At 46.9% G+C, this 49,430-nt stretch carries 32 protein-coding genes, 2 tRNA genes and 2 pseudogenes; 28 read left to right on the plus strand and 8 right to left on the minus strand.

What is annotated here, in order from left to right:
* On the plus strand, positions 1-533 hold a 533-nt coding region (locus tag AAAT87_RS08610; protein ID WP_349226201.1), incomplete at its 5' end, for a YeiH family protein.
* Between the two features lie 267 nt (positions 534-800).
* Positions 801-3,404 carry an SLBB domain-containing protein gene (locus AAAT87_RS08615; RefSeq protein ID WP_349226216.1) on the plus strand — a complete coding sequence of 868 codons (2,604 nt, stop codon included), beginning with the start codon at positions 801-803 and terminating at the stop codon, positions 3,402-3,404.
* A gap of 101 nt (positions 3,405-3,505) precedes the next feature.
* Here the strand turns inward: AAAT87_RS08615 and AAAT87_RS08620 are convergent, their stop codons facing one another.
* Both AAAT87_RS08620 and yfcE read right to left on the minus strand, forming a co-directional pair.
* The gene (locus tag AAAT87_RS08620; protein ID WP_295408262.1) at positions 3,506-5,089 is read right to left on the minus strand and encodes an NAD(P)/FAD-dependent oxidoreductase; all 1,584 of its coding nucleotides are present in this window, start codon (positions 5,087-5,089) and stop codon (positions 3,506-3,508) included.
* A gap of 38 nt (positions 5,090-5,127) precedes the next feature.
* Positions 5,128-5,673 (minus strand): phosphodiesterase, encoded by a 546-nt coding sequence (gene yfcE, locus AAAT87_RS08625; protein WP_349226202.1) that lies wholly within the window; start codon positions 5,671-5,673, stop codon positions 5,128-5,130.
* Positions 5,674-5,969: 296 nt separating this feature from the next.
* On the opposite strand from yfcE, the gene thrA reads away from it, so the two are divergent.
* From thrA to AAAT87_RS08645, 4 genes are all read left to right on the plus strand, one after another.
* Positions 5,970-8,411: a bifunctional aspartate kinase/homoserine dehydrogenase I gene (gene thrA, locus AAAT87_RS08630; RefSeq protein ID WP_349226203.1), complete on the plus strand. Its 2,442-nt coding sequence runs from the start codon at positions 5,970-5,972 to the stop codon at positions 8,409-8,411.
* 33 nt (positions 8,412-8,444) lie between these two features.
* Positions 8,445-9,695, plus strand: coding sequence for a cofactor-independent phosphoglycerate mutase (locus AAAT87_RS08635; RefSeq protein WP_349226204.1), 1,251 nt, complete (start codon positions 8,445-8,447; stop codon positions 9,693-9,695).
* Between the two features lie 77 nt (positions 9,696-9,772).
* Entirely contained in the window at positions 9,773-11,074 is a 1,302-nt protein-coding gene (gene thrC, locus AAAT87_RS08640; protein WP_349226205.1) for a threonine synthase, read from the plus strand.
* Between the two features lie 2 nt (positions 11,075-11,076).
* Positions 11,077-12,033 (plus strand): D-2-hydroxyacid dehydrogenase, encoded by a 957-nt coding sequence (locus AAAT87_RS08645; protein WP_349226206.1) that lies wholly within the window; start codon positions 11,077-11,079, stop codon positions 12,031-12,033.
* Between the two features lie 221 nt (positions 12,034-12,254).
* Here AAAT87_RS08645 and AAAT87_RS08650 read toward each other — a convergent pair whose 3' ends face one another.
* The 4 genes from AAAT87_RS08650 to gyrA form a co-directional block, all read right to left on the minus strand.
* Positions 12,255-13,295 (minus strand): iron chelate uptake ABC transporter family permease subunit, encoded by a 1,041-nt coding sequence (locus AAAT87_RS08650; RefSeq protein ID WP_349226207.1) that lies wholly within the window; start codon positions 13,293-13,295, stop codon positions 12,255-12,257.
* Between the two features lie 5 nt (positions 13,296-13,300).
* A complete protein-coding gene (locus AAAT87_RS08655) occupies positions 13,301-14,509 on the minus strand; it encodes an ABC transporter substrate-binding protein (RefSeq protein WP_428848549.1) in 1,209 nt (402 codons plus the stop codon).
* A gap of 144 nt (positions 14,510-14,653) precedes the next feature.
* The gene (locus AAAT87_RS08660; RefSeq protein WP_295023772.1) at positions 14,654-15,862 is read right to left on the minus strand and encodes a tetratricopeptide repeat protein; all 1,209 of its coding nucleotides are present in this window, start codon (positions 15,860-15,862) and stop codon (positions 14,654-14,656) included.
* A gap of 76 nt (positions 15,863-15,938) precedes the next feature.
* Entirely contained in the window at positions 15,939-18,551 is a 2,613-nt protein-coding gene (gene gyrA / locus AAAT87_RS08665; RefSeq protein ID WP_295023770.1) for a DNA gyrase subunit A, read from the minus strand.
* Positions 18,552-18,905: 354 nt separating this feature from the next.
* Between gyrA and AAAT87_RS08670 the strand changes: the two genes are divergently transcribed.
* The 3 genes from AAAT87_RS08670 to AAAT87_RS08680 all read left to right on the plus strand — a co-directional run bounded on the left by AAAT87_RS08670 (position 18,906) and on the right by AAAT87_RS08680 (position 22,089).
* The gene (locus AAAT87_RS08670; protein ID WP_349226209.1) at positions 18,906-21,740 is read left to right on the plus strand and encodes an ATP-dependent Clp protease ATP-binding subunit; all 2,835 of its coding nucleotides are present in this window, start codon (positions 18,906-18,908) and stop codon (positions 21,738-21,740) included.
* Between the two features lie 150 nt (positions 21,741-21,890).
* Positions 21,891-21,963: transfer RNA gene (locus tag AAAT87_RS08675), tRNA-Thr, on the plus strand.
* 52 nt (positions 21,964-22,015) lie between these two features.
* Positions 22,016-22,089, plus strand: a tRNA-Gly gene (locus AAAT87_RS08680).
* 382 nt (positions 22,090-22,471) lie between these two features.
* Here the strand turns inward: AAAT87_RS08680 and AAAT87_RS08685 are convergent.
* Together AAAT87_RS08685 and AAAT87_RS08690 are read right to left on the minus strand one after the other, a co-directional pair.
* A complete protein-coding gene (locus AAAT87_RS08685) occupies positions 22,472-22,627 on the minus strand; it encodes a sulfate transporter (RefSeq protein ID WP_295023766.1) in 156 nt (51 codons plus the stop codon).
* 79 nt (positions 22,628-22,706) lie between these two features.
* A pseudogene (locus AAAT87_RS08690) lies at positions 22,707-23,642 on the minus strand (RluA family pseudouridine synthase); the annotation flags it as partial.
* Between the two features lie 248 nt (positions 23,643-23,890).
* On the opposite strand from AAAT87_RS08690, the gene AAAT87_RS08695 reads away from it, so the two are divergent.
* From AAAT87_RS08695 to AAAT87_RS08785, 19 genes and pseudogenes are all read left to right on the plus strand, one after another.
* Positions 23,891-25,510 (plus strand): ABC-F family ATP-binding cassette domain-containing protein, encoded by a 1,620-nt coding sequence (locus AAAT87_RS08695; protein ID WP_153090404.1) that lies wholly within the window; start codon positions 23,891-23,893, stop codon positions 25,508-25,510.
* A 120-nt stretch (positions 25,511-25,630) separates the two neighbouring features.
* Positions 25,631-26,281, plus strand: coding sequence for a nucleotide exchange factor GrpE (locus tag AAAT87_RS08700; protein WP_295023764.1), 651 nt, complete (start codon positions 25,631-25,633; stop codon positions 26,279-26,281).
* Between the two features lie 14 nt (positions 26,282-26,295).
* A complete protein-coding gene (gene dnaJ / locus AAAT87_RS08705) occupies positions 26,296-27,456 on the plus strand; it encodes a molecular chaperone DnaJ (RefSeq protein ID WP_349226210.1) in 1,161 nt (386 codons plus the stop codon).
* 146 nt (positions 27,457-27,602) lie between these two features.
* Complete coding sequence (locus AAAT87_RS08710) at positions 27,603-28,856, plus strand: bifunctional folylpolyglutamate synthase/dihydrofolate synthase (RefSeq protein ID WP_349226211.1); 1,254 nt, start codon at positions 27,603-27,605, stop codon at positions 28,854-28,856.
* A 123-nt stretch (positions 28,857-28,979) separates the two neighbouring features.
* Positions 28,980-30,065, plus strand: a complete 1,086-nt coding sequence (locus tag AAAT87_RS08715; protein ID WP_427866090.1) for an aldose epimerase family protein — start codon at positions 28,980-28,982, stop codon at positions 30,063-30,065.
* Between the two features lie 133 nt (positions 30,066-30,198).
* Complete coding sequence (locus AAAT87_RS08720) at positions 30,199-31,545, plus strand: MFS transporter (protein WP_089542631.1); 1,347 nt, start codon at positions 30,199-30,201, stop codon at positions 31,543-31,545.
* Positions 31,546-31,648: 103 nt separating this feature from the next.
* Positions 31,649-32,809, plus strand: a complete 1,161-nt coding sequence (galK, locus tag AAAT87_RS08725) for a galactokinase (RefSeq protein WP_153096878.1) — start codon at positions 31,649-31,651, stop codon at positions 32,807-32,809.
* A gap of 305 nt (positions 32,810-33,114) precedes the next feature.
* The gene (locus tag AAAT87_RS08730) at positions 33,115-34,302 is read left to right on the plus strand and encodes an aldose epimerase family protein (RefSeq protein ID WP_349226212.1); all 1,188 of its coding nucleotides are present in this window, start codon (positions 33,115-33,117) and stop codon (positions 34,300-34,302) included.
* A 150-nt stretch (positions 34,303-34,452) separates the two neighbouring features.
* Complete coding sequence (locus AAAT87_RS08735; RefSeq protein WP_349226213.1) at positions 34,453-36,177, plus strand: sodium:solute symporter; 1,725 nt, start codon at positions 34,453-34,455, stop codon at positions 36,175-36,177.
* 226 nt (positions 36,178-36,403) lie between these two features.
* A complete protein-coding gene (locus AAAT87_RS08740; RefSeq protein ID WP_089542635.1) occupies positions 36,404-37,084 on the plus strand; it encodes an NUDIX hydrolase in 681 nt (226 codons plus the stop codon).
* A gap of 28 nt (positions 37,085-37,112) precedes the next feature.
* Positions 37,113-37,811, plus strand: coding sequence for an L-ribulose-5-phosphate 4-epimerase (locus tag AAAT87_RS08745; RefSeq protein ID WP_006846778.1), 699 nt, complete (start codon positions 37,113-37,115; stop codon positions 37,809-37,811).
* Positions 37,812-37,888: 77 nt separating this feature from the next.
* Positions 37,889-39,430: an L-arabinose isomerase gene (gene araA / locus AAAT87_RS08750; RefSeq protein WP_117663352.1), complete on the plus strand. Its 1,542-nt coding sequence runs from the start codon at positions 37,889-37,891 to the stop codon at positions 39,428-39,430.
* 20 nt (positions 39,431-39,450) lie between these two features.
* Positions 39,451-41,043 (plus strand): FGGY-family carbohydrate kinase, encoded by a 1,593-nt coding sequence (locus AAAT87_RS08755; protein WP_153096875.1) that lies wholly within the window; start codon positions 39,451-39,453, stop codon positions 41,041-41,043.
* A 103-nt stretch (positions 41,044-41,146) separates the two neighbouring features.
* Positions 41,147-42,721, plus strand: a complete 1,575-nt coding sequence (locus AAAT87_RS08760; RefSeq protein WP_295024893.1) for an alpha-N-arabinofuranosidase — start codon at positions 41,147-41,149, stop codon at positions 42,719-42,721.
* Positions 42,722-42,873: 152 nt separating this feature from the next.
* On the plus strand, positions 42,874-44,895 hold the full coding sequence (locus tag AAAT87_RS08765) for a transketolase family protein (protein ID WP_295024900.1): 2,022 nt from the start codon (positions 42,874-42,876) through the stop codon (positions 44,893-44,895).
* A gap of 157 nt (positions 44,896-45,052) precedes the next feature.
* Positions 45,053-45,496 (plus strand): RpiB/LacA/LacB family sugar-phosphate isomerase, encoded by a 444-nt coding sequence (locus tag AAAT87_RS08770; RefSeq protein ID WP_295024891.1) that lies wholly within the window; start codon positions 45,053-45,055, stop codon positions 45,494-45,496.
* A 173-nt stretch (positions 45,497-45,669) separates the two neighbouring features.
* Positions 45,670-46,542, plus strand: coding sequence for a nucleoside phosphorylase (locus AAAT87_RS08775; RefSeq protein ID WP_349226214.1), 873 nt, complete (start codon positions 45,670-45,672; stop codon positions 46,540-46,542).
* Between the two features lie 12 nt (positions 46,543-46,554).
* Positions 46,555-47,970 (plus strand): tRNA uridine-5-carboxymethylaminomethyl(34) synthesis GTPase MnmE, encoded by a 1,416-nt coding sequence (gene mnmE / locus AAAT87_RS08780; RefSeq protein ID WP_349226215.1) that lies wholly within the window; start codon positions 46,555-46,557, stop codon positions 47,968-47,970.
* A gap of 1,275 nt (positions 47,971-49,245) precedes the next feature.
* A pseudogene (locus tag AAAT87_RS08785) lies at positions 49,246-49,430 on the plus strand (DNA-binding protein); the annotation flags it as partial.

Raw genomic sequence — 49,430 nt, forward strand, 5'->3', positions numbered from 1 at the left:
TCCTCTACCCTATTCTCTACAGGGCTGGCATCTTTGACCTATCACCAGATATGATGGGACTCTTTACGGGTTCCACCATTCATGAAGTAGCCCATGTGGTAGGTGCAGCCAATGCCATGGGAGCCGAGGTGAGCAACAATGCCATCATTGTGAAGATGATAAGGGTGATGATGCTGGTACCGGTATTGCTGGTGATTGCATGGACCGTTGCAAGGGATGTTGCCAAAAGAGATTGTCTGGAAAATACTGATACCAACAAACCTAAAATCAGCATTCCATGGTTTGCCATTCTCTTCCTGGTCGTTATCGGATTCAATTCTCTTGGGTTGCTTCCGGAAAGCATCGTGAATTGGATTAACCAACTGGATACTTTCCTCCTGACCATGGCCATGACAGCATTGGGAGCCGAAACAAGCTTTGACAAATTCAAGAAAGCTGGCATTAAGCCTTTCCTCCTAGCTGCCATTCTTTATTGCTGGCTCATCGGAGGTGGATATTGTCTGGTGAAGTTTGCCATTCCATATTTACAATAAGGGCATCGCCCGGGGCTAAGAGCTTTTGGGCTTTCAGCCCGTTTGTTTCAACCGTACAGTTAGATTTTTTGTAGTTTATGATCTTGATTTCTCGAAAACAAGGCTAATTTCGAACAATTCGAGGGAAATCATAGAAGTTTTTTATTATACTGGCTTATAATTCGGAAATTTTTATCTAAATTTGCAACAAATTTCGTAAAAATGAGTTATTATATAATAATAGGATCATAAATGAATAGGAAAATCATGAAGATGAAGATAAATAAAATGAGGAAACAGCTCATCCTCTTCCTTCTGCTTGTGATGGCAGCAGGTTCTGCCTTTGCACAGACATCCACCATGACAGACGACCAGGTGATGAGTCTGGTAGTGAAAGAGCATGAAAAAGGGTCATCAAATGCTCAGATTGTTACCAAACTGATGCAGCAGGGTGTAGATATCTCCCAGATTCGACGGGTAAGAGACAAGTATCAGCGCCAGTTGAAACAGGGCGGTGTAACTGGCACTTCGGCACAACTGCAAGGGAAGGAAACCTCTCGTCTTCGTACCAACAATGGTAAACCCCGTGAAGATTATGGTAAGGGAATCAGCGAAGAATCGAAGAACTACAGCAACTATCGCATCACCCCACAGAAGGATGATCAGTACAAACATACTTTCGATGAGGATGACGAGGAGTATATGGATTTCCAAAACGAGATGGATGGTATTATTCCAGATACTGCGATGATGATCAAACGTCTCCTTGCTGAACGGGAAGCGAAAACCAAGAAGGTTTTCGGAAGAGACATCTTCAATAACAAAGAGTTGAGCTTCGAGCCAAATATGAATATAGCCACTCCACAGAACTATCGCTTAGGACCTGGAGATGCGGTTATCATTGACATCTATGGTGCATCACAGAAAACCATAGAAAGCACCGTTTCTCCTGATGGCGAAGTTACCATCGAAGGCTTTGGTCCGGTATCGGTGGCTGGTTTGACCGTAGCTCAGGCAAATGCCCGACTTCGCAATACACTGGGTAGCAGATACCGTTCGAGCAAGATAAAACTCACTGTAGGACAAACCAAGACCATTATGGTCAATGTGATGGGCGAAGTGAAAACTCCAGGCACCTATACCCTATCTGCCTTTGCCACCGTTTTCCACGCACTCTATATGGCAGGTGGTACCAACGACTTGGGTACATTGCGAAACATCAAGGTTTATCGCCATAACAAACTGGTTACCGTGGTAGATATCTATGATTACATTCTCAATGGCAAACTGACCGGCAATGTACGCCTGGCAGATAATGATGTCATCGTTGTGGGACCCTACGACTGTCTGGTTACGATTACCGGAAAGGTAAAGCGCCCGATGATTTATGAAATGAAGAAAAACGAGAGCGTGAACTCTCTTCTTAAATATTCTGGCGGATTCACAGGAGATGCTTACAAGAAATCAGTTCGCATCCATCGCAAGACTGGCAGAGACTATTCTGTATATAACGTAGAGGAATTCGATTTCTCCAGTTTCCATATCGACGACGGCGATTCTGTAAGCGTAGATTCCATTCTCCCCCGCTACAGCAACACCGTAGAAATCAAGGGAGCTGTCTTCCGGCCAGGAATGTACAATTTAGGAGAGCAGATCAACAGTGTCCGCACATTGGTAGAACACGCAGAGGGATTGACAGAGGATGCCTTTACGGCACGTGCCGTCATGCATCGAATGAAATCTGACAGATCACTGGAAGTAATAGCGGTAGATATTGCAGGCGTGATGAATGGTACTGTGGCTGACATTCCACTCAAGGAAAATGATGTCCTTTTCATTCCGACAAGACAAGAAAAGATTTCAGAGAGAACTCTCACCATCCGAGGAGAAGTGCAATATCCGGGAATCTATCAATATGCAGAAAATGAAACGATTGAGGATTTCGTGCTGCAGGCTGGTGGATTGACCGACAAAGCTTCAACGATTAATGTTCTGGTAAGCCGAAGAGTAAATGACGCTAAAGCTACAAGACCAGACAGCATTATAGCCAAAACCTACACGCTCGCCCTGAAAGATGGTTTCGTGGTGGATGGCACTCCAGGATTCAAGCTGATGCCTTTCGATGAAGTGAGCATCCGCAAGAGCCCAGCCTATACGGAACAGCAGAACGTGATGATTGAAGGTGAAGTGATGTTTGGAGGCACCTATACCCTTGATCGCCGCAATGCCAGATTAAGCGATCTCTTCAAGAAGGCTGGAGGAAGCACAGACCAGGCATATATCAAGGGCGCCCGCCTGATGCGTAAGGCAAATGAAGCTGAAAAAACACGCATGGAGGCTGTTCTGAAAATGCAGAGAGAACAACAGCAGAAAAATCTTCTGCAGTTGGCTGCAAGCAGTAATAATGCCAGTGCCATTACCCAGACTGCAAAAGATGCGCAGAATGCTGATCTGTTGAAGTTCAGCGTTCCAGAAGAATATCCTGTGGGCATCGACTTAGCCGAAGCGCTCAAGCATCCGGGCAGTGATGCAGATATGATTTTGCGAGAGGGTGACAGGCTGATTGTTCCACAATACAATGGAACCGTGAAAATCAATGGTTCTGTGATGTACGCCAATACAGTAGCCTATGAAAAGGGCAAGAGCATTGCCAGCTACATCGATGAAGCGGGTGGATTTGCATCTGATGCCAACAAGAGCAAGGCTTATATTATCTATATGAATGGCAAGGTAGCCAAGGTGGGGCATGGTGCCAAGGCTCAACCTGGTTGTGAGATTGTTGTTCCATCCAAGATGAAACGCAAGATGACTGTGGCTGAAACCATGAGCATGGGCAGTAGTCTTTCCAGCATCGCTGCCATGATTGCAACAATTGCCAATCTCAGCAAATAATGATAATGAAAATCCAAAGAACAAAAAAGCAGGTAACGATTTTCCGTTACCTGCTTTTTTCTTATACTTTTTCCTTGTTCTTTGATTATTATATGGACATTTTATTGTTGCTTCAGATACTCTGCACACATTTCTGCACATCTTTCGCCATCCACACCTGCAGAAACTATGCCGCCTGCATATCCGGCACCCTCACCACATGGGAAGAGCCCCTGAATACGGACATGCATCAAGGTTTCTCTGTCACGTACGATGCGGACCGGTGAAGAGGTGCGGGTCTCCATCGCAATCAGAGTTGCCTCATTGGTGAGAAAACCATGCGCATTCTTTCCAAAAGTCTTAAAGCCTTCCTGCAGGCGCTTGGAAACAAAAGATGGCATCCAGAAATGAAGCGGACTGCTGATCAAACCAGGAGCATAACTGCTTTTTGGCAAATCATAGCTCAAACGGTTGTTTACAAAATCAGCCATACGCTGCGCTGGAGCAGTCTGCTTCATATTCGCCTGCTGCCAGCACTGCTTCTCAACCCTTTCCTGGAAATGCATCATAGCCAAAGGATCCTTCAATTCCTCTTCCGACTGTACAACATCTTCTGGATGTGTTTCTACCACCATGCCGGAATTGCTCCAGGCGGTACCACGGTTGCTAGGACTCATACCATTCACCACCAGCTGCTCAGGACCTGTAGCAGCTGGAATCACAAAACCACCCGGGCACATACAGAAGCTATACACACCCCGTCCATCTACCTGAGTTACAAAACTATACTCGGCTGCAGGAAGATACTTTCCTCTGCCATTTCTGTTGTGGTACTGTATCTGGTCGATGAGCTGGGAAGGATGCTCCAATCGAACACCGACGGCAATGCCCTTGGCTTCGATTTCAATCTTCGAGGAAGCCAGATAGCGATAGACATCCCGGGCACTATGACCAGTTGCAAGAATCACCGGTCCACGATAATTCTCCTCTGCACCTGTTGCCAGGTTAACAGCTTCAACCCCAATCACACGGTCACCTTCCAGGATAAAACGAGTCATCTTGGTCTGAAAATGCACCTCACCGCCACAATTGATAATAGTATTGCGCATATTCTCTATCACGCGAGGCAACTTATCTGTACCGATATGAGGATGGGCATCTGCAAGGATGTTCGTATTGGCACCATGCTGGCAGAAGACATTCAGAATCTTATCCACGCTACCACGCTTCTTGCTTCGGGTATAAAGCTTACCGTCACTATACGCTCCTGCACCACCTTCACCAAAACAATAGTTGCTCTCACTATCCACCTTCTGGGTCTTGGTGATGTTGGAAAGGTCCTTTTTACGCTCACGCACGTCCTTGCCGCGCTCCAGGACAACAGGGCGATATCCCAGCTCTATCAAACGTAAGGAAGCAAAGAGACCGCCGGGTCCCTCTCCTACCACAATGACTCTCGGACGCGAACTTACATCAGGATATTCCGTATGGACATACTGATCATCCTGAGGCATTTCATTGATATAGGCACGTACCTTCAGATTCACGAAAATGGTACGTTGGCGGGCATCAATACTGCGTTTCAATACACGCACCTTATTCAAGGTTCTTGCATCCAATCCTTTTTCTTTAGCCAGATAGCGCTTGATACCCTCTTCATTGGCTGCCTGCTCTGGCAGAATTCTAATCTGATATTCCTGAATCATAGTTTTAATTTTGAACTTTGATATTTAAGCTTTGATTTCTAAAGTGTCATTGTTGCCAACACGTCAAAAGTATCTAACTGATACATTGTAAATTTACCATTCTCCAAGGTAGCAAACGTTGGCACATTACCACCCTTAGGGAAGGTGATGCTACCCGTGTTGACAATGGCTTTTCCTTCGTCATTGTGAGACAGTTCCCAAAGATGCGAATGACCATAAATCATCGCATCGTAAGGTCCCTTTGGCATATTATCCTTATTGTAAATATGTCCATGGGTCAAAAGATAGCGCTTCCCGTCATCTACCAGCAGCGCATAGGTTTCCATCATAGGGAAATCAAGGAGCATCTGATCTACTTCTGCATCACAATTGCCTCTGATAGCAATTATCTTGTCAGCCAGGTCATTCAGTCGTACCACAATCCCTTTAGGATCTATACCTTCCGGGATTCTGTTACGCGGACCATAGTTGATGATGTCACCCATGATACACATCATATCACACTTTTCCTTCTCAAAGAAATCGAGAACTTTTTCCAAGGCTGGCAAGCAGCCGTGAATATCTGAGAATAATAAATACTTCATTGTGCTTATCTATATCTGTTTCTGTTTCAATTTAACATCCGCAAAAGTACGCAAATTATCCGAAACCTCCAAACTTTTCGAGAGGATTTAACGCTTTTATCATATATAATAATGTATAGAGAGTATTTTAAACTATAAAAAACTACAAAAGAATGAAAAATACCTGCAAAATGCCACTTTTTCTCAGTTTTCTTTGGCAGTTTGCTGTAAATTTAGTACTTTTGCCCACAAGTTCTGCTTTGGCCCCGGTCGTTTCGGGGGGAGCATTACAATACCAACGCAAAATTCAATAACGTATGAAAGTATTAAAATTCGGCGGAACATCAGTTGGTTCCGTAAAAAGCATCCTCAGCTTGAAACGTATCGTTGAAAATGAGGCAAAGAAACAGAGTGTAGTGGTTGTCGTGAGCGCACTTGGCGGTATCACTGACAAACTCTTGCAAACCTCTCAGCTTGCCCTCAAGGGTGATGAATCATGGAGAGTCGAATTCGATGCCATGGTTGATCGCCACCATAAGATGATAGATACCATCATCACCGACACAGCAGATAGAGAAAATCTTTTTAAATCAGTTGATGCCCTCTTCGAACAGTTGAAGAGCATCTACTTCGGTGTGTATCTGATTCACGACCTCAGCGAGAAGACCCAGGATGCTATCGTGAGCTATGGAGAAAGACTCAGCTCGAAGATTGTTGCCACACTGATTCGTGGCGCCAAGTGGTTTGACTCACGTAACTTCATCAAGACAGCTCGCCTCAATGGCAAGGGGAAGCATACCCTCGACAGCGAGTTGACTAACAAATTGGTGAAGGATACTTTCGCTGACCTGCCTCGCATTTCTCTCGTTCCGGGTTTCATCAGCCGTGACAAAGATACAGAACGTACCACAAACCTCGGTCGTGGTGGTAGTGACTATACTGCTGCTATCATTGCTGCAGCATTGAATGCGGAAGTCCTTGAAATCTGGACTGATGTAGATGGATTCATGACAGCCGATCCACGTGTCATCAAATCTGCTTATACGATCAACGAACTGAGTTATATTGAGGCTATGGAGCTTTGCAACTTCGGTGCAAAGGTTATCTACCCTCCAACCATCTACCCGGTTTGTGTCAACAATATCCCAATCAAGGTAAAGAATACCTTCAATCCGGATGCTCCTGGTACCATTATCAAGAATAAGATAGATAGTGACCAGAAACCTATCAAGGGTATCTCTTCTATCAATGGTACTGCGCTCATCACTGTAACCGGTCTTTCCATGGTGGGTGTCATCGGTGTAAACCGCCGTATCTTTACTGCTTTGGCTAACGAGGGTATCTCTGTATTCATGGTTTCACAGGCTTCTTCAGAGAACTCAACATCTATCGGTGTACGTGAGCAGGATGTAGATGAAGCAATCAACGTATTGAACCGCGAATTCCATAATGAGATTGCAGATGGAGCCATGTATCCAATGCATGCAGAAACAGGACTTGCTACCATCGCCATCGTGGGTGAGAACATGAAGCATGCTGCCGGTATTGCCGGTAAGCTCTTCGGTACACTGGGTAGAAGCGGTATTTCTGTCATCGCATGTGCTCAGGGTGCTTCTGAGACCAACATCTCTTTTGTTGTCAAGAGCGATTACTTGAGAAAGTCTCTCAACGTATTGCACGACAGTTTCTTCCTTTCAGAATACAAGGTTCTCAACCTCTTTATCTGCGGTGTAGGTACCGTAGGCGGAAAATTGATTGAACAGATCAAAAAGCAGTCTGAAGACTTGATGGAACGCAGCAAGTTAAAGTTGAATGTTGTGGGTATTGCTTCTTCCAAGAACGCCATCTTCAACCGTGAGGGACTCGACCTGGAGAACTATCAGACGGAACTGAAGGATTCCTTGCCTAGCACACCGGAACTCCTTCGCGATACCATCCTCGCAATGAATATCTTTAATAGCGTATTCGTAGATTGTACAGCAAGCAAGGATGTTGCAACCTTATACCAGAGTCTTCTGGAGCATAACGTAAGTGTGATTGCTGCCAACAAGATAGCAGCTTCAAGCGAATATGAGAACTACGAGAAGTTGAAGAAGACGGCCATTCAGCGTGGTGTATTCTTCCGCTTCGAAACGAATGTGGGTGCGGGTCTTCCTATCATCGGAACCATCAACGACCTCCGAAATTCCGGAGATAAAATCCTTAAGATAGAGGCAGTTCTCTCAGGAACGCTCAACTTTATCTTTAATGCCATCTCAGGTGTTGTTCCATTCTCTGAGACTGTGAGACTGGCAAAGGAAAAAGGTTACAGTGAGCCAGATCCACGTATCGACCTCAGTGGCATGGATGTCATCAGAAAGCTTGTCATCCTCTCCCGTGAGGCTGGATACCGTGTAGAACAGGAAGATGTAGAAAAGAATCTTTTTGTACCTAACTCTTTCTTCAAGGGTAGCATTGATGACTTCTGGAAGAAACTGCCACAGCTCGATGCCGACTTTGAGGCTAAGCGCAAGACTCTGGATATGGAGCACAAGCGCTGGCGCTTCGTTGCCACCCTTGACAAGGGAAAGACCAGTGTAGGCCTGCAGGCTGTAGGTCCTGAGCACCCATTCTACAATCTGGAAGGTTCCAACAATATCGTATTGCTCACCACAGAGCGCTACAAGGAATACCCTATGATGATTCAGGGATATGGTGCCGGTGCCAGCGTAACTGCAGCCGGTGTCTTTGCCAACATCATGAGTATTGCCAACGTTTAATTTCACCGTATCAATCAATAAAGGATAACAATTATGAAGCATATTATTATTTTAGGCGATGGCATGGCCGACCACCCAGTAGAAAGACTGGGTGGCAAGACCTTGCTTCAATACGCCCATACACCATATATGGATATGCTTGCCAAGAAAGGCAAGACTGGAAGACTCATTACTGTACCCGATGGTTTTCTGCCTGGTTCAGAGGTAGCCAACAGCTCTATCATGGGCTACGACCAGAATGAGGTTTACGAAGGACGTGGTCCACTGGAGGCAGCCAGCATCGGCTACGAGTTGAAGCCAACCGACCTGGCGCTTCGCTGCAACATCATCAACGTGCAGGATGGCAAGATCATTACGCACAATGGTGGTAACCTGGAGACAGAAGATGCTGATGTACTCATCAAGTATCTCAATGAAACTCTGGGAAAGGACTATCCTGATGTAGAATTCGTAACAGGTATCCAGTATCGCCATCTGCTTGTGGTGCATCATGGCAACAAGCACATAGAATGTGCTCCACCTCATGATCATCCTAACGAGAACTGGCATGAATTGCTCGTAAAACCTATCCTGCCGGAATCAGAAATAGAAGAGGGACATATCTCATGCAGCGATACAGCCGCTCTTCTGAACAAGTTGATTATCAAGAGTAAGGAACTCCTGGAAAATCATCCTTTCAATATAGAACGCAAGAAGCGTGGCGAGCGTATGGCAAACCTTATCTGGCCTTGGGGCGGTGGTTATCGACCACACATGCTGACTCTTTCGCAGATGTATCCTCAAATCAAGAAGGGCTCTGTGATTTCTGCCGTGGATCTGATTCGTGGTATCGGTCATTATGCTGGTCTTCGCAACATCATCGTAGAGGGCGCTACAGGCCTTTCTGATACGAATTACGAAGGCAAGGCTGCAGCAGCTATCCAGGCTTTGAAGGATGGAGACGACTTTGTCTATGTCCACGTGGAAGCAAGTGATGAGGCTGGCCATGATGGTGATCTGGAATTAAAGCTCAAGACTATCGAATACCTCGACCAGCGCTTGATCAAACCTATCGTTGATGAGGTGAACACATGGATAGTACCTGTCTGCATTTCGGTTTTGCCAGACCACCCTACTCCAGTGGAGGTCCGCACTCACGTGAAGGAACCAGTTCCTTTCCTCATCTACTATCCAGGTATCGAACCTGATCAGGTAGAGGAATACGATGAGGTAAGTTGTGTAAGCGGTAGCTATGGATTGCTCCAGCTGCAAGACTTCATGAAAGCCTTTATGGCAATCAATTAAAAAATAACAACTTAATGTTAGTTATCCGAAAGCTAATCATCAAGTTCAAAGTTCAAATCTCAAAGTTCAAAGTAAAAATGAAATATTATTCAACAAATAAGAAAGCACCAATCGCCGATTTACACAAGGCGGTAGTTAAAGGTTTGGCAGAAGACCGTGGTCTCTATATGCCAGAAATCATCAAGAAGTTACCACTGGACTTCTTCGACAATATCGAGAAGCTGAGCTTCCAGGAGATTGCATACCAGGTAGCTGATGCCTTCTTCGGCGAGGATGTAGATGCAGATTCTCTGAAGAAGATAGTATATGATACCTTGGCATTCGACTGCCCTGTTGTAGAGGTAGAGCCAAATATCTACTCTTTGGAGCTGTTCCATGGTCCTACACTCGCCTTCAAGGATGTAGGTGCCCGTTTCATGGCTCGCCTGCTCCAGTACTTCGTTCGCCAGGAAGGTAAAGAGGAGGTCAACGTACTTGTAGCAACATCTGGTGATACGGGTTCTGCTGTTGCCAATGGTTTCCTCGGTGTAGAGGGAATCCACGTTTACGTGCTTTATCCAAAGGGCAAGGTTAGCAAGATTCAGGAGAGCCAATTCACTACCCTCGGTCAGAACATCACAGCCCTTGAGGTGGATGGTGTGTTCGACGACTGCCAGGCTTTGGTTAAGTCTGCGTTCATGGACGAGGAGCTGAACAAGCACATGAAGCTGACTTCTGCCAACTCTATCAATGTAGCCCGCTTCTTGCCTCAGGCATTCTACTATTTCAACGCATACGCCCGCATGAAGGAGAAGGGCTTGGCAGACAAGCTGGTCATCTGCGTACCTAGCGGTAACTTCGGTAACATCACAGCCGGACTCTTCGGTCATGAGATGGGCTTGCCAATCCATCGTTTCATCGCTGCCAACAATGCCAATGATATCTTCTATGAGTATCTCCAGACCGGCAAATATAATCCACAGCCAAGCAAGCAGACCATTGCCAATGCTATGGACGTGGGTGATCCATCAAACTTTGCCCGCATCTATGACCTCTACAAGGGCAACCACGATGCCATCGCTGCATACATCAGCGGAGCTACCTACAAGGATGAACAGATAGCAGACACGATGAAGAAGTGCTATAATGAGACCAAGTATGTACTTGATCCTCACGGAGCCTGCGGCTATCAGGCATTGAAGGAGCAATTGAAGCCAGGTGAGGTCGGTGTATTCCTGGAAACAGCTCATCCAGCCAAGTTCAAGGAGAAGGTGGACAGCATCCTCGGAACCGACATTGAAATTCCAGCCCGTCTTGCAGAATTCATGAAGGGTGAGAAGAAGAGCATCCAAATGACCAAGGACTTTGCATCATTCAAGAATTATTTGATGAACGAATAAATATGAAAATCGTTATCTTAGACGGCTATGCTGCCAATCCAGGAGATTTGGATTACCATCTCCTGGAACAGCTTGGCGAGGTAGTGGTTTATCCACGCACTTCAGATGATGAAAAAGTGGAACGTGCCAAGGATGCAGACATCATCTTGTTAAACAAGGTACAGATGGATGCAGAAACATTGGCGCAGCTTCCTAACTTGAAGTACATCGGAATCCAGGCTACTGGTTTCAATGTAGTGGATATAGCTGCTGCCAAGAAACAAGGTATCATTGTTACCAACATCCCAGCCTACAGCACGGATAGTGTGGCACAGATGACCTTTGCCCTCATTCTCGCTGTTACCAACCGTGTAGAACATTACACTCTGGAAAATAGAAACGAGCGATGGGCTTACAACAAGGATTTCTGCTATTGGGATACCCCTTTAATGGAACTTGCAGGCAAAAAGCTTGGCATTATGGGATTGGGCAACATCGGTATGAAGGTTGCAAATATCGCCCGTCAGTTCGGTATGGACGTTTGCGCCTGCACCAGCAAGAACTCTTGCGACCTTCCGGAATGGATTCAAAAGGTCAGCAAGGATGGACTGCTTGCCACCAGTGATATTCTCACCCTGCATTGTCCTCTCTCAGATGATACCTATCACCTTATAAATAAGGAGAATATCGAAAAGATGAAGGATACGGCCATTCTGGTGAATACCGGTCGCGGACCATTGGTAGATGAAGAGGCTGTTGCAAAGGCTTTGCACGACCAGAAACTCGGTGCTTATTGTGCGGACGTGATGAGTCAGGAACCACCTTCTAAGGAGAATCCTCTTTTCAAGGAGCCTAATGCCTATCTCACTCCTCACATTGCCTGGGCTACCTTTGAGGCTCGCAAGCGCTTGAATAGGCAGGTAGCTGCCAACGTAAAGGCTTTTCTTGAGGGAAGCCCTATCAATGTTGTGAACCCATAAATTGTATATTTATTTCGATAAAATAAGTAAACCGCTTATTCCCTAGATTTTATGGGGGATAAGCGGTTTATTTTTTTCCCTTAAGGGAAAATAAAAATATCCTTAAGGAAAAATATATTTTTCTTTAAGGATAGGAAAACTTTTCCTTAAGGACATTATTGCAACAGAGTAGCGTTGTATATTTATTTCTTAGATGTAAACATCAGTTATCTCACTGGAACCTATCGCCTTCTTACCAGAATATAGATGATAACAGGTGCACCAAAAAGAGGAGTAACGGCATTGAGCGGAACGACTCCCCCATCTGATGGCAGCGAACAGAGAAGATTACATAGAAGGGCAATAGCTGCTCCCATCAGCATTGTCACTGGCAGAAGCTGTCGATGATTTTCCGTACCAACCAGCAGACGTGCTATGTGAGGAGTGGCAAGTCCAATAAAGGCTATAGGGCCACAAAAGGCAGTAACTACTGCAGTAAGCATACCCGTTATGATGAGCAGGGCTATTCGGAGTTTCCTGATAGGAAAACCTAGATTCTCTGCATATTGCTCCCCCAACAGCATTGCATTAAGCGGCTTGATGAGTAAAAGGGAGACCAACAGACCGAGGATGGCAAATGGCACAAACCATCTCACCTCGTCCATAGAAACATTGCCGAAACTTCCCATTCCCCATATCAGATAGGATTTCACACCTTCTGCCGTACTGAAAAAATTCAATAACGAGATGGCGCTGCTGGCAAGATAACCTACCATCAAACCGATAATAAGAAGGACTGTATGACTTCTAACAATGGCAGAAAAAGCTGTGATGATTCCCATCACCAGCATTGCACCTGCAAAGGCTGACACCAAAATAGCCATGAATCCACCAATAGCATAACCACATTCTTCATCCAGAAAACCCAGACAAAGATTATTCAGACTTATGTTGCCTCCAAAGGCTAACATAACGATGGCAACAGCCAAGCCTGCTCCACTGCTGATTCCAAAAACATCCGGTCCTGCCAGAGGATTACGGAAAGCTGTCTGGAGCAGTAAACCGCTTGTGGCAAGAGCTGCACCAGAAAGCAAAGCCGTGATGGCCTGCGGAAGACGCGATTCGAGGATAATATAGCCATAAGTATCAGAGACAGTCTGATTCCCCGTCAATACACTTACCACATCCCTGTATGGAATGTTGACGCTACCCCATACCAAATTGCCGAAGAACAACAGCATGATGGCAACTGCCAAGACAATAGAGATAATGACTTTGTCCATGGTTTCTATTGTAATTGACGATGATAGAATCTCAAGGCTCCCAACATTCTGATATCCTTTGCATACTTTTTGAACTGTGCATGATCTGTAGGATGCGAAAGGATAATAAACTCACGAAGCAGGATTTCAGGATGAAAGCTGGTGAGTTCAAAATAGGGTTCAGTACTGGTATCCACCTCGTAAATCTGCGGATTGGCAAAGCAATGAAGAGCTTTGTAGCCATCATACTCCTGAAGCAATTGGGCACGTGTTAATGGTGCACCGCCGAAATACTTGAATGCCCAGACATCAATATCTTTGCCTTTTGAAAGAATCTGCTCCGGACTCATCGCAAGACTTCCACTGTGCAAATCGTCTTCAAAGACATAACGGGCGTTGGCATCCTTTAGCAAAATGCCAATAGTACTCTGTCCTCCAGGAACATACCATACGCTTCCCGTTTTTCTTTCGGTCAACACCGACAGACCTTGTGGCAACTTCTTGGCTATAGTCTTCAGATGCAGATAATCCTGTTCTATGTGCGTAAAGAGCGAGTCCGCATTCTTGTCAAAAAGCATCCCATAAAACTTCATCCATTCTGCTCTCCCCAATGGCGAAGTCTCCATATAATCGGCAGCTTCAATGATGGGAATATGAAGCTTATCCAGTTTACCATATCCTCCACTGTTCTCGAAAGGAGAAACCAGGAGAGCCTCCGGCTTCAAAGAGATGATACGTTCAATATCAGGTTGCATGCTGGAACCACAATCCACCACTCTCTTCCTGATATCTGGAATATTGATATAATTCTTATCACATACGCCACTAATGGCATTCTTGCAACCCAGTTCATACATCAGCTGACAATGAGGTCCCGTGAAGACCACGCTGCTAGTTACCGGTGTACGTACCGTATCTGTAGCGCATCTGGCAGCAGAAGCACGTCGCAAGGCAAGTCGTGTTACTGTTTCATTTCCCTCCTTCCCTTTAGGCACCAGAATGTAGCGATGCAGAAGAGTTCCCTCTTTCCAGGGATTGGCAAGAATCACCTCAGTATATTCTTCTCCATGCTTCACCATAGTGAGATGCTGCGCATATTTCATCGGGATAGTATCTCCTGCATCCATATTATCTCCAGCCTGCGTCTTACCCACCTGGCAGGATACAAGAAGAGAAGCAATCCCCAAGAACAAAGCTGCCTTAAAAATCCTATGATTGATAAATATCTTTTTCATCATTGAACATAATTATATAATCTGTCTGCAAAAGTACAAAGAAAAAATAAGGCAGACAAGTTTTCTGCAAAAAAATGCTCCGGGAAAAGTCTTGAAACCTTTCCCGGAGCAATAATTATTATTTCTAAAAGGGTTCAGGCAAAATTACTTGCTTTCCTCCTCAGCCTTCTTGGTCTCAGCAGCTGTTGGACCATAGTAGCCATAGTAAGCCTGGTAACGAGTGTAACCCCAGTTAGCCTGAGTCTTCTCTGGGTCGAGCTCCTTAGCCTTGTCGAGAACCTTGATAGCCTCCTGGTAAACCACCTTGCGGCCATTTGGATCCTGCAAGTTACCAGCCTTGCTGTTGTAGCAAGCACCGAGGTAAACCAAAACTACAACGTTGTCTTGCTTTGCGTCAAGAGCCTGCTTGAGGCACTTGATTGCATTGTCTGCATCATTTTTCTGGATATACATCATACCCTTGTTAGCGAGAGCAACGAAGTTCTTAGGATTCTTAGCGATAGCGCCATCCAAAAGCTCCATCTGCTCCTTCTCCATCTTCATTGAAGAATACATAGAGTTCAAACCATCAAGGATAACATCGTTAGTCTGATCCTTATCGAAGAGAGCCTTCAGCTTATCAACATAAGCCAAAGAATCAGCCTTAGTCTTCAAACCATCCTTCATTACATAGAGCTTGAGGTTGAGAGCATCCTTAGCCTCCTTCTCGCTTGTCATGGCGATGTCGCAATACTTCTCGCAACGGGCAGCATCCTTAGCCTGATAAGCATAGCGAGCAGCGAAGAGAGCTACCTGACCGATATAATCCTTCTCAGCATCCTTCTGCTTAGCATCAATGCCAGCGAAGAGAGGATCAGAATCAGTATCGAGGAATGCACCCCAGTACTTCAATACCTCGTCTGCCTTATTGTTCTGAGCTGCAGCCTGACCTGCGTTTACGAGCTGCTGGCGAGCAGCCCAAACACGTGATGCATTGCCATTGAACTTAGGAGCCACCTTACCCTTAGCATTAGGAAGCTGATCGTACTTGTAGCACGCAATAGCATTCATCAATGCATTGTAAGCACCCTCGTTCATAGCATTCTCATCCACTGGATCATTTTTCTTCATGATCTGATTGGTCTGCTGGATGCTCTGCTGGTCGTTGAAGGCCTTCATACCGAGATCAACAAGCTTGTTATAAGCCTTTGCCTTCTCAGCATTGTCAGCCAACTGACCCAAATTCTGCTTAACCAAAGCCTCAGCCTCAGCATAAGTCTTAGCCTTCAGCACTGCCTTGAGGGCATCGCTGTCTCCTGCGAATGCTGATGTGGTACCTAGTACCATCATTGCAGCAACGATTAACTTTTTCATTTTGTTTAAAGTTTAAAAAGTTGAAATTTATAATTCTTTACGCGTCTTCAATATTATGAGAACGAGTGTCCAGGAGTTACTCCTGAACGTTCTCGTCTTCTTTATTTTCTAACTCAGTTTCAGCCTCGGCTACTTCTTCGGCAGTCTTGGCGCCCACTGTTTCATTCTCTATCTCCTCGCTCTTCTTGGCCCAGGCAGAACGGCTCTCCTCTTCTACCGAAGCTTCAAGCTCTGAACTCATCACCTTACATACGCTGGCGATGACATCATTCTTCTTAGCCAGATTGATGAGACGAACACCCTGAGTTGCACGACCCATCACGCGGCAGTCTGCCACTGCAAGACGAATCACGATACCACTCTGGTTGATGATCATCAGGTCGTTTTCATCAGTAACGTTCTTGATAGCTACCAGGCGACCGGTCTTTTCGGTGATATTGAGAGTCTTCACACCCTTACCACCACGGTTGGTTACACGGTAATCAACTACGTCTGAACGCTTACCATAACCCTGTTCACTTACTACCATGACCGTCTCCTTATCAGGATCATTGACTACAATCATACCAATCAATGCATCATCACCCTCATCGAGACGCATACCACGAACACCGGTAGAAGTACGTCCCATGGTGCGGATCTGATTCTCATCGAAACGAACGGCACGACCATTGCGGTTAGCGAGAATCAACTCATTATGGCCATTGGTCAAGCGAACATCTACCACCTCATCGCCTTCAACGATATTGATGGCAATCACACCATTGGCACGAGGACGAGAGTATGCTTCCAGACAAGTCTTCTTGACAGTACCATTCTTGGTAGCAAAGACTACATAGTGACTATTGATGAACTCAGCATCATTCAATCCCTTTAATCGGAGGAAGGCATTCACCTGATCATCGCTCTCAATGTTGAGGAGATTCTGGATGGCACGACCCTTGGAATTGCGGTCACCCTCTGGAATCTCGTAACACTTCAACCAGTAGCAGCGGCCCTTCTTGGTGAAGAACAGCATCGTCTGGTGCATTGTTGCAGGATAGATATACTCGGTAAAGTCCTTATCACGGGTGCGGGCTCCCTTGGCACCAACACCACCGCGAGCCTGCTCACGGAACTCAGACAATGGAGTACGCTTGATGTATCCGAGATGACTGACGGTGATAACCACAGGATCGTTTGGATAGAAGTCCTCTGGATTAAACTCGTGATCGTCTGGCTTGATCATAGTACGACGTGCATCGCCATATTTCTCCTTCACCTCATTGAGTTCATCCTTCATCACCTTCTTGCAAAGTTCAGGATCGTTCAAGATCTGGTTCAAGTAGTCGATGGTCTTCATCAACTCATTGAATTCATTGTGCAACTGCTCCAGGCGCAAGCCAGTCAACTGGCTGAGGCGCATGTCAACAATAGCCTTACTCTGCAGTTCGTCGAGTTCAAAACGCTTCTCCAAGTTGCGCTGAGCATCAGAAGGAGTCTTGCTGGCACGGATGATATGAACCACTTCATCAATATTGTCGCAGGCGATAATCAATCCCTCGAGGATATGAGCACGCTCCTGTGCCTTCTTCAATTCAAACTGGGTACGACGGATTGTAACATCATGACGATGATCAACGAAGTACTTCACGCATTCCTTCAAACTCAGGAGACGTGGACGGCCATTAACAAGAGCGATACAATTTACTGAGAAAGAGCTCTGAAGAGCTGTCAACTTGAAGAGTTTGTTCAAGAGAACATTAGCATTCGCATCACGCTTTACATCAACCACGATACGCATACCCTGACGGCCAGACTCATCGTTAACATTGGCAATGCCATCCACTCTGCCTTCCTTGGCAAGATCAGCAATAGCCATCACGAGCTGCTCCTTGTTGACACCATAAGGAATCTCGGTGATGACTATCTTATCATGATTTTCACCAGACTCGATTTCTGCAGTAGCACGTACCACAATTCTACCCTTACCGGTCTCGTAGGCATCCTTCACTCCCTGAATACCATAGATGGTAGCACCTGTAGGGAAATCAGGAGCAGGGATATACTGCATCAAGCCGTCTGTATCAATATCATTATTGTCGATGTAAGCACAGCAGCCATCAATTACTTCACCCAGGTTGTGGGTAGGAATATTGGTAGCCATACCTACAGCAATACCGTTACCGCCATTTACCAGCAGATTAGGAATCTTGGTAGGCATTACGGAAGGTTCCTGGAGGGTGTCGTCGAAGTTGTTCATCATATCAACGGTCTCCTTGTCGAGGTCATCCATGATGTGCTCACCCATCTTGGAGAGTCGGCACTCAGTATAACGCATCGCAGCAGGAGAGTCGCCGTCCACAGAACCGAAGTTACCCTGTCCATCAATCAAAGTGTAACGCATATTCCACTCCTGACCCATACGAACCAAGGCACCATACACAGAAGAGTCACCATGTGGGTGGTACTTACCAAGTACCTCACCAACTACGCGGGCACACTTCTTGTAAGGTTTATCACTGGTGTTTCCAATACCCAGCATACCATAGAGGATACGGCGGTGCACAGGCTTGAAACCATCGCGTACATCAGGGAGGGCACGAGCCACAATCACTGACATCGAATAGTCGATGTAGCTAGACTTCATCTCCTCCTCAATGTTTATTTTCATGATTCTATCATGATCCATTGTCTGATTTTCGTCCATATTTAAATTTTAATTGTTTATACCTTATTATATATATACCTATTTACCTTCTATTTTCAGGCGTTGACAGGTATTTGCCACCATCCAAGGGAGAAGCATCAGCGATTGCTTCCAACCAACCTTGCAAAAATGGCTCGAAATTGCGTTTAAGGGCATTTTTGGGCGTTTTAAGCCGTTTTAGCCTCTGCAAAATCACGACAAAGGTACAAAAATAAAATGAAATAAAAGGCACAGAATCGAAAAAAAACGATAATTTAGCATTAATTGTGTTTTAAATAAGTAAAAAAGTTGCCTAAACTCTTGTTTGTTACCAAAATAATGTGTACTTTTGCATTTGAATTTAATGAGTAAGACATGCAAAATCCATTTCAACATATCAACGACGTACTCAACTACAGTGGCAAAGAAGCCTACCGTATGTTGGGAAATCAGGTGAACACTGAGCACCTGATGTTGGGAATCCTGCATTGTAACAACAAGCAGGTGAACGATATTTTCGAGCATTTTGGCATCAACACCGACGTACTCCGCTCTACGCTTTACGATTCGCAGGAACAGGCGATAGACAAAAACTCTGCTGAGGAAAATACGGAAGCAGAAGAAGGAAGAGCCTTGAAGTACGACAAGGAGACTAGCGAAGTGATCAGCGAAGCCATTATCGAAGCTCGCCTCTGTGAGGGAAAGGCTGCTTTGGTACAACCGGAGCACCTGCTGCTCGCCATCCTGAAGAAGGATGAGTGCGACCCTGCCAAACTGCTCATCACACAAGGTCTGACCTATAAGAAACTGTTCGACTATATCAATGGTATCAACCTGGACATTGACAACAAACTTAATAAGTTGAACCAAGAAGTAGAGAACTACAAGCGCAATCAGATTGACGGGGATTCAGAACAGGAAGCTGTAGATGAAAAACCGGAAACAGAGACTGCGCCAGAGCAGGAACAAGAATCTGCCGAAGGCGATATCAACATGATTGACCTGCGAGATAAGCAACAGCTTCCAGAAAATCAGGAAGAAGCCGATACTTCTACCCTTCCTGACGGTGCAGCTTCTACCCAGGACAATCAGGGAGACCTGCTGGACCCAGAGGAGGAACCACTCGACTTCTGTGAAAATCAAAATTCCGGCAACGGAAAGCAGGGTGGCAACAACGGCAAGAATGCACGCAATGTAGTGGGCGCCAAGCCAACCAAGTCGAATACTCCATATCTGGACAAGTTCAGCTACGATCTGACCAAGGCCGCCAAGGACGGAAGCCTGGATCCTGTAGTAGGAAGAGACAAGGAGATTACCCGCCTGATGGAGATTCTGGGAAGAAGAAAGAAAAACAACCCAGTATTAATAGGTGAACCTGGTGTTGGCAAAAGTGCCATCGTAGAAGGACTGGCACAGATGATTGCCAAGGGCGACCAGAGTTCCCTCTTCTTCAACAAGCGAGTATTGAGTCTCGATATGACAGGCATTGTTGCCGGCACCAAATATAGAGGTCAGTTTGAGGAGCGCATCAAGGGGGTCATCAAGGAACTGGAGAGAAACCCGAACATCATCGTTTTCATCGATGAAATCCACACTCTGATTGGTGCGGGTGGCGCAGAAGGAAGCATGGATGCTGCCAACATCATGAAACCAGCTCTGGCACGTGGCTTCATCCAGTGCATCGGAGCCACCACCCTCAACGAATATCGCAAGAGTATAGAAAAGGATGGTGCTTTGGAACGTAGATTCCAGAAAATCATCGTAGAACCTACTACGGCAGAAGAGACACTAGAGATTCTGCATAACATCAAGGAGAAATACGAAGAGCATCATAATGTGAGCTACACAGACGAAGCACTGAAAGCATGCGTAAAGCTTGCAGACAGATACATGCACGACCGTTCCTTCCCAGATAAGGCCATTGATGTGATGGACGAGGCTGGCGCTCACATTCACATTAACAGTGCGACCGTCCCTGACGAACTCATAGAGGCTGAAAAGAAACTCAATGCAACCATCGCCAAAAAACAGGCTGCCGTAGCAAGCCAGAACTTCGAGATGGCTGCAACATTGAGAGACTACCAGACAAAGCAGGAACGCGACATTGAGATGATGCGCAAGCAATGGGAACATGGCGATCCGAACCACCGTGTCACCCTCGACGAAACGGAAATCGCCAAGGTAGTAAGCAACATGACAGGCATCCCTGTCCAGCAAATGGCAGAGAGCGAGAATATCCGTCTTAGAAATATGGGCAAGGTACTCAAGGAAAAAGTGATTGCCCAGGACGCAGCCATCGACAAGGTTGTGAAATCCATCCAGCGCAACCGCATGGGACTGAAAGACCCTAACCACCCTATCGGCGTGTTTATGTTCCTAGGTCCTACAGGTGTTGGAAAGACCTACCTCGCCAAGAAACTGGCAGAAGAGATGTTCGGTTCGGCAGATGCACTCTTCAGAATCGATATGAGTGAGTATGCTGAAGGATTCAACACTTCACGACTCATCGGTTCGCCTCCAGGATACGTTGGCTATGATGAAGGTGGACAGTTGACAGAGAAAGTACGTCGCAAGCCATACTGCATCGTTCTGCTGGATGAGATAGAGAAGGCAAACAGCCAGGTGTTCAATCTCCTGCTGCAGGTAATGGATGAAGGAAGACTGACAGATGGAAACGGCCGCCTGATTGACTTCCGTAACACCATCATCATCATGACCTCCAACGCCGGTACCCGACAGCTCAAGGAATTCGGCAGAGGCGTAGGTTTCAATGCAGGCGGAATCGGCAGCAACGGGATGCCTATAGACGAAAAGGATAAGGAGTATGCTCGTAGCGTCATTCAGAAGCATCTGTCCAAACAGTTTGCTCCGGAATTCCTCAACCGTCTCGATGAGATTATCACCTTCGACCAGCTCGATTTGTCTGCTATCACCAGCATCGTAGATCTGGAGCTGAAATCTCTCGTAAAGCGAATTGAGAATTTGGGCTATCATTTCCAGATGACCGACAAGGCAAAGGAATTTGTAGCCAGCAAGGGATACGATGTGCAGTTTGGTGCCCGACCATTGAAGCGGGCTATCCAAAACTACGTAGAAGACGGACTCTGCGAGCTGCTGATGGAAGGTAACCTGAAGCCAGGAGCCACCATCAGCATCGGAAAGAATCCGAAGAAAGACGAATTGACTTTCAAAAATATGATAAAAGATTAATTTGGTATAGATATTTTTACTTATGGGAGCTTGTCTGTAAAGGCAGGCTCCCTATTTTTGTTAATGATAGTTAACCGAAAGAAAACTCTTCACAAATTATTTTCTCAATTAGAAAATTTTGGTTACCTTTGCATTCACTTAAAGAGAAAAGCCATGATGGCTCAGTTGGTAGAGCAACGCATTCGTAATGCGTGGGTCGCGGGTTCGAGTCCCGCTCGTGGCTCTCTTTTCTTCAGCAAGCCGTGCTTGCATCTCCCTCCAAAAGTTTTTTGTCTGCGAGATTAGCACATCGGTAGTGCACGGGCTTCCCAAGCCTGTGAGGCGGGTTCGACTCCCGTATCTCGCTCCATCCACAAGAAAAGACTCTCGTTTCTCGTTCCCCAGTCCTCGTACAAACTCCCTCATTTCATCCCACCCCGCCATCCTCTGAAAATTCTGCACTGGAAGCGTAAACCTTTACGCACGATTTTTCAGGTTTTTCGATATAAGATACCGATATTTTTTATACCTTTGCATCAGATTTCAGCTACTGGCGACACCCAGAAGGTAGCAGAGGGCGTACTCGGCTTCGACTACATCTGGCAATACCAATTGAAAAGACAATATAAATAGGTATTATTAGAAGGTAAAAATATAACGTAAAGTCCGGTAAGGCAAGCGAAAGCTTGATTCTTACCGGACTATTTTTTTATGAAATGGACTGACACTTGAGAAAAATTAAAACCAATAGCTTAAGATAAATAAAGCCAATAGATGGCTGCAAGAACAGCTACGAGAATAACTCCCACCACCGTCTTGACCATACAGGTAGCAACCTTCTTCAGGATAAAAAGACCAACAACCAGCGCCACAAGGGCAAAAGCGTAATAAAGGAAATCACTATCCATTGCGTCCCTCCTTTCTGAATGGCTTGCGGTGTGCCTCCTTAGGATTTCTGCCTCTTTCATCGAAAGGTCTGTTGTCTTGCTTCATCGCTCTGACGAATTCATTTGGAATCGGAGTTTCGAATTCCATTGGCTGATGGGTTACCGGATGATAGAAGCAGAGAACATAGGCGTGCAGGCAAAGGCGACCGCATGGATCATCACCATTACCATACTTGATGTCTCCACATACAGGATGACCCATATCGGCTGTATGAACACGAATCTGGTTCTTGCGGCCTGTCTCCAACTTATACTCTACCAGAGAATGCGCTGTGGTTCGCTGCAGGGTATGGAAATGGGTAACAGCATACTTGCCACCATTGTCAGTATCGCTGGCAAAGGTAATGTACGCCTTATTGTCCTTCAACCAGTTGGCAACCGTACCTTCATCCTCCTCCATCTCTCCTGAAACCAGCGCCACGTATCGGCGGTCGTATACATTATGATGCCAGTCATCTTCAAGGGCAAGTTCAGTCTGCTTGTCCTTGGCGTAAATCATCAAACCCGAAGTATCTCGGTCAAGGCGGTGCACCACGTGAGCCTGACAGTTCTGACGGGTCTTGTGGAAGTAGTCATCCAATACGCTCTTTACATTCAGGGAAGAATGACCGGCAGCCATACTGAGAATGCCTACGTTCTTTTCAATGACGATGAGATAACGATCCTCATAGACAATCTTAAGATAACGGATCTTGAAGACATCCTGGTTCTTCTTGGTCTTGCTCACGCTAACCTTCATACCAGGTTTCAGGGCATAGTCAAACTGGGTGATGGTCTTTCCATCCACCTTGATTCCCCTACCCTGCAGAGTCTGCTTCACCTTGGTCTTGCTAGGACCTTTCACGTTTTCCATCAGCCATTCCAACAACTGAGCAGGCTTTTCCACCTTGTAGTGGTCGTATTCATTGGGATTTCCGTAGCCATAGGCATTGTTGGTGTGCTTACTAAAATTTCCTTTTCTATTTTGTTGTCTCATGTTCTAAAACCAATTTCGTGTTTTGGATTCATCTTATGTTCTTAACACTCAAACCGAAGAATCAGCCCCTATTGGCGCCAATTCAGCCTACAAAAGTAAGACTTTTCTGCAAAATAACAAAGAGGAGACCAGTTTTTAACTAAAAATTAGTAACTTTTGCCAATAAAACATTGATATACAAATAATTTTTCGTACCTTTGCACCCAAATAAAGATAAAATCAGATAAAAAGATATTTAGAAATAAGGAATGATTACAGTAACAAATCTTGCAATTCAATTCGGTAAGCGAGTGCTTTACAAAGATGTAAACCTCAAGTTCACACATGGTAATATTTACGGCGTAATCGGTGCCAACGGTGCCGGTAAGTCAACTCTCCTCCGCGCCATCAGCGGCGACCTGGAGCCAAACAAGGGAACTGTGGAGATGGGTCCAGGCGAGCGCCTTTCCGTTTTGGAGCAGGACCACTTCAAGTATGACGAGTTCCGCGTGATGGACACCGTTCTCATGGGTCATCAGCCTTTGTGGGAAAACATGAAGGAGCGCGAGCGCCTCTACTCTAAGCCAGAGATGACAGAAGAGGATGGTAACCTCGCTGCTGAGCTGGAGCTTAAGTTTGCCGAGATGAATGGTTGGGAGGCTGAGAGCAATGCTGCCCAGTTGCTTCAGAACCTTGGCGTAAAGGAAGATCGCCACGACAAGCTCGTAGGTGAGCTTTCCAACACAGAGAAGGTGCGCGTAATGTTGGCGAAGGCTCTCTTCGGTAACCCAGACAACCTCCTCCTCGATGAGCCTACCAACGACCTCGACCTCGACACAGTAGAGTGGCTGGAGGAATACCTCAGCAATATCGAGCAGACTGTTCTCGTGGTTTCTCACGACCGTCACTTCCTCGATGCTGTCAGCACTCAGACCGTGGATATTGACTTTGGCAAGGTAACTATGTTTGCCGGTAACTACTCTTTCTGGTACGAGAGTTCTCAGTTGGCTCTCCGTCAGGCTCAGAACCAGAAGATGAAGGCCGAGGAGAAGAAGAAGCAGCTGGAGGAGTTCATCCGCCGATTCTCTGCCAATGTGGCTAAGAGTAAGCAGACCACATCCCGCAAGAAGATGTTGGAGAAGCTGAATGTTGAGGAAATCCGCCCATCTAGCCGTAAGTACCCAGGCATCATCTTCCAGATGGACCGTGAACCAGGCAACCAGATTCTGGAGGTTGAGGGCTTGAAGGCTTGCGATGAGGACGGAACAGTACTCTTCGACAACGTAAACTTCAATATCGAGAAGGGTGAGAAGGTAGTATTCCTCTCTCACAACCCTAAGGCGATGACTGCCCTCTTCGAGATTATCAACGGCAACCGCAAGGCTGACGCAGGTGAATATAAGTGGGGTATTACCATCACAACAGCCTATCTCCCACTCGACAATACAGAGTTCTTCCAGAGCGACATGAACCTCGTAGATTGGTTGAGCCAGTATGGTCCAGGAAACGAGGTGGCCATGAAGGGTTACTTAGGTAGAATGCTCTTCAGCGGTGAGGAAGTGTTGAAGAAGGTGAACGTGCTCTCAGGAGGTGAGAAGATGAGATGTATGATTGCCCGCATGCAGTTGCAGAACGCCAACTGTCTGATTCTCGATACTCCAACCAACCACTTGGACTTGGAGAGTATCCAGGCATTCAACAACAACCTGGTAGCATTCAAGGGTAATGTACTCTTCGCCAGCCACGACCACGAGTTCATCAACACCGTGGCAAACCGTATCATTGAGCTCACTCCTTCTGGAACCATCGACAAGCTGATGTCTTATGATGAGTACATCTACGATGAGGCTATTAAGGAACAAAAGGCTAAAATGTACGGAATACAATAATAGAAAGACATATTAATTCATTTAGTTTTATACAAGTGCCAATTCGATGAGAATCGAGTTGGCACACTTTTTGTCAAAACAACCAATAAAAGAATAATCATGTTTAAAAAATTTAAGGCTATGTCAAAAGAAAAGAAAATTAATATAGAGGACGGTAACGCAAAGGAGCAGGTTCTCAATGAGAATGCAGAACAGAACGCTACCCAGAATAACGATAACGTAGAGAATAAGGCTGATGAGCAGAATGCGGAAAAGGCTGACACAAAGTCGGCAGATGCTGACAATCAGACAGAGAATACTGACAATGAGGCAGACAAGGCAGAAGTTGACCCTCTGAAGATGGCTCAGCAGGAAGTAGAAGAGCTCAAGAAGGCCTTGCTTTATAAGACTGCCGAGTTTGAGAACTACCGCAAGCGCACCATGAAGGAGAAGACAGAACTGATTCTCAATGGTGGCGAGAAAACCATCTCTGCCATCCTTCCTGTCCTCGACGACTTTGAGCGCGCACTTGCCGACAAGAGCGAAGATCCTAAGGCTATCAAGGAAGGTGTACAGATGATTTTCAACAAGTTCATCAAGACACTCGAAGGTCTCGGCGTGAAGAAGATTGAGACTGCAGACAAGGATTTCGATGTAGATTTCCACGAGGCAATCGCTATGGTACCAGGAATGGGCGATGACAAGAAGGGTAAGGTAATCGACTGCGTACAGACTGGTTACACCCTCAATGACAAGGTGATTCGTCACGCTAAAGTAGCAGTAGGTCAATAAAAATATAGAGAAAAATGGCAAAGAGAGACTATTACGAGGTGCTGGGTGTAGATAAGCAGGCATCAGAAGACGAAATTAAGAAGGCTTACCGCAAGATAGCCATCAAATATCATCCAGACCGCAACCCTGGCAACAAGGAGGCTGAGGAAAAATTCAAGGAAGCTGCCGAAGCATACGAGGTTCTTCACGACCCCCAGAAGCGCCAGCAGTACGATCAGTTTGGATTCAACGGTCCTCAGGGAGGATTTGGCGGTTTCGGCGGTGGCGCAGGCATGGACATGAACGACATCTTCTCGATGTTTGGCGACATCTTCGGCGGTCACGGTGGATTCGGTGGCGGTTTCGGCGGATTTGGCGGAAGTGCCCAGCCACAGCAGTACCAGGGTAGAGACTTGCGCGTACAGGCTAAGCTTACTTTGGAAGAGGCTTACGCAGGTTGCACCAAGAAGTTCAAGATTCGCAAGGACGTACCATGTTCTTCTTGCCATGGTACTGGATGCGAGAGTGGTTCTCAGCCAGAGACCTGCCCTACCTGTCACGGAACAGGTTACACCGTTCGCACTGTCCGCTCTATGTTCGGTACGATGCAGACCCAGGCTGCCTGCCCTACTTGCGGCGGCGAAGGTCACATTATCAAGAACAAGTGTAAAGCTTGCGGCGGCGACGGAATCGTAACTGGCGAGGAGGTTGTAGAGATCAACATCCCAGCTGGCGTTGATGACGGAATGGTTATAACCGTTCCAGGAAAGGGAGGCGCCGGCAAGCACAATGGCGTAAACGGCGATCTTCAGGTGATTGTACGTGTAGAAAAGAGTGAGAACTTTGAGCGTAAGGACCAGGATCTCTACTACAATCTCGTACTCGACTTCTCTACAGCCGTTCTCGGTGGTGAGGTAGAAATCCCTACATTGGAGGGAAAGACCACCATCAAGATTGAACCGGGCACCCAGCCGGGCAAACAGGTTCGCCTTCGTGGCAAGGGAATGCCAGCCATCCAGGGATACGGTTACGGAAAAGGAGACATCATCGTGAACATCACTGTCTATATTCCTAAGACTCTGAACAAGGAGGAGAAGGAACTGGTGAAGAAGTTCAAGGAGTGCGAGAACTTCCAGGCCGACAAGGCTACCAAGAAGTCTCTCTTCGACAGCATCAAGAATCTCTTCAATAAATAACTCTCTCCCATCATGAGGAGAAAGTGATTTCTAGAGAACAATATCTTTCTAGACAAACAAAAGATTACTGGCAATCTCAATCATTGGCTGACGCCGGTGTTGGGATTGCCTCTTTTTGTTTATACACATTATTATATATATAGGAAATGAATTATCAAGAAACAACAGAATATCTCTTCAATAGTACTCCTGTCTTTGAGAAAATCGGAGCGAAGGCTTACAAGCCAGGCTTGCAGACCACATTCGCCCTGGATGATCACTTTGGTCACCCTCATCAGAAATACAAGACCATCCACATAGCCGGAACCAACGGCAAAGGATCCAGCTCCCATACCCTTGCAGCCATTCTTCAGAGCCAGGGTTACAAGGTAGGACTCTACACCTCTCCCCATCTGGTAGATTTCAGAGAACGTATCCGAGTGAACGGAGAATGCGTTCCGGAGCAGTATGTCATTGACTTCGTTGAAGAGAACCGTGCCTTCTTCGAACCACTTCATCCATCCTTCTTCGAACTCACCACTGCCATGGCACTGAAATACTTCGCAGAGCAGGAGGTGGATTATGCGGTCATCGAAGTGGGACTGGGCGGAAGACTCGACTGCACCAACATCATCACCCCAATCCTTTCCATCATCACCAACATCAGCTTCGACCACACCCAGTTCCTGGGCAACACCCTTGCCGAGATTGCCGGTGAAAAGGCGGGAATCATCAAGCCGGGCGTTCCTGTAGTCATTGGAGAATACCTCCCGGAGACCCGAACCGTATTCGAGAAGAAGGCGAAGTCTGAGAATGCTCCTATTCTCTTCGCCCAGGACTTCGACGCAGATCATCTGGAAAGCAGCGAAACCTGTGATGTAGATATGGAGCTCAAGGGGTCCTATCAGGAGCGCAACAAGAAGACAATCCTGACTGCACTTCATATACTGCGCCAGAAACTCGCCATCAGTGATGAAGCCATCCGTGAAGGATTCGCCCACGTATGCGAACTGACTGGTCTGCGCGGAAGATGGGAAAAGCTCAATGACGCTCCCCTCACCATCTGCGATACGGGCCATAATCTCGCCGGCTGGAACTACCTTGCACCGCAGATCAACTCCGTAAAAGCCGAGACCAAACATATCGTTTTCGGCATGGTGGATGACAAAGATGTGGTGCACGTATTACAACTATTGAAGGAAAAGCTGGAAAATCGGGTAAAGTACTACTGGACGCAGCCTTCTACCAAAAGAGCCATCCCTGTAGAGAAATTGAGCGAACTTGCATTAAAGTTTGGCTTACACGGAGAGACATATCATTCTGTAAAAGAAGCATATAACGCTGCTCTAAAAAATGCAGAAAAAGACGATTTTGTCTTCGTTGGCGGTTCAAGTTATGTTGTGGCAGATTTGCTCTCCTAGAAATTTTTAGTTTTTTTAAATCAAATAATTGCTAAATAATTTGTCACATTCATTTTTTTTTAGTTACTTTGCAGTAGATTACTTTAGAACTCTAAAGTAGAGCAACTAAAAAAATGACATATTATGAATACAGAACCAGTTAACAAGTGTGGTTTGAAAAGAGAAGATTTTCAGACCACAGTACAGGGAAAGAAGACTGATCTCTTCGTGTTGAGAAACAATCAGGGCAACGAGGTTGCTGTGACGAACTACGGTGGTGCTGTTGTAGCCATCATGATGCCAGACAAGGACGGCAACTATGCCAACCTCGTTCAGGGTCACGACAACATTCAGGACGTCATCAACTCACCTGAGCCTTTCTTGAGCGTCCTCATCGGTCGATACGGTAACCGTATTAAAGAGGGTAAGTTCACTCTTCATGGCAAGGAGTACCAGTTAGCATGCAACGATGGCAAGAACCACTTGCATGGAGGTCCTACAGGATTCCACGCACATGTTTGGGATGCTACCCGCATGAGCGACAACGCAGTCGTCCTGAAGTACACCAGCCCATACGGCGAGGAAGGTTTCTCAGGAGAATTGACCGTCTGGGTGGCTTATACCTTGACAGACGACAACGAGTTCGTCATCAAGTATCAGGCAACCACCAACAAGATGACCATCTGCAATCTCACTCACCATGCATTCTTCTCAATCCAGGGTATTGCTAACCCTACCCCAACAGTTGACAACATCATCTGTCAGGTTAACGCAGACTACTATCTCCCTATAGATGAGACATCTATCCCTACAGGTGAGATCTTCAAGGTAGAGGGTACTCCATTCGATTTCCGCACTCCAAAGCCAATCGGACAGGACATCAATGCAGATGATGAACAGATTAAGAATGGTTCTGGTTACGACCATAACTATGTATTGAACAAGAAGGAAGAGGGCGAGTTGAGCTTTGCTGCTCGCATCAAGGATCCTGTAAGCTGCCGCACCATGGAGGTTTACACCACAGAGCCAGGTCTGCAGATGTACACAGGTAACTTCCTGGCAGGCATCAAGGGTCAGCATGGTGCAACCTTCCCACGCCGCAGCGCAGTATGCTTCGAGGCACAGAAGTTCCCAGACACACCTAACCACCCTTACTTCCCAAGCTGCAGATTGTGTCCAGGTGAGACCTACACCCAGAAGACTATCTACAAGTTTGGTGTAGAGAAATAAGATAAATCACTAATAATCAGATAGGAGTTGCTGCCACTGAAAGAGAACTTCGAGGCAGCCACTCCTTTTTGCGGTAAAATTCTGACTAGAATAAACATTAAATAATAACAATATCAACTATCAAGTTTAAACAATGGAACAAAACAATGGAAACAACAACGGTCGTGTCATTGCAATCATCACGATGTGTTTTATCTTTGCAATGATCTCGTTCGTAACTAACATGGGAGCACCTTTTGGCAACATCTGGGGCTTCAAGTACTCTTGGGCAGCCATGATGGGTAACTTCATGAACTTCGCCGCTTACCTCTTTATGGGTATTCCAGCAGGTAAGATGATCGAAAACAAGGGTTACAAGAAAACAGCTCTCATCGCACTTGCAGTCGGTACAATCGGTTTGATGATCCAGTACTTATCAAGCATCTTCGGTGACGACATCCCAGTATTCACACTCAGCTCTGGCGCAGTTTGCCTCAACCTCATCATTTATCTGTTGGGTGCATTCATCTGCGGTTTCTGCGTATGTATGCTTAACACGGTGGTAAACCCAATGTTGAACTTGCTCGGTGGCGGTGGTAACCGTGGTAACCAGCTCATTCAGATTGGTGGTACATTGAACTCATTGAGTGGTACTCTTACCCCATTGCTGGCAGGTGTGCTCGTAGGTACTGTTACAGCCAACACCAGTATGAGCGACGTTGCTCCTCTCCTCTTCATCGGTATGGCAGTATTCATCGCAGCCTTCTTTATCATCTGGTTCGTAGCTATTCCTGAGCCAAACATCAAGAAGGAAAACGTGCAGTACGACCACAGTCCTTGGTCTTTCCGTCACTGCGTACTCGGTGTCATCGGTATCTTCTTCTATGTAGGTGTTGAGATTGGTATTCCAGCTCAGCTTATCTTCTACATCAGTAGCATGGACTTCACAGGTGCAGCTTCTGTAGGTGGTGCTTTCGCAGCAGTTTACTGGTTGCTTATGATGTGCGGCCGATTCCTCAGCTCATTCATCAGCGGTGCCGTTTCTACCAAGACACAGATGACAGTAGTATCAACAGTAGCTATCCTCCTGTTGCTCACAGCCATCTTCTTGCCAGAGGCAAACACATTGAACTTCTCTTTGGCAGGTGATTCAGAGATTGCAAGCCTTCTCAAGCTCGACGACCACGGTACTGGCGTTGTAGCATTTACCATCCCTACCAAGTGTGTGCTCATCGCCATCTGCGGTTTGTGTACTTCTATCATGTGGGGTGGAATCTTCAACCTTGCCGTTGAGGGTCTTGGCAAATACACAGCTCAGGCATCAGGTATCTTCATGATGATGGTAGTTGGTGGTGGTGTAATGCCTCTCATCCAGGATGCAGTTGCTAAGGCTGCTGGCCCTATCGCATCTTACTGGGTTATCATCGCCATGATCGCATACATTCTTTTCTATGCGCTCGCAGGTTGCAAGAATGTCAACAAGGACATCCCTGTAGAGTAAATTCCGGAAAATCCTATTCCCGGATGAAGCAAAACTTGATTTATCCGGGAATAACTAATTTATAATCAAATCTTTAATAATAACTTTTTAAACAACAACTATTATGGATATCGAAAAAGTAAGAAGCCGTTTCATCAAGCACTTTGATGGCAAAACAGGTAACATCTATATGTCACCAGGTCGTATTAACCTGATTGGCGAGCACACAGATTATAATGGTGGATTCGTATTCCCAGGTGCAGTAGATAAGGGTATTATGGCTGAGATCCGTCCTAACGGAACAGAGACAGTGATGCTCTACTCTATCGACTTGAAGGACCGTGTAGAGTTCAAGGTAAACGACCCTGAGGGTCCTCGCGCATCTTGGGCACGCTACATCTACGGTATCTGCCAGGAGATGAAGGCGCTGGGTGTTGATGTAAAGGGCTTCAATGCTGCATTCTATGGCGACGTGCCTCTCGGTGCAGGTATGTCTTCTTCTGCTGCTCTTGAGAGCTGCTTCGCTTTCGCTTTGAACGATCTCTTCGGTGACAACAAGGTTTCTAAGTGGGATCTCGTTCTCGCTGGTCAGGCTACTGAGCACAAGTACGTAGGTGTAAACTGCGGTATTATGGACCAGTTTGCTTCTGTATTCGGCAAGGAGGGTAAGTTGATGCGTCTCGACTGCAACAGCCGTGAGTTTGAGTACTTCCCATTCGAGCCTAAGGGTTACAAGCTCTGCCTGGTTAACTCTAAGGTTAAGCACGAGTTGGCTGGTTCTCCATACAACGACCGCCGCAACTCTTGCGAGAACGTGGTTAAGCACATCGCTGCCAAGCACCCAGAGGCTAAGTTCGAGACTCTCCGCGATTGCACATGGGAGCAGTTGGAAGAGGTTCGCGCTGAGGTAGGCGAAGAGGATTACAGCCGCGCTCACTTCGTATTGGGCGAGAAGGACCGCGTATTGGCAGTCTGCGATGCTCTTGAGAAGGGTGACTACGAGACTGTAGGTCAGAAGATGTATGAGACTCACCACGGTTTGAGCAAGGAATACGAGGTAAGCTGCGAGGAGCTCGACTTCTTGAACGATGTTGCCAAGGAGAATGGTGTTACTGGTAGCCGTATTATGGGTGGTGGCTTCGGTGGCTGCACCATCAACTTGGTTAAGGACGACATCTACGACAAGTTCGTTGAGGATGTTACAGCTAAGTTCACAGCTAAGTATGGTCACGCACCTGAGGTTTATCCAGTAGTTATCTCTGAGGGTTCTCACAAGGTTTGCTAATAGATACACATTATTATAATATAAAGGAACTGCAGCTGGCAAACACCAACTGCAGTTTTTTTGTTATAAGATATTGTCACGCCCTGAAAGCTTTTGCCCTTTACCAATAACGACACTACTCCATCACAAAACACAGAAAAAGACAAAAAACACGGGAAAAACAGCAGAAAAGAGGGGGCTTTGATGCAAATAGTGTTAAAAACACACTATAGAAGAAAAAAAGTTAGGGAAAAGTATTGTGGTTTCAAAATAAAATTGTAATTTTACACCGAAAATTAGTAAACAACATTAAAAGCAACCTAGAAATGAACTACGTAAAGAACCTTTTTATGGGAGTTGGTTTCGCAGCAGTCGCTACCCTCTCAGCATGTTCTTCAAGCAGCAATGCTAGTTTAACACAGTCAGGCTTGAATCCAGCAGACTTCGATTCTACTGTTTTGGGCAAGAAGACTGAGTTAGTTACCCTCAAGAATGCCAACGGCATGGAGGTTTGCCTCACCAACTATGGTGGTCGTGTAGTTTCCATCTCTGTCCCTGACAAGGATGGCAAGCCTACAGATGTAGTGCTCGGCTACGACAACATCCACCAGTATGCAGACACCCTCAACACTCCTTCTGATTACGGATCATCAGTAGGCCGTTACGCCAACCGTATCAAGGACTCCAAGTTGACTCTTGCAGGCAAAACATATAATCTGAAGCCAAACGACAATGGCAACTGTCTTCACGGTGGTGGTGCTACCGGTTGGTTGAACCAGGTTTACGACATTACAGAGAAGAATGATTCTTCTGTAACCTTCACTATCCAGGCAAAGGATGGCGAGAATGGCTTCCCTGGCAATGTTACTGCAACAGCAAAATATACGGTAAAGAGCAACAATACACTTGACATCGAGTTTGGTGCTACAACCGATAAGGAGACCGTGGTTAACATGACCAACCACAGTTACTTCAACTTGAATGGCGATCCATCCAAGGAAGGTTTCGACCAGGTAATGTACATCAATGCTGATAAGTTCACACCTGCAGATTCACTCTATATTCCAACAGGTGAAATCAAGGACGTAGAAGGAACTCCAATGGACTTCCGCACTCCTACCGAGATTGGCAAGAAGGTAGATTACAGCTTCGACCAGATCAAGAACGCTACAGGTTACGACCACAACTGGTGTCTGAACACCTATAAGGATGGCAAGGGCGATGACAAGACCGTCTGCGCAAGCCTCTACTCTCCAAAGAGCGGAATCCTCCTTGAAGTCTTCACCAATGAGCCAGGAATCCAGGTTTATACAGGTAACTTCCAGGGCACAGGTATTGCCTGCAAGCATGGAATCAAGTATCCTAAGCACGTGAGCGTCTGCTTCGAGAGCCAGAAGTATCCTGATTCACCAACCAAGATTGCCCAGGGCGTAAAGGGATGGACAGATGCAACCTTGAAGCCAGGAGAGAAGTACTACTCTCACCTCGCTTACAAGTTCAGCGTTAAGAAGTAAGGAATGGCTATGCGGCGGATTACAAATCCGCCGAAACCCAAATAAGGAAGGCAAAGCGGCGGATTGAAATCCGCCGAACTCCATAGGATTAAGCATCCAATAAAAGAAAGAATAAACAATAATAAATAATCAAACAATCTTATAGTAATTATGAATTGGAATTCAACAGAATTCGTATGGCTTGATTGGACAGTACTCGCCATTGGTGTAATCGGCGTAATCTGGGCTGTCTGGCATGCAATTGTGAAAGACAGAAAGGCTCAGAAGGGCGAAGACTCTTCTGCTTACCTCTTCGGTAAGGGCGAGCCATGGTATGTAATCGGTATGGCTATCTTCGCAGCCAACATCGGTTCAGAGCACCTCGTGGGTCTTGCTGGTACTGGCGCTAAGAGCGGTGTAGGTATGGCTCACTGGGAGATGCAGGGTTGGATGATCCTCATCCTCGGTTGGTTGTTCGTACCTTTCTATCAGTTGCTCATCAACAAGATGGGTAAGATCATCACCATGCCAGACTTCCTGAAGTTCCGCTATACTCAGCGTACAGGTTCATGGCTCTCTATCATCACACTCGTTGCTTACATTCTCACCAAGGTGAGCGTTACTGCACTTACAGGTGGTATTTTCTTCGAGTATCTCTGGGGCTTGAACTTTTGGGCAGGTGCTATCGGTTTGATCATCCTCACCACCATCTTCACCGTATTCGGCGGAATGAAGGGTGTGATGACATTGTCAACCATCCAGACTCCTATTCTCGTCATCGGTTCATTCCTCGTGCTCTTCCTCGGTCTCTCTACCCTCGGCGGTGGAAGCATCTCTACAGGTTGGGCAGACATGATGGACTACTGCGGCAAGTTGAACAACGGCTACGGAACAACCCACATGTTCCACTGGGAGGCAGGTGACTCAATGTATCAGGACTATCCAGGTTTTGTAGTATTCATCGGTGCAACCATCATTGGTTTCTGGTACTGGTGTACTGACCAGCATATCGTTCAGCGTGTACTCGGTCAGGTTCCTGGCGAAAGCAACGTAGAAGTTATGAAGCGTGCCCGCCGCGGTACTATCGCAGCTGGTTTCTTCAAGGTTCTCCCTTGCTTCATGTTCCTCATTCCAGGTATGATTGCAGCAGCCTTGGCTCAGAAGGGCGCAATCCAGATGAACGAGACTGATGCAGCCTTCGCCATCATGGTAAAGACCGTGCTTCCTGCAGGTATCAAGGGAATCGTAACCATCGGTTTCATCTGCGCACTCGTTGCTTCATTGGCAGCATTCTTCAACAGCTGTGCTACCCTCTTCACCGAGGACTTCTACAAGCCATTGAAGAAGGGAATGTCTGAGGCTCACTACGTACTCGTTGGTCGTATCGCTACCGTAGTAGTTGTAATTCTCGGTTTTGCCTGGTTGCCAATCATGATGAAGATGGACACCCTTTACAACTACCTCCAGGGAATCCAGTCACTCCTGGCTCCAGCCATGGTAGCAGTATTTGCGATGGGTATTTTCTTCAAGAAGATTACTCCAAAGGCAGGCGAATACACCATGATTACCGGTTTCCTCATCGGTATGCTCCGCCTCGTTACCAACGTCATTACCGATACTGGTAAGGCAACAATGGATGGTGCATTCTGGGATTACACCGCATGGTTCTGGCAGACCAACTGGCTCGTATTCGAGTGCTGGCTGCTCATCTTCCTTATCATCTTCATGGTAGTAGTGAGCTGCTTCACTCCAGCCCCAAGCAAGGAGCAGGTAGAGGCAATCACCTTCACATCCGACTTCAAGAAGTCTATCCGTGAGAGCTGGGGTGCGTTCGATATCATTGGTACAATCGTAGTAATCGGCCTCTGCGCTGCATTCTACGCTTACTTCTGGTAAAATATAGAAAAAGTTAGGAGTTAGAAGCTGAAAGGATGGAATTTTCCTTTAGTGTGTATAGTTAGCAGGTTCCTTTCTTCTCCTTCTGACTCCCAACTTCCCTAAAGAAACTCTTTGGCGACAAGGCTCCCTTTTAGAAACTCTGTCAGAAGCGCAGCCATAAGCTGAAGTAAACAAAACTATCAATCAAATTCATTGAATCTTGACATCAAAAATCAACACGACCATGACGCAGTTTTATAACGAATACCCCAAGGTTCTGGTTTCCGTGGATTGCATTATCTTCGGATTTAACGGCAACAACCTTCAAGTCCTGATAGGCAAACGAAAGATGGACCCGGGACGCGGCGAATGGTCACTCTATGGTGGTTTCGTTGGAGCTAACGAAAATCTAGAGGACGCTGCAAACAGAGTCATCCTGGATCTTACTGGAATGAAGAACCTCTATATAAGACAAGTGGGTGCATTCGGCAGAATCGACCGAGACCCAGGTGAGCGAGTAATCTCCATCGCCTATTGCGCCCTCATCAATGTGGTAGATTACGATGATAGTCTCCGCATCGAACACGGTCTGGAATGGGTAAGCCTGAATGAGCTTCCAGAACTCTATTCCGACCACCGCACCATGATTCACGACGCCATCTGTCAGATCCGCCGTCGCATCAATCATGAACCACTGAGCTTCAAGCTCCTCCCCGACCTCTTTACGCTGACTCAGCTTCAGCACGTGTTCGAGGCTGTGATGGGAGAAGAGATTGACAAGCGCAACTTCCGCAAGCGCGTGAAGGATATTGACTTTATCGAGAAGACAGAACTCATCGACAAGGTTACTTCGAAACGAGGCGCCGCCCTCTACCGCTTCAACAAGAAAGCATACGAGGAAGACCCATCGTTCATCTTGAAATAGAAAATAAATAACTTTAACGAAATATATTATGTTAGAAGAATTAAAAGAAAAAGTGTTCAAGGCAAACCTTGACCTGGTGAAGCACAATCTCGTGCTCTTTACATGGGGAAATGTAAGCGGAATCGACCGTGAGAAGGGTCTGGTAGTCATCAAGCCATCAGGTGTTGACTACGACACCATGAAGGCGAGTGATATGGTAGTAGTTGACCTGGAGACCGGCAAGGTTGTTGAAGGCGACCTGAATCCATCTTCAGATACTCCTACCCACCTGGTTCTCTACCGTGCATTCCCAGAATTGGGCGGCGTGGTTCACACCCACTCTACCTACGCTACAGCCTGGGCTCAGGCAGGATTGGACATCCCTAACATCGGTACTACCCACGCAGACTATTTCCACGACTGCATTCCTTGCACCGATGCAATGACAGAGGATATGATGGCCGAGTATGAGCACAATACAGGTGTAGTCATTGTTGACAGATTCAAGAAGGACAATATCAACCCGGTTCACACTCCAGGCGTACTGGTGAAGAACCACGGTCCTTTCACATGGGGTAAGGATGCTGACCAGGCTGTCTATCACGCAGTGGTAGCCGAGCAGGTGGCAAAGATGGCGTTCATCTCTTTCAGCGTGAATCCAAACACCACCATGAACCCATTGCTCGTAGAGAAGCACTTCAACCGCAAGCACGGTCCTAACGCTTACTACGGACAGAAGAAGCACTAATCTCCGAATGAGATTGATGCTGACAGAAGAATAAAAAAGATTTTCAATAACACAATATTTAAAAACAACAAACAATCATGATTAAAGCATTTGAGAATTTAGAAGTATGGTTTGTAACTGGTGCACAGCTTCTTTACGGAGGCGAGACAGTTAAGATAGTAGATGGTCACTCAAAGGACATGGTAGATGGTCTGAACAACAGTGGCATCATTCCAATCAAGGTAGTTTACAAGGGCACAGCTAACTCTTCTGCAGAGGTAGAGGCTGTAATGAAGGCTGCCAACAACGACGCTAAGTGCGTAGGTATCATCACATGGATGCACACCTTCTCACCAGCTAAGATGTGGATCAAGGGCTTGCAGGCTCTCGAGAAGCCTCTCCTCCACTTCCACACTCAGTATAACGCAGAACTCCCTTGGGATTCTATCGACATGGACTTCATGAACCTCAACCAGTCTGCTCACGGTGACATCGAGTTCGGCCACATCTGCACCCGCATGCGCATCCCTAGAAAGGTAGTTGTAGGCTACTGGAAGAGCGAAGAGGCTCAGAAGCAGATTGCTACATGGGCTCGCGTAGCTGCAGGTGTTGCTGATGCTCACAACGTACGCTGCTTGATGTTCGGTATGAACATGAACAATGTAGCCGTTACTGATGGCGACCGCGTAGAGTTCGAGCAGCGCATGGGTTACCACGTAGATTACTACCCAGTATCTTCACTTATGGAGTACTTCAAGAAGGTAACAGATGCTGAGGCTGATGCTCTCGTTGAGGAGTACAAGAAGGAATATACTATCAAGATTGATGAGTCTGGCGAGGAAGTTTACTGGGAGAAGGTGAAGAACGCTGCTAAGGCTGAGATCGCTCTCCGCCGCGTATTGAAGGATGAGAACGCAGTAGCATTCACAACCAACTTCGATGACCTCGGCGATGCAGACATCGACGATCCTAACTTCTGCGGTTTCGACCAGATTCCTGGTTTGGCTTCACAGCGCCTGATGGCAGAGGGTTATGGTTTCGGTGCAGAGGGTGACTGGAAGACAGCTTGCCTCTACCGCACACTCTGGGTAATGAACCAGGGCTTGGAGAAGGGGTGCTCATTCCTCGAGGACTACACTCTCAACTTCGCTGCCGACCGCACATCTAGCCTCCAGAGCCACATGCTCGAGGTTTGCCCATTGATCGCAACAGACAAGCCAAAGCTTGAGGTTCACTTCCTCGGTATCGGTATCCGCAAGCAGCAGACAGCTCGCCTCGTATTCACATCTAAGACAGGTAAGGGTGTAAAGGCAACTGTAGTTGACCTCGGCAACCGTTTCCGTCTCATCGCAAGTGAGGTAGAGTGCATCGAGCCAAAGGCAATGCCAAAGCTCCCTGTAGCTTCTGCTCTCTGGGTTCCACAGCCAACCTTCGAGATTGGTGCAGGTGCTTGGATCCTCGCTGGTGGTACTCACCACAGTGCATTCTCTTACGACATCACTGCTGAGTACTGGGAGGACTTCTGCGAGATCCTGGGTATTGAGTTCGTCAACATCGACAAGAACACAACTATCAGCAGCTTCAAGCAGCAGCTCCGCAACAACGAGATTTATTATATGCTCAACAAGGCATTGAGATAATTTTTAATGTATTATAAGAAATGAGCGCAAAAACTATTATAGAATCAGGTAAGGCCATTCTCGGTATCGAGTTTGGCTCTACCCGAATCAAGGCTGTCTTGATTGACACCGACAACAACCCTATCGCACAGGGTAGCTTTGAGTGGGAAAACCAGTTGGTTGATGGCTTGTGGACTTACAGCATCGACACCATCTGGAAAGGTTTGCAGGATTGCTACGCTGACCTCCGCAAGAACGTGAAGGCTGAGTACGATTGCGAAATCAAGCAGTTGGCTGCCATCGGTATTTCTGCTATGATGCACGGCTACATGGCTTTCGGCAAGGATGAGAACATCCTCGTTCCTTTCCGCACCTGGCGTAACACCAACACAGCCCAGGCAGCAGCCGAGCTTTCAGAGCTCTTCCACTTCAACATCCCATTGCGTTGGAGCATCTCTCACGTTTACCAGGCTATCCTCAACGGCGAGGAACACATCAATAAGATTGACTTCCTCACCACGCTCGCCGGTTACATCCACTGGCAGCTCACTGGCAAGAAGGTTCTGGGCGTAGGCGACGCATCAGGTATGCTCCCTATCGATTCCAACACCAACAACTACGATGCTGAGATGGTGGCTAAGTTCGACAAGCTCATCGAGCCTAAGAACCTGGGCTGGAAGATTCTCGACATCCTCCCAGAGGTTTTGAACGCAGGTGAAGATGCAGGTGTTCTTACCGAGGAAGGAGCGAAGAAGCTCGACCCATCTGGCACACTCCAGGCTGGTACTCCTCTCTGTCCTCCAGAGGGTGATGCTGGTACGGGCATGGTGGCTACCAACGCTGTTCGCCAGCGCACTGGTAACGTAAGTGCAGGTACTTCATCTTTCTCTATGATTGTGTTGGAGAAAGCCTTGAGCAAACCTTACGAAGTCATTGATATGGTGACAACTCCAGACGGCAGTCCTGTTGCTATGGTTCACTGCAACAACTGTACTTCCGACCTCAACGCATGGGTAGGACTGTTCAAGCAGTACCAGGAGTTGCTCGGCGTTCCTGTAGATATGAACGAGGTATTCGGCAAACTCTACAACCACGCTCTCGAAGGCGATGCAGACTGCGGCGGACTGATTGCTTACAACTACATCTCCGGTGAGCCTGTAACAGGTCTTGCTGAGGGTCGTCCAATGTTCGTACGTTCTGCCAACGACCACTTCAACCTCGCCAACTTCATGCGCGCCAACCTCTACGCTTCAGTAGCCGTATTGAAGATTGGTAACGATGTATTGTTCAAGGACGAGAAGGTACAGGTGGACCGCATCACCGGTCATGGCGGTTTGTTCAAGACCAAGGGTGTAGGTCAGCGCATTCTTGCAGCAGCCATCAATTCCCCTATCTCTGTCATGGAGACTGCAGGCGAAGGTGGTGCTTGGGGTATTGCCCTGCTCGCAGGCTATCTCGTAAACAATGCAGAGAAGTTGAGCCTGGCTGATTATCTCGACCAGAAGGTATTTGCCGGCAATACAGGTGTAGAAATCGCACCTACAGCAGAAGACGTAGCTGGATTCGACAAGTACATCGAAACCTACAAGGCTGGTCTTGCCATCGAAAAGGCAGCTGTAGAGAACAAGAACTAACTTTTAAGTGGACTCAGCAACAAAATAGCAATACGTTTGTGGGGGGAATTAGCCTCCACAAACGTATTATTCTAAAAGTCAATAAAAATTTAAACTTATAAGAATGATGAATAAACTCTTTGCAACCACACTCTTATCTACAGCGGTTGCATTCTCAGTTCAGGCTCAGGATGTAACAGGAACTATCCATGCGAACCAGGGAACTCAGAAAATCAACCGTGAAATCTACGGACAGTTTGCTGAGCATCTCGGTAGCTGTATCTATGGTGGACTGTGGGTAGGTCCGGAGTCAAACATTCCTAACACCCAGGGCTACCGCAACGACGTGCTCCAAGCTCTCAAGGACTTGAAAGTGCCTGTTTTAAGATGGCCTGGAGGATGCTTCGCCGACGAATACCACTGGATGGACGGAATCGGTCCGCGTGAGAATCGTCCTAAGATGCAGAACAACAACTGGGGAGGAACCATCGAGGACAACTCCTTCGGAACCCACGAGTTCCTGAATCTCTGCGAGATGCTGGGCTGCGAGCCTTACATCAGCGGTAACGTAGGTTCGGGAACGGTAGAGGAACTGGCTAAATGGGTAGAATACATGACCAGCGACGGCGACACTCCGATGGCAAAGCTCCGCCGAAAGAACGGACGCGACAAGGCATGGAAGGTAAAGTACCTCGGAGTGGGCAACGAGAGCTGGGGATGCGGTGGAAACATGCGCCCAGAGTACTACTCTGACCTCTTCCGCCGTTACTCCGTATATTGCCGCAACTATGATGGCAACGAGCTCTACAAGATTGCATCAGGAGCCAGCGACTACGATTACAACTGGACCAAGGTGCTGATGGACCGTGTAGGTCACCGTGCCAACGGAATCTCCCTACATTATTATACAGTAACCGGATGGGACGGCAGCAAGGGTTCGGCTACCAAGTTCAGCAACGACGACTACTACTGGACCATGGGCAAATGCCTCGGCATTGAAGACGTGATCAAGAAGCACGAAGCCATCATGGACAAGGCTGACCCTAAGAAGCAGATCGGTCTGCTCGTAGATGAATGGGGAACCTGGTGGGATGAGGAACCAGGAACCATCAAGGGTCACCTCTATCAGCAGAACTGCATGCGCGATGCTTTCGTGGCAGCCCTCACACTCAATGTGTTCCACCGTCACGCCGACCGCATCAAGATGGCAAACATCGCCCAGGTGGTAAACGTGCTCCAGTCTATGATCCTCACCGACACCAAGGGCACCGGTCACATGGTTCTCACTCCAACCTACCACGTGTTCAAGATGTACAAGGACTTCCAGGATGCAACCTATCTCCCTATGGACGTGAAGTGCGATTCTATGGATGTTCGTGGCGATGATCACGCCAAGGACGGCAGAAAGATTCCAGTGGTTTCTACATCAGCAGCCAAGAAGGCAGACGGCACCGTAGTGGTTTCACTCGCCAACGTAAGCCTCGACAAGGCTCAGGAGGTAGTGTTCAGCCTCGATGGACTGAAGGCTCCAAAGACAGTGGCAGGTGAGATTCTTACCTGCAAGAAGGTGAGCGATTTCAACGATTTCGAGCACCCGGATGTAGTGAAGCCAGCAACATTCAAGGATGCAAAATTGAAGAAAAACACCTTGAAAGTGAAAATTCCTGCAAAATCTATCATAGTTTTGAAAATAAAATAGTACTTTTGTAGGGTAAATTGCTTACATCATCAGTTTTCTTCTCCGCAAGAGGCTGATAAGCAATCAGTTTCAGCCCTCTTTCGGCCTAAACAGGGAGAGGGCGGAACGTTCAGCAGAAAAACAATAACAATAACATTAAATACAATTGTATGATGAACGACATTAAAGTAATGAATCATGCAGCAGATAATATCCGTATCTTGGCTGCTTCAATGGTAGAAAAGGCAAACTCAGGTCACCCAGGTGGTGCTATGGGTGGTTCTGACTTCATCAACGTGCTCTTCTCTGAGTATCTGGTTTATGATCCAGCTGATCCAACATGGACTGGCCGCGACCGCTTCTTCCTCGACCCAGGTCACATGAGCCCAATGCTCTATGCTGGTTTGGCTTTGCGTGGTTTCTTCTCAATGGAAGACCTCAAGCAGTTCCGCCAGTGGGGTTCTGTAACTCCAGGTCACCCAGAGCTCGACCTTGAGCGTGGTATTGAGAACTCATCTGGTCCTCTCGGTCAGGGTCACGCACTCGCAGCTGGTGCAGCTGTTGCTGAGAAGTTCCTCGAAGCTCGTCTGGGTTCAACCATGATGCAGCACAAGATCTACGCATACATTTCTGATGGTGCTGTAGAGGAAGAAATCTCTCAGGGTGTTGGTCGTATCGCCGGTAACCTCGGTTTGAACAACCTCATCATGTTCTACGATTCCAACGACATCCAGCTCTCTACAGAGTGTGGCGTTGTAATGAACGAGGATACAGAGATGAAGTACAAGTCTTGGGGCTGGAATGTCATCAAGATCAACGGTAACGACGTGGCTCAGATTCGTGAGGCTCTCGATGCTGCCCAGAAGGAGCAGGATCGCCCTACCCTCATCATCGGTAAGACTGTAATGGGTAAGGGTGCTCTCCGCGCAGACGGCACAAGCTACGAGGCTTGCATCAATACTCACGGTGCTCCTCTCGGTGGCGACGCTTACGTCAATACAATCAAGCACCTCGGTGGTGATCCTGAGAATGCATTCGTTATCTTCGACGATGTAAAGGAGATCTACGCTAAGCGTGCTGAGGAGTTGAAGAAGATTGTTGCTGAGCGCAAGGCTGCAGAGGCTGAGTGGCGCAAGGCTAACCCAGAGAAGGCTGCCCAGATGGATGAGTGGTTCAGCGGCAAGGCTCCTAAGGTAGATTGGAGTAAGGTTGAGCAGAAGGCTGGTTCAGCTACTCGTGCTGCTTCTGCTGCTTGTCTCGGTGTTTTGGCAGAGCAGGTTCCTAACATGATCTGTGCATCTGCTGACCTTTCTAACTCAGATAAGACAGATGGTTTCTTGAAGAAGACCAAGAGCATCGTTCGTGGTGATTTCTCAGGTGCTTTCTTCCAGGCAGGTGTTGCTGAGTTGACTATGGCTGATATGTGTATCGGTATGATGCTCCACGGTGGTGTGGTTGCAGCAATGGGTACATTCTTCGTATTCTCTGATTATATGAAGCCAGCTGTTCGTATCGCTGCCCTGATGCAGGTTCCTGTTAAGTTTATCTGGACTCACGATGCATTCCGCGTTGGTGAGGACGGACCTACACACGAGCCAGTTGAGCAGGAGGCACAGATCCGCTTGATGGAGAAGTTGAAGAACCACGCAGGCAAGGACAGCGTTCGCGTATTCCGTCCAGCTGATGCTGACGAGACTACAGTTTGCTGGAAGCTCGCTATGGAGAATGTTGAGACTCCTACAGCGCTCATCTTCTCTCGCCAGGGCATCGCTAAGTTGCCAGAGGGTACAGACTACGAGCAGGCTGCTAAGGGTGCTTACATCGTAGCAGGCAGCGACGAGAATCCAGACGTTATCCTCGTAGCAAGCGGTTCTGAGGTTTCTACATTGGAGGCTGGTTGCGAGGCTTTGCGTGCCGACGGCATCAAGGTTCGCGTGGTAAGTGCTCCATCAGAGGGCTTGTTCCGTGGTCAGAGCAAGGAGTATCAGGAGAGCGTATTGCCAAAGAACGCTAAGATCTTCGGTATGACTGCTGGTCTTCCTGTAACACTCCAGGGTCTCGTAGGTGCCAACGGTAAGGTTTGGGGTATGGAGAGCTTCGGTTTCTCTGCTCCTTACAAGGTGCTCGATGAGAAGCTCGGCTACACAGGCGAGAACGTTTACAAGCAGGTAAAGGCTTTCTTGGCTGAGGCTTAATTAGCATAAACTAAACAGGAGTTGGAAGCTGGAGTTGGAGATTTTGCCGGATGGCAGATTTCCATTTCCGGCATCCGACTCCTTTCACTCTTTTAATATTAACCTTGTGAAGGATAAGGATTTACCCCGGTTTCTTCACTTAAAAATTTAAAGTATTATGGAAGTAAAGACAGTTGGTATTGCTAGCGATCACGCTGGTTTCCCATTGAAGCAGTTCGTATTGGAATATTTGGAGAAGAAGGGTTATCCTGTAAAGGATTACGGTACATACAGCGATGCGAGTGTTGACTATCCTGACTTCGGCCATGCGCTCGGCGAAGGCATTGAGAGCGGCGAGGTTTATCCAGGTATCGGCATTTGCGGCAGTGGCGAGGGAATCGCCATGACTTTGAACAAGCATCAGGGTGTACGTGCCGGTTTGGCATGGTGCAAGGAGATTGCTCATCTCGTTCGTCAGCACAATGACGCCAATGTATTGGTACTTCCAGGACGTTTCATCGACAACAAGACCGCCGAGGCTATCCTCGACGAGTTCTTCGCTACTACCTTCGAGGGTGGCCGTCATGAGCGCCGCGTCAAGAAGATTCCTGTTCAGAAGTAAGGAAGGAGTTAAAAGAATTTTAAGGAGTTAAAGGAGTTAAGGAGTTAAGACGATTGTCATGTAGCTTAAAACTACGCCCAAAAGACAGTTGTCTTAACTCCTTTAACTCCTTAACTCCTTTTAACTCCCCATCTCTTCATATAATAATTTATAACCATCAAAACATAAAGATTATGAGCAAATACTTTGCAGAATCAGAACTCATCATCAATGAGGATGGAAGTTGCTTCCACCTTCATCTGCGTCCAGAGCAGGTGGCGGATAAAGTAATCCTCGTAGGCGACCCAGGCAGAGTAGCTCTCGTAGCATCCCACTTCGAGACCCAGGAGTGCGAGGTGGCAAGCCGCGAATTCCACGCCATCACCGGAACATATAAAGGCAAGAGAATCACCGTGCAGAGCACCGGTATAGGATGCGATAATATTGACATCGTGGTCAACGAGCTGGATGCGCTGAAAAACATCGACTTCACTACTCGCACCGAAAAACCGGAGCACACCACCCTCACCCTCGTGCGCATCGGAACCTGCGGCGGACTGCAGCTCAACTGTCCTGCCGGAACCTTCGTCGCTTCACAGAAGAGCATCGGTTTCGATGGACTCATCAACTTCTATGCCCGCCGCAACGAAATCTGCGACCTTGAGACAGAGGCTGAATTCAAGCGCCAGGTGAAGTGGAACGACCAGATTGGCAATCCATACTGCGTGAACAACGACCCGGAGCTGCTCAATCAGATTGCCGGAGAAGACATGGTTCGCGGAATCACCATCGCCTGCGGCGGATTCTACGGTCCTCAGGGCAGAGAGCTCCGTGCCCCACTTGCCGATTCGGAACTTAATCAGAAGATTGAAGCATTCGAGTATAAAGGCTTGCGCGTCAACAACTTTGAGATGGAGAGTTCAGCCCTGGCTGGTCTTTCTCTCCTCTTAGGCCATAAGGCACTCACCTGCTGTATGGTCATCGCCAATCGCCGTGCCCTCAGTGCCAACACAGGCTATAAGAGCACCATCGACAACTTGATAAAAGTAGTATTAGACAGAATTTAAAGTAAAAGAAAAATGAATCAAGAAGAATGTATCTGCGCCCTGGCAACCCCAGCTGGCGGTGCAATCGGAATCATCCGACTCAGCGGCTCCGACGCCATTACCCTCACCGACAAAATCTTCCAGTCTGCCAACGGCAAATCCCTGGAAGAAGCCAAGCCCTACACCCTGCATTATGGAGAAATCAAGGATAAGGATGGCAACACCATCGATGATGTACTGGTGAGCGTGTTCCGTGCACCCCACAGTTATACAGGCGAGAATTCCACCGAAATTTCCTGTCACGGCAGCCGGTACATTCTTCAGCAGGTACTCCATCGCTTTACGGAGGTAGGATGTCGCCAGGCAGAACCCGGCGAATACACCCGTCGTGCCTATCTCAACGGCAAGATGGACCTCTCTCAGGCAGAGGCAGTAGCCGATCTCATCGCCTCTACCAACAAGGCAACCCACAAGATGGCGCTTAGCCAACTGAAGGGTCACTTCAGTAACGAACTCTCCCTGCTGCGCGAAAAATTATTAAAGATGACTTCGCTCCTGGAGTTGGAGCTGGACTTCAGCGACCACGAGGAACTGGAGTTTGCCGACCGCAGCGATCTCCAGGCACTAGCCGAAGAAATCAATCATAAGATTACCACCCTCGCCCACTCCTTCGAGACCGGCAACGCCCTGAAGCAGGGAGTAGCCGTAGCCATTGTAGGCAAGACGAATGTGGGCAAGAGCACCCTGCTCAACCGTCTGCTCCACGAGGAAAAAGCCATCGTGAGCGACATTCACGGAACCACCCGAGACGTAATCGAAGACACCACCCTCATCGATGGAATCACCTTCCGCTTCATAGATACGGCAGGAATCCGCAAGACGGATGATGTGGTAGAGAACATCGGAATAGAGCGCACCTTCCAGAAGATGGAAGAGGCGAAGATTGTAATCTGGCTATTGGACGAGCAGCCATCGGTCTCAGAAATCGAGGAGATGAAGCAGAAGAACCAGGGCAAGAAGCTGCTGGTGGTATTCAATAAGATGGATAAGCTGGAGGGTGAAAAGCTTGAGTTCGATAAGTTCACTCATTCCTGCGGTTCAGATTCCGGCGAAACAGAATCCACTGAAGCAGAATCCCCACTCTTTATCAGTGCCCGCACGGGCGAGAACGTTTCATCCCTGGAGCAGGCATTGGTAAAAGCCGCTGATATTCCGGAGATTACCGAGAACGACGTCATCATTACGAGTGCCCGCCACTACGAGGCTCTTCTCCGTGCCCAGGATTCCCTCTCCCGAGTATTGGAGTCGATGGAAATGGGAATGAGCGGCGACATCATCGCCGAGGATTTGAAAATGGTATTGGAGGAGCTGGGCGAAATCACCGGCGGCCAGATCAGCAGCCAGGAAACGCTGAACAACATCTTCAAGCATTTCTGCATTGGAAAGTAATAGAAACGAAAATAGGGAACGCAGTGCGTTCCCTATTACTTTTTGTTTTACTCGCCAAACTCCTCGTATGATAATAGAGCGGAAATATTGCTTTCCACTTTTATAATGGCTTGTTTCAGCTGTTCTGTAATCACCGTATATTTTTAAATATTTATGTTTTCCTGCGCACCATGCACAGAATTCGCCCCCAAAAGTTACAAAATAATTGCGAGAAATCGGGCATAATTATATAGATTAACACAAAAAATATGAGAAATTCCTTCAAAAACACGAAAAAAAGGGGATTTTTATAGCTTTTTTCAAACGCTCAAAACATCAATAATTATATTCTACTCAATAGCCGCATATCTTGCATATTTTCAGAATTTTATAAAATATGTTTATATTATCTTTGTTATGAAATATTGCATTATCTGAGCGAAAAAGTGAAAGAGAGAAAAAATTGTTTTTCGCAAAATTATTAGTAGAATTTGGCTCTCGGAGCACTAAAATGTGTCTCCGATGGCATTTTTTACCCCGCAGAAGGGTAAAAATACTGGAGTAAAAGGCAGGTTGGAGGGGCGAAAATGGTTGTTTTCTGGAATTATATTGACGTATTTACAGGATAAGCAACACATAAACAAGATAAGAAAGAGAAGAAATCCACAACTAAAAGGAGTTCTCAAAAATACAAAGAGAAATATTCTTAGATGCAGGAACAATGTCTATCCACTTAATTACCAACACCTTAAACCTTAACAAAAGTTTTTCAAAAAATATAATCGAGAATCAATATCGGGTCATTTTGGGTCAAAGTCATTTCGGGTCATTTTGAAAATGCAATGTCATTTTCAGCCATAGTATAATATAAATATATATTTATATTATACTATGAGTGACTTTGCGCCCCGAAAATGAAAATGACCCGAAATGACTTTGACCCGAAATGACCCAGAAGACGTAAAAAGCTTCTGCCCACCTTCAGAACGAAAGGAAAATGCTGGTGGAAACGAAACGTGCAAATATCACCAATAGCTACATATCTGTATATCAGCCGCTTACACCATTCTTACCATCTTATTTCGATAAAAACTTGATTTCGCCTTCGAAATTTCGTATCTTTGCACCGGCAATCGAAGGAACAGCCTATTGTGCCGAAAACCGGTCATCTATGAAGACCGGGGCGGGGCTTAAATGATGGCAGGCGCCGGTCATCTATTAAGACCCAAAATCAGGCAGAAACGAGGGCTTTCCGGGTAGTTGTGATTCAGTGAACTCTTAAACACAGAACAGAGTATGATTAACTACAGCATCGTAATGCGCAGCGTGAACGCAAACCTCCTTGAGATCAACCAGGCAAAGTCACGTATCAACCAGGCAAAGAAGGACGGCAAGGAGCCGGAGAAGAAGGACACCGACCTGGTGAAGACCGAGAAGCAGAATGCGTTCGCCATCTCGCAGTACACCGATGTGATGACCAT

It is taken from the genome of Segatella sinensis, from assembly GCF_040095255.1.
Taxonomy (GTDB): Bacteria; Bacteroidota; Bacteroidia; order Bacteroidales; family Bacteroidaceae; genus Prevotella; species Prevotella sinensis.

What these genes read in the sequence shown, in the direction of transcription:
- AAAT87_RS08615 (WP_349226216.1), top strand. Translation starts at nt 801, where the DNA reads ATGAGGAAACAGCTCATCCTCTTCCTTCTGCTTGTGATGGCAGCAGGT.
- AAAT87_RS08620 (WP_295408262.1), bottom strand. Translation starts at nt 5,089, where the DNA reads ATGATTCAGGAATATCAGATTAGAATTCTGCCAGAGCAGGCAGCCAAT.
- yfcE (WP_349226202.1), bottom strand. Translation starts at nt 5,673, where the DNA reads ATGAAGTATTTATTATTCTCAGATATTCACGGCTGCTTGCCAGCCTTG.
- thrA (WP_349226203.1), top strand. Translation starts at nt 5,970, where the DNA reads ATGAAAGTATTAAAATTCGGCGGAACATCAGTTGGTTCCGTAAAAAGC.
- AAAT87_RS08635 (WP_349226204.1), top strand. Translation starts at nt 8,445, where the DNA reads ATGAAGCATATTATTATTTTAGGCGATGGCATGGCCGACCACCCAGTA.
- thrC (WP_349226205.1), top strand. Translation starts at nt 9,773, where the DNA reads ATGAAATATTATTCAACAAATAAGAAAGCACCAATCGCCGATTTACAC.
- AAAT87_RS08645 (WP_349226206.1), top strand. Translation starts at nt 11,077, where the DNA reads ATGAAAATCGTTATCTTAGACGGCTATGCTGCCAATCCAGGAGATTTG.
- AAAT87_RS08650 (WP_349226207.1), bottom strand. Translation starts at nt 13,295, where the DNA reads ATGGACAAAGTCATTATCTCTATTGTCTTGGCAGTTGCCATCATGCTG.
- AAAT87_RS08655 (WP_428848549.1), bottom strand. Translation starts at nt 14,509, where the DNA reads ATGAAAAAGATATTTATCAATCATAGGATTTTTAAGGCAGCTTTGTTC.
- AAAT87_RS08660 (WP_295023772.1), bottom strand. Translation starts at nt 15,862, where the DNA reads ATGAAAAAGTTAATCGTTGCTGCAATGATGGTACTAGGTACCACATCA.
- gyrA (WP_295023770.1), bottom strand. Translation starts at nt 18,551, where the DNA reads ATGGACGAAAATCAGACAATGGATCATGATAGAATCATGAAAATAAAC.
- AAAT87_RS08670 (WP_349226209.1), top strand. Translation starts at nt 18,906, where the DNA reads ATGCAAAATCCATTTCAACATATCAACGACGTACTCAACTACAGTGGC.
- AAAT87_RS08685 (WP_295023766.1), bottom strand. Translation starts at nt 22,627, where the DNA reads ATGGATAGTGATTTCCTTTATTACGCTTTTGCCCTTGTGGCGCTGGTT.
- AAAT87_RS08695 (WP_153090404.1), top strand. Translation starts at nt 23,891, where the DNA reads ATGATTACAGTAACAAATCTTGCAATTCAATTCGGTAAGCGAGTGCTT.
- AAAT87_RS08700 (WP_295023764.1), top strand. Translation starts at nt 25,631, where the DNA reads ATGTCAAAAGAAAAGAAAATTAATATAGAGGACGGTAACGCAAAGGAG.
- dnaJ (WP_349226210.1), top strand. Translation starts at nt 26,296, where the DNA reads ATGGCAAAGAGAGACTATTACGAGGTGCTGGGTGTAGATAAGCAGGCA.
- AAAT87_RS08710 (WP_349226211.1), top strand. Translation starts at nt 27,603, where the DNA reads ATGAATTATCAAGAAACAACAGAATATCTCTTCAATAGTACTCCTGTC.
- AAAT87_RS08715 (WP_427866090.1), top strand. Translation starts at nt 28,980, where the DNA reads ATGAATACAGAACCAGTTAACAAGTGTGGTTTGAAAAGAGAAGATTTT.
- AAAT87_RS08720 (WP_089542631.1), top strand. Translation starts at nt 30,199, where the DNA reads ATGGAACAAAACAATGGAAACAACAACGGTCGTGTCATTGCAATCATC.
- galK (WP_153096878.1), top strand. Translation starts at nt 31,649, where the DNA reads ATGGATATCGAAAAAGTAAGAAGCCGTTTCATCAAGCACTTTGATGGC.
- AAAT87_RS08730 (WP_349226212.1), top strand. Translation starts at nt 33,115, where the DNA reads ATGAACTACGTAAAGAACCTTTTTATGGGAGTTGGTTTCGCAGCAGTC.
- AAAT87_RS08735 (WP_349226213.1), top strand. Translation starts at nt 34,453, where the DNA reads ATGAATTGGAATTCAACAGAATTCGTATGGCTTGATTGGACAGTACTC.
- AAAT87_RS08740 (WP_089542635.1), top strand. Translation starts at nt 36,404, where the DNA reads ATGACGCAGTTTTATAACGAATACCCCAAGGTTCTGGTTTCCGTGGAT.
- AAAT87_RS08745 (WP_006846778.1), top strand. Translation starts at nt 37,113, where the DNA reads ATGTTAGAAGAATTAAAAGAAAAAGTGTTCAAGGCAAACCTTGACCTG.
- araA (WP_117663352.1), top strand. Translation starts at nt 37,889, where the DNA reads ATGATTAAAGCATTTGAGAATTTAGAAGTATGGTTTGTAACTGGTGCA.
- AAAT87_RS08755 (WP_153096875.1), top strand. Translation starts at nt 39,451, where the DNA reads ATGAGCGCAAAAACTATTATAGAATCAGGTAAGGCCATTCTCGGTATC.
- AAAT87_RS08760 (WP_295024893.1), top strand. Translation starts at nt 41,147, where the DNA reads ATGATGAATAAACTCTTTGCAACCACACTCTTATCTACAGCGGTTGCA.
- AAAT87_RS08765 (WP_295024900.1), top strand. Translation starts at nt 42,874, where the DNA reads ATGAACGACATTAAAGTAATGAATCATGCAGCAGATAATATCCGTATC.
- AAAT87_RS08770 (WP_295024891.1), top strand. Translation starts at nt 45,053, where the DNA reads ATGGAAGTAAAGACAGTTGGTATTGCTAGCGATCACGCTGGTTTCCCA.
- AAAT87_RS08775 (WP_349226214.1), top strand. Translation starts at nt 45,670, where the DNA reads ATGAGCAAATACTTTGCAGAATCAGAACTCATCATCAATGAGGATGGA.
- mnmE (WP_349226215.1), top strand. Translation starts at nt 46,555, where the DNA reads ATGAATCAAGAAGAATGTATCTGCGCCCTGGCAACCCCAGCTGGCGGT.